The sequence below is a fragment of the Phormidium sp. CCY1219 genome, assembly GCF_035615515.1.
Taxonomy (GTDB): Bacteria; Cyanobacteriota; Cyanobacteriia; order Cyanobacteriales; family Laspinemataceae; genus CCY1219.
This window is the reverse complement of the sequence record NZ_JAJENT010000443.1, coordinates 1-46622: the sequence shown is the minus strand read 5'-3', so window position 1 is coordinate 46622 and position 46622 is coordinate 1. Positions and strand designations below refer to the sequence as shown.

At 51.2% G+C, this 46622-nt stretch carries 38 protein-coding genes, 2 tRNA genes and 1 riboswitch; of the genes, 22 read left to right on the top strand and 18 right to left on the bottom strand.

The window, feature by feature from the left end; genetic code table 11:
* Nucleotides 1-217: 217 nt before the first annotated feature.
* The 3 genes from LKK83_RS10555 to murA form a co-directional block, all read right to left on the bottom strand.
* Nucleotides 218-299: transfer RNA gene (locus LKK83_RS10555), tRNA-Leu, on the bottom strand.
* Nucleotides 278-1153: a M48 family metallopeptidase gene (locus LKK83_RS10550; RefSeq protein WP_324631055.1), complete on the bottom strand. Its 876-nt coding sequence runs from the start codon at nt 1151-1153 to the stop codon at nt 278-280. Before LKK83_RS10550 ends, LKK83_RS10555 begins: the two co-directional genes overlap by 22 nt.
* Before the next feature lie 100 nt (nt 1154-1253).
* On the bottom strand, nt 1254-2630 hold the full coding sequence (gene murA / locus LKK83_RS10545; RefSeq protein WP_324631056.1) for a UDP-N-acetylglucosamine 1-carboxyvinyltransferase: 1377 nt from the start codon (nt 2628-2630) through the stop codon (nt 1254-1256).
* A gap of 517 nt (nt 2631-3147) precedes the next feature.
* Here murA and LKK83_RS10540 point away from each other — a divergent pair.
* Both LKK83_RS10540 and LKK83_RS10535 read left to right on the top strand, forming a co-directional pair.
* A tRNA-Leu gene (locus LKK83_RS10540) sits at nt 3148-3231 on the top strand.
* A gap of 21 nt (nt 3232-3252) precedes the next feature.
* Nucleotides 3253-4071, top strand: a complete 819-nt coding sequence (locus tag LKK83_RS10535) for a TrmH family RNA methyltransferase (protein WP_442957302.1) — start codon at nt 3253-3255, stop codon at nt 4069-4071.
* 32 nt (nt 4072-4103) lie between these two features.
* On the opposite strand, the gene LKK83_RS10530 is transcribed toward LKK83_RS10535, so the two are convergent.
* The 3 genes from LKK83_RS10530 to LKK83_RS10520 all read right to left on the bottom strand — a co-directional run bounded on the left by LKK83_RS10530 (nt 4104) and on the right by LKK83_RS10520 (nt 7137).
* Nucleotides 4104-4379, bottom strand: a complete 276-nt coding sequence (locus LKK83_RS10530; RefSeq protein ID WP_324631053.1) for a hypothetical protein — start codon at nt 4377-4379, stop codon at nt 4104-4106.
* A 339-nt stretch (nt 4380-4718) separates the two neighbouring features.
* Nucleotides 4719-5702, bottom strand: coding sequence for a protein-methionine-sulfoxide reductase catalytic subunit MsrP (gene msrP / locus LKK83_RS10525; RefSeq protein ID WP_324631052.1), 984 nt, complete (start codon nt 5700-5702; stop codon nt 4719-4721).
* 310 nt (nt 5703-6012) lie between these two features.
* The gene (locus LKK83_RS10520; RefSeq protein WP_324631051.1) at nt 6013-7137 is read right to left on the bottom strand and encodes a calcium-binding protein; all 1125 of its coding nucleotides are present in this window, start codon (nt 7135-7137) and stop codon (nt 6013-6015) included.
* A 424-nt stretch (nt 7138-7561) separates the two neighbouring features.
* On the opposite strand from LKK83_RS10520, the gene LKK83_RS10515 reads away from it, so the two are divergent.
* From LKK83_RS10515 to LKK83_RS10500, 4 genes are all read left to right on the top strand, one after another.
* Nucleotides 7562-8437: a phosphatase PAP2 family protein gene (locus LKK83_RS10515; protein WP_324631050.1), complete on the top strand. Its 876-nt coding sequence runs from the start codon at nt 7562-7564 to the stop codon at nt 8435-8437.
* A 201-nt stretch (nt 8438-8638) separates the two neighbouring features.
* Nucleotides 8639-9535, top strand: coding sequence for a CHASE2 domain-containing protein (locus tag LKK83_RS10510; RefSeq protein ID WP_324631049.1), 897 nt, complete (start codon nt 8639-8641; stop codon nt 9533-9535).
* The gene (locus LKK83_RS10505; protein WP_324631048.1) at nt 9502-10074 is read left to right on the top strand and encodes a hypothetical protein; all 573 of its coding nucleotides are present in this window, start codon (nt 9502-9504) and stop codon (nt 10072-10074) included. The genes LKK83_RS10510 and LKK83_RS10505 overlap by 34 nt, the downstream gene beginning before the upstream one ends.
* 24 nt (nt 10075-10098) lie before the next feature.
* Nucleotides 10099-10419 (top strand): hypothetical protein, encoded by a 321-nt coding sequence (locus LKK83_RS10500; protein ID WP_324631047.1) that lies wholly within the window; start codon nt 10099-10101, stop codon nt 10417-10419.
* A 42-nt stretch (nt 10420-10461) separates the two neighbouring features.
* Here LKK83_RS10500 and LKK83_RS10495 read toward each other — a convergent pair whose 3' ends face one another.
* The gene (locus tag LKK83_RS10495; protein WP_324631046.1) at nt 10462-11862 is read right to left on the bottom strand and encodes a cytochrome P450; all 1401 of its coding nucleotides are present in this window, start codon (nt 11860-11862) and stop codon (nt 10462-10464) included.
* 131 nt (nt 11863-11993) lie between these two features.
* On the opposite strand from LKK83_RS10495, the gene LKK83_RS10490 reads away from it, so the two are divergent.
* Entirely contained in the window at nt 11994-12503 is a 510-nt protein-coding gene (locus LKK83_RS10490) for a DUF1648 domain-containing protein (protein ID WP_324631045.1), read from the top strand.
* 93 nt (nt 12504-12596) lie between these two features.
* Here the strand turns inward: LKK83_RS10490 and LKK83_RS10485 are convergent, their stop codons facing one another.
* Nucleotides 12597-13190: a hypothetical protein gene (locus LKK83_RS10485; protein WP_324631044.1), complete on the bottom strand. Its 594-nt coding sequence runs from the start codon at nt 13188-13190 to the stop codon at nt 12597-12599.
* A 445-nt stretch (nt 13191-13635) separates the two neighbouring features.
* Here LKK83_RS10485 and LKK83_RS10480 point away from each other — a divergent pair, with 445 nt between their 5' ends.
* From LKK83_RS10480 to psbA, 3 genes are all read left to right on the top strand, one after another.
* Entirely contained in the window at nt 13636-14178 is a 543-nt protein-coding gene (locus tag LKK83_RS10480; RefSeq protein ID WP_324631043.1) for a hypothetical protein, read from the top strand.
* A 338-nt stretch (nt 14179-14516) separates the two neighbouring features.
* Nucleotides 14517-16946 (top strand): VIT domain-containing protein, encoded by a 2430-nt coding sequence (locus LKK83_RS10475; protein ID WP_324631042.1) that lies wholly within the window; start codon nt 14517-14519, stop codon nt 16944-16946.
* A 430-nt stretch (nt 16947-17376) separates the two neighbouring features.
* The gene (gene psbA / locus LKK83_RS10470; protein WP_324631041.1) at nt 17377-18459 is read left to right on the top strand and encodes a photosystem II q(b) protein; all 1083 of its coding nucleotides are present in this window, start codon (nt 17377-17379) and stop codon (nt 18457-18459) included.
* A 326-nt stretch (nt 18460-18785) separates the two neighbouring features.
* Here psbA and LKK83_RS10465 read toward each other — a convergent pair whose 3' ends face one another.
* The 3 genes from LKK83_RS10465 to LKK83_RS10455 form a co-directional block, all read right to left on the bottom strand.
* Nucleotides 18786-19460, bottom strand: a complete 675-nt coding sequence (locus tag LKK83_RS10465; protein WP_324631040.1) for a DUF2834 domain-containing protein — start codon at nt 19458-19460, stop codon at nt 18786-18788.
* 96 nt (nt 19461-19556) lie between these two features.
* Complete coding sequence (locus LKK83_RS10460) at nt 19557-20453, bottom strand: UTP--glucose-1-phosphate uridylyltransferase (RefSeq protein ID WP_324631039.1); 897 nt, start codon at nt 20451-20453, stop codon at nt 19557-19559.
* Between the two features lie 53 nt (nt 20454-20506).
* Nucleotides 20507-20779 (bottom strand): hypothetical protein, encoded by a 273-nt coding sequence (locus LKK83_RS10455; RefSeq protein WP_324631038.1) that lies wholly within the window; start codon nt 20777-20779, stop codon nt 20507-20509.
* 36 nt (nt 20780-20815) lie between these two features.
* On the opposite strand from LKK83_RS10455, the gene LKK83_RS10450 reads away from it, so the two are divergent.
* Nucleotides 20816-21061, top strand: coding sequence for a hypothetical protein (locus LKK83_RS10450; protein ID WP_324631037.1), 246 nt, complete (start codon nt 20816-20818; stop codon nt 21059-21061).
* Here the strand turns inward: LKK83_RS10450 and LKK83_RS10445 are convergent.
* Nucleotides 21052-21417: a hypothetical protein gene (locus tag LKK83_RS10445; protein WP_324631036.1), complete on the bottom strand. Its 366-nt coding sequence runs from the start codon at nt 21415-21417 to the stop codon at nt 21052-21054. The genes LKK83_RS10450 and LKK83_RS10445 overlap by 10 nt on opposite strands.
* A gap of 109 nt (nt 21418-21526) precedes the next feature.
* Between LKK83_RS10445 and LKK83_RS10440 the strand changes: the two genes are divergently transcribed.
* Nucleotides 21527-22129: a DUF488 domain-containing protein gene (locus LKK83_RS10440; protein WP_324631035.1), complete on the top strand. Its 603-nt coding sequence runs from the start codon at nt 21527-21529 to the stop codon at nt 22127-22129.
* 2 nt (nt 22130-22131) lie between these two features.
* Nucleotides 22132-22260 (top strand): hypothetical protein, encoded by a 129-nt coding sequence (locus tag LKK83_RS10435; RefSeq protein WP_324631033.1) that lies wholly within the window; start codon nt 22132-22134, stop codon nt 22258-22260.
* Between the two features lie 55 nt (nt 22261-22315).
* Here the strand turns inward: LKK83_RS10435 and LKK83_RS10430 are convergent, their stop codons facing one another.
* A complete protein-coding gene (locus LKK83_RS10430; protein ID WP_324631032.1) occupies nt 22316-22744 on the bottom strand; it encodes a DUF488 domain-containing protein in 429 nt (142 codons plus the stop codon).
* A gap of 190 nt (nt 22745-22934) precedes the next feature.
* Nucleotides 22935-23597, bottom strand: a complete 663-nt coding sequence (locus tag LKK83_RS10425; RefSeq protein ID WP_324631031.1) for a YggT family protein — start codon at nt 23595-23597, stop codon at nt 22935-22937.
* Nucleotides 23598-24134: 537 nt separating this feature from the next.
* Here LKK83_RS10425 and LKK83_RS10420 point away from each other — a divergent pair.
* Nucleotides 24135-27038, top strand: a complete 2904-nt coding sequence (locus LKK83_RS10420) for a GAF domain-containing protein (protein WP_324631030.1) — start codon at nt 24135-24137, stop codon at nt 27036-27038.
* Between the two features lie 101 nt (nt 27039-27139).
* Here LKK83_RS10420 and LKK83_RS10415 read toward each other — a convergent pair whose 3' ends face one another.
* From LKK83_RS10415 to LKK83_RS10405, 3 genes are all read right to left on the bottom strand, one after another.
* Nucleotides 27140-31513, bottom strand: coding sequence for a PAS domain-containing protein (locus LKK83_RS10415; protein ID WP_324631029.1), 4374 nt, complete (start codon nt 31511-31513; stop codon nt 27140-27142).
* Nucleotides 31514-32200: 687 nt separating this feature from the next.
* Nucleotides 32201-34366: a DUF4139 domain-containing protein gene (locus LKK83_RS10410; RefSeq protein ID WP_324631028.1), complete on the bottom strand. Its 2166-nt coding sequence runs from the start codon at nt 34364-34366 to the stop codon at nt 32201-32203.
* Nucleotides 34367-34524: 158 nt separating this feature from the next.
* A complete protein-coding gene (locus LKK83_RS10405; protein WP_324631027.1) occupies nt 34525-35640 on the bottom strand; it encodes a saccharopine dehydrogenase family protein in 1116 nt (371 codons plus the stop codon).
* A gap of 274 nt (nt 35641-35914) precedes the next feature.
* Nucleotides 35915-36061, top strand: a riboswitch (cobalamin riboswitch).
* Nucleotides 36062-36564: 503 nt separating this feature from the next.
* Between LKK83_RS10405 and metE the strand changes: the two genes are divergently transcribed.
* Together metE and LKK83_RS10395 are read left to right on the top strand one after the other, a co-directional pair.
* Nucleotides 36565-38811 (top strand): 5-methyltetrahydropteroyltriglutamate--homocysteine S-methyltransferase, encoded by a 2247-nt coding sequence (metE, locus tag LKK83_RS10400; protein ID WP_324631026.1) that lies wholly within the window; start codon nt 36565-36567, stop codon nt 38809-38811.
* 408 nt (nt 38812-39219) lie between these two features.
* The gene (locus LKK83_RS10395; RefSeq protein WP_324631025.1) at nt 39220-39675 is read left to right on the top strand and encodes a hypothetical protein; all 456 of its coding nucleotides are present in this window, start codon (nt 39220-39222) and stop codon (nt 39673-39675) included.
* Between the two features lie 142 nt (nt 39676-39817).
* Here LKK83_RS10395 and LKK83_RS10390 read toward each other — a convergent pair whose 3' ends face one another.
* On the bottom strand, nt 39818-40012 hold the full coding sequence (locus tag LKK83_RS10390) for a hypothetical protein (RefSeq protein ID WP_324631024.1): 195 nt from the start codon (nt 40010-40012) through the stop codon (nt 39818-39820).
* A gap of 304 nt (nt 40013-40316) precedes the next feature.
* On the opposite strand from LKK83_RS10390, the gene LKK83_RS10385 reads away from it, so the two are divergent.
* The 6 genes from LKK83_RS10385 to LKK83_RS10360 all read left to right on the top strand — a co-directional run bounded on the left by LKK83_RS10385 (nt 40317) and on the right by LKK83_RS10360 (nt 46551).
* Nucleotides 40317-41024 carry a FeoA family protein gene (locus tag LKK83_RS10385; RefSeq protein WP_324631023.1) on the top strand — a complete coding sequence of 236 codons (708 nt, stop codon included), beginning with the start codon at nt 40317-40319 and terminating at the stop codon, nt 41022-41024.
* Between the two features lie 162 nt (nt 41025-41186).
* Nucleotides 41187-43553: a Fe(2+) transporter permease subunit FeoB gene (feoB, locus tag LKK83_RS10380; protein WP_324631022.1), complete on the top strand. Its 2367-nt coding sequence runs from the start codon at nt 41187-41189 to the stop codon at nt 43551-43553.
* A gap of 10 nt (nt 43554-43563) precedes the next feature.
* Complete coding sequence (locus tag LKK83_RS10375; RefSeq protein ID WP_324631021.1) at nt 43564-43797, top strand: FeoC-like transcriptional regulator; 234 nt, start codon at nt 43564-43566, stop codon at nt 43795-43797.
* 240 nt (nt 43798-44037) lie between these two features.
* Nucleotides 44038-45030 carry a methyltransferase domain-containing protein gene (locus LKK83_RS10370; RefSeq protein WP_324631020.1) on the top strand — a complete coding sequence of 331 codons (993 nt, stop codon included), beginning with the start codon at nt 44038-44040 and terminating at the stop codon, nt 45028-45030.
* 99 nt (nt 45031-45129) lie between these two features.
* On the top strand, nt 45130-45750 hold the full coding sequence (locus tag LKK83_RS10365; protein ID WP_324631019.1) for a Uma2 family endonuclease: 621 nt from the start codon (nt 45130-45132) through the stop codon (nt 45748-45750).
* A gap of 294 nt (nt 45751-46044) precedes the next feature.
* Entirely contained in the window at nt 46045-46551 is a 507-nt protein-coding gene (locus LKK83_RS10360; protein WP_324631018.1) for a TrmH family RNA methyltransferase, read from the top strand.
* Nucleotides 46552-46622 lie beyond the last annotated feature (71 nt).

Genomic DNA, 46622 nt, shown 5'->3' with positions numbered 1-46622 from the left:
TGCGGGGGACCGGGGGTCAGTCGCTCGGCTTATATCCCCACGGATAAATCCGGGGGCTTTACGCCGATTCTCGGTAATGTTTGGGTGATTATTTAGCTATATAACCATAATAGCAAGAGCAAGGGGTTATTGTCAAAGTCTCTGGTGGTGGAAGCATGCAAAAAAATTTGGGTTCTAGGGATGTGACCTAGAACCCGAGGGTTATGTATTTAGGGAGTGGGCGAGGCGAGACTCGAACTCGCAAGACCGAAGCCGCCACATTTTGAGTGTGGTGCGTCTACCAATTTCGCCACTCGCCCTTTTGTTTGGTTCCCTCATTATAACACAGTTTTCCGTTTTGCAACAAAGATTCATAATTTTTGCTGCTGGACCAGCGATCGATTTCGCGGGCGCGGAGAACGGGGAGGGGATGGGTAAGCTGACCGGTTTGAGCTTCCTTGAGCAGGATCCCCAATTCCGTGTTGCTGCTTTCATCGTAAGCGCGAGCTTGTTCGAGAAATGCATCCAGATTCAGTTTAGGAGCCAAGGTGGGGGAGCCACCGGCGAGCTTCATCAGTACGGAGGAGACCACTTGGGGGTCTTGAGTGGCTAATAAAGCGGCGCGATCGCAGGTAAACTCAGCACAGCGAACCCATTGCAAGATTTGGTTTTGCAGAGTTTGGGCGATCGCGGCTCCCAGAGGAGACAGTTGTCCCGCCGCCAAGACAATCAAATTCGCCAGAGTCAAATAAACCCCATGCTCGCATTTGAGATGTCCCAGCTCATGGCCGATGACCGCCTGAATTTCGGCTGGTGTCAGCAACTCGATCAGGGAAGTATGCAGCACCACAAATGGCTTTTTCCCGCGCATGGCAAAGGTGTAAGCATTGGGCACCGGATGTTGGCGGACGTAGAGCTGGGGTGGCTCCAAATCCAATACCTGACAGGCTTCGACGAGCAGATCGTGCAGATGAGGGAGCTGACGATCGCTCACCAGAACGCTAGAAGCAATATTATCCAGATAAAAAAACTGCTCGCCAACCGATCCGAGCAACTGGCGCACGATTAAATCGAGACCCGGGAGTTGCTTCAACGAATTGGTTGCTTCTAGATCCAGCGGATGACGAAAGCTATTTGCCTTCAAACCAATCAGAGAGATTTTTGACGAAGCCATGCCAGTTAAGAATTACGGACGGACAACCATAGACGAGAAATCCGATTCGCACAAAGAGGGAAAAAACCTCTTTACCACAATCTCATTCTCGTCACACTCCTTATTTTAATGCGGATTTTGCGGATTGGAGAGCCGTGGCATCTTTTTCCATCCCTGCGGTAGCAGGTTCGCGCTGAATTTTAGCTCCGAGTTGCTGGAGTTTGAGGTCGAGTTTTTCATACCCGCGATCGAGATGATGCACTCCTTGAAGCGTCGTTTTGCCTTCGGCGGCTAAAGCAGCCAACACCAATGCGGCGGAAGCTCTTAAATCCGTAGCCAACACCGGTGCGCCGGAGAGGGTCGGCACGCCCCGGACGATCGCCACATTGCCTTTCACGCGAATATTTGCACCCATACGATTCAACTCTGCCACATGGCGCAGACGATTTTCAAACACCGTTTCGCGGATGGCGCTATCCCCGTCACTGAGGGTGAGCAAAGCCATAAACTGAGCCTGCATATCCGTGGGAAAACCGGGATACGGCAAAGTTTCGATATCCGTGGGCTTAATCGTATCCCCCGGAATAATTCGCAGACCATTTGACCCTTCTGGGATAATCTGGGCACCGACTTCGCGCAGCTTGGAAATCACCGGGATCAGATGCTCGCTGACTACGGGAAACAGGGAGAATTGCGATCGCGTAATCGCCCCTGCGACTAAAAACGTGCCGGCTTCAATGCGATCGGGAATAATCTCGTAGTCTGCCGATCCCAGGCGAGGCACACCTTCGATGACAATGGTTTTCGTGCCTGCACCCCGAATTCGAGCGCCGAGTGCATTACAGAAATTCGCCAAATCCACCACTTCTGGCTCTTGCGCCACATTTTGCAGGGTGGTTTCTCCTTGGGCTAAGGTCGCCGCCATCATCAGGGTTTCGGTGGCTCCCACGCTGGGATAGTCCAAATAAAATTTGGCTCCTTTCAGTCGCCGGCTGTTTCCGGGCACGTATGCGCGAACCATGCCATGTTCGATTTGTACGTTAGCTCCGAGGGCCTGCAGTCCCCGGACGTGAATATCTACCGGTCGCGCCCCGATCGCGCATCCGCCTGGGAGGGGCACGTGCGCTTCTCCCAACCGCGCCAGCAATGGCCCGATCGCGAAGAAACTCGCCCGCAGTTGGCTGACCAACTCGTAGGGCGCTTCCGATTTGTCCAGATGGCGACCATTAATCTCTAAATTGTCCCCATCCCATTTAATTTTCAAACCGAGGGCCGAGAGCAGTTGACCCATGCGCTTCACATCCGCCAAGGACGGAACGTTTCGCAAACGGCATTCGTCCGGACAAAGCAGGGCACCGGCCATCAATACTAAGGCCGCATTTTTCGCCCCACTAATTTTTACCTTTCCCTGCAAGGGATGGCGTCCCCAAATCTGCAGCACGGATGGATCGGCTTCCGGCGAAGCTTTTTTTTCGAGCGAACCAAGAGAGGCAGTAATAGCTGTATCCTCCAGAATCTATGTGTTGTTGTACACTTTCGATTTTGGTTTTGATTCTACAGGAAAGATCTTCAATGTCTAGATTTCTACCTAAAAATTTTGAATTTTGTAACCTCAGATACCTTTAAAATCTAGGGTTTGGGGTTCACAACCCCGGTTAAGCAAAGGTTTTTTCGCTCTGGCGGAATTTTCGGCGGATTCTCAGGGAATTTCCCCCCTGTTCCGTTCCCCCGGTGAGTCGATCGCCACAGTAAATGACGGTACGGAACGCCAGCAGATAGCCCCCCTAAAGTTCCCGAACCCAATCGCGATCGCCGCTGATTTTGCGGAAATTTTCGGTAGCTTTCCCGAGGAGGCGTGGCGGCTCCATGCTCCTGGTGACAAGGGGTGCAGCCGCTTCTTCCCCCGCGCCAATCCGGCCCGAACCGAGTGCTAAAAAAAAATTTTCCCTCAGGGGGTTGACATCGCCAAACTTTTAAGGCAAGATAATAAATCGGAGTGCAAAACCAGTTGATACGCGGAACTGGCGGAATTGGTAGACGCGCTAGATTCAGGTTCTAGTGTCTGCAAAGACTTCCGGGTTCAAGTCCCGGGTTCCGCATTTTTAACCCTCTCTATTCTGATGCTCACCAGTGTTCGGAACCCTTTAGTCAAGCAGATGCGAAAATTGCAATCTGCGAAGGAGCGTCGCCGACAGCAGTTATTCTTACTGGAAGGGACGCACCTGCTAGAGTCAGCCTGCGCGGTGAATTATCCCTTAGAAACCGTTTGCTGTACCCCGGAATGGCGGGAACGGCATGGTGAACTGTGGGATCGGGCGTCGCAATTGGCGGTGCGAACTGAAACGGTGAGCGTTGCTGCCCTCGAGGCGATCGCCACTACAGTGAATCCAGATGGGGTGGTAGCCACGGCAAAACGCAAGGCTGTGGATCGCGACGGTGCGATCGCCCCGTCTGGGTTGAGTCTCGCGGTGGAAACCTTGCAAGACCCAGGCAATCTGGGCACCATCATTCGCACGGCGGCGGCGGCGGGGGCCTCGGGGTTGTACCTGAGTGCCGATAGTGTGGATGCAGATCATCCGAAAGTTTTGCGATCGTCCGCCGGACAGTGGTTCCGCTTGCCGATCGCTGTCAGCACTGATTTGAAGGCGCAGATAACGCGATCGCAGCAGCTTGGAGTGCAGGTCATCGCCACGGCGGCGGATGCACCCGTGACCTACTGGGACGTAGATTACCGTCGCCCAACCCTGATTTTACTGGGCAATGAAGGCGCGGGTTTGTCTGCGGAATTACTCGCGGCTGCCGATCGCCGGGTGAGCATTCCCCTCCATGCGGGAGTGGAATCCCTAAATGTGGCGATCGCCGCTGCTTTGATTCTCTATGAAGCTCGCCGACAAAACAGTATTACCGATAACAGTTTGCCCGACTTCAAGCCACATTAAAACCCACGAATCCGACCAAATTTCTCCGCCTTCTACGGCTCGATTTCTTCATCTGCTGACCGGGTATCTTGCTGTTGAGAGCTTTTCAAAAATTCATCGATGTCCGCCGCCGCCTGTTCTAATTCTTGCAGGCTGAAACCTTCCGTTTTTTTCGGCGGCGATGAGTTTCGCGACTTGGAACGTCTGCCATCCTGAGATTGAGATGCTCTGGGTTCGTCAATCGATTCCAAGCTTTCTTCAAACTTGTTTAGGGAATCCATAAATGCCTTTCGTGCCGCCTCACGTTGCTCGCGCTGAGGGTTTGTCATCAGGAAAACTCCTTTTATTAACTATCAACAACCCGCGTCTGCTTGCGATCGCGGGAGATGGGCAACTCTCAATTCTATTAAGCCCGGTTTCCACTGCAGAAGCATCCCTCTTCTTAAAAATCTGGCCGATCGAGCAACACCCACCGGGGTGCATGTAAAGCGCTCAACTGCCGGATGATTTATCTTGTTTTCACTAAAAAACTTGACCGGTGAACGGTTCTGGGGGTTCCATCCCCTGAGCTGAGTTTATCGATTTTTGCAAAAAATTGCTATTTTTGGATTCCCTTTTCCAGGGGCGATCGCCCTGAAAATCGGCGATCGCTCTTTCTTCCATAGCGCTCAAGTCTGGTACAACTGCGCCACATATTCCCCATACCCGTTGTACGGGAGGGTGGGTTTGCGTTCCCATGACATCGCAGGACCGTCACCCACTACCCGTTCTGTGGCTTGGGACCAGCGCGGGTGGGGCTTAGTCGGATTGACATTTGCCTCGAAACCATATTCTTTGGGCACCAGGGTGTTCCAAAAAGTGGCCGGCTGTCGGTCAAGAAATTCTATTTTTACGATCGACTTAGCGCCCTTAAACCCGTATTTCCAGGGAATCACCATGCGAATCGGTGCCCCATGTTGTTTCGGGAGGGTGCGCCCGTAAATGCCGGTGGCAAAAAATGCCTGGTCATTGGCCATTTCCTCAATTCGCAACCCTTCGACGTAGGGCCAGGGCAAGGATCCTAAGTGGAACCCCGGTCCGGTGGTAATTTGCGGATCGTAAAATGAGGTGAAGCGAACGAATTTCGCCGCCGAGGTGGGTTCCACATCTTCGATCAGCCTTTTCATCGGAAATCCAATCCAAGGCACCACCATCGACCAAGCTTCTACGCATCGGAACCGATAGATGCGCTCTTCGAGGGGAAATTTTTTCTGGATTTCGTCAATATCGTAGGTGCGCGGATTTTTGACTAATCCGCCAATTTCCACTTTCCAATTTTCGGTGGGCAAACTTTGGGCGTTTCGCCAGATCGATTTGGTACCGCCGAATTCGTAAAAGTTATTGTATCGGGAGGCAAAGATTTGTTTGGTAACGGGTCGATCGACTTGGGCAAAATTGGGATTGCGGGGGATATCGGGCAGGGGAACGGTATTTTTTATCAGTTCGCTTTTCGTCTGGCTTTGGTTTTGACACCCGAGAATCGGAAGAACCGTGGCACCGATCCCGGCGGCGATCGCGCTTTTCAAAAAACGTCTGCGGTTGAGAAAGGCAGTTTCGGAGGTCACCTCCCGTTCGGGGAGTTCCCAGGATTTTAGAATGCGGATGAGTACCATGAGCTATGTTAGTGGATTGGCCTGCACAACAGATCGCGAATTGAACATTAAAGCTTAGAGAAAAGTATATCGCAAATTTAGGCATTCTCAATTTTGGCTGCGATTTATGCTGGAGTGCGAGTTTTTAGCTTGCTATTGCCCAAGGCGAGGTCAGCCGATCGCACTCCCCTGTCAATTTTATGCAGGATTGACGGGACTAAATGTAAAGACGCTTACATTTTGCTGTCGTACAAAATGCAAGCGTCCGATTCCCAATGACTCGAGCGATCGCCTGGGGTGGTTTCCCCGGGCGATCGGCGAGGCTATTTTATCACCCAATGGTGTCAATGGCAATATCGGCCAAATTGACTAACTGAATGGATCGATCGATATTCAATTGGGACACATCCACATCCATCACCACTCCCAAGATGCGATCGCTCGAATCGAGAATAGCAGTATCGCCCATCCCATCTCCATTCAAGTCTACAGCGCCGAGAGAGATTTGGTTAATATCTTCAACATGGGCGAGTTTGATGGTATCGCCTTCCCCTGCATTAAAGTCAAGAATGCGATCGGCAGTGGCGGCATTTTCATCGGCAATATCGCCGCGTAATACAAAATCATCCGCCTCTGTGCCACCAGAGAGGAAGTCCGAACCGACATCACCGATGAGGATATCTCTCCCGGCGTCGCCATACAACATATCATTTCCTTGACCACCTCGCACGATATCGTCTCCCATTCCTCCTTGACAAGTATCGTCGCCGAGATTGCCATTGAGGATGTCGTTTCCGTTGCCACCCTCGAGGCGATCGTTATTTTTGCCGCCGCGCAGGTAATCATCGCCATCGAGACCGAGTAAGGTATCGTTGCCTTGATTGCCATTGGCAACATCTACGCCATTGGTGCCGAGAACGCGATCGTCCCCCTGGAAGGCACGCAGTCCCCCTTCCCAGTTTATATCTTCTAGGGCCATTTCGATCGAGTTATTGGCCGCATCGGCATCCACAAAGCGACCCTCTAGACCCCCGGTAGCGGCGCGATCGACGAGCTGAGAAAACTGGTTGAATAAGTTCTCGTTCTCAATTAAATTGGTGTTGATGAAATCCGCTACATCCTGTGCGGAAAAGCGCTGGTTGATGTCGGTACTGTTGATGAAGTCGCTCACTTCGGTTTTAACCGAATTCACCAAATCGCTAACATCACTATCCAGGTCGTTATTTTCGAGAAAGTTATTGACCGTGTTGATAAACTGGTTGCCGACATTCTGAATGTCGATATTTTCGATCGCCTCCTCAATTAGAGAACTTACCACAAATCCCGTCGGCCCGAGGGTAATGAATTTTGCGGTTTTAATCGCGATGTCTTGGGCGGTGGTTTCGCTGTCTTCATCTCCAACGCCGGGAATAAAGTCAAACAATCCGTCAGGAATAATATCGTCAAACCAACTCATAATCCTTGCTCCTTTGTGGGAGGTTACAGGTACAGTATAAAACAGAAAAATTTTCTCGGATCGGGATAGTTTTGCAGGGGCTTCGGTTTGGCGGGTTTAAGTAAAGGTGAAGTGCAGGGCGGATGAGGGGGAGTTTTTCTTTGCCGGAAGGGTAATGAGGTGGGAATGGAGGGAAAATCGCCTCGCGATGAGGCGATTCCATCTGTTTTCTGGTCTGAGGTAGAAAAGCAAAGAATCGGTCAAAGTTTCGGCAGATGGCTGGATTTTTTGCGCCTTTTATGGTAAGCGTCGTTTCTCCGGTGGGCGGGGTCGCTGGGCGGGATTGCAGGCGATCGCCTCCCGGAAAATTTCGAGCCAGCGGACGGCTTCATCCCCCCAGGGGGGTAGGAAACTGAGGAGTAAAAAGATTGACAAAAGGAAAGGATTGAAGCAGGATAAGAATCGCGAAGGTTTGGGTCAGGTTATGGCAGGAATTGAATGGATTCAGGCAGTATTTGGTGACGGTTGGTTGCCTTTTTTCCTCAGCGTCACCTATCTCGGTTCGGAGTATGCATATATTGGGTTGCTGACCCTTTTTTATTGGGTGGTAGACCCGCGCGTGGGTCGGCAATTGGGGTTGGTTTTGGGAGTGAGTTATACTTTTAATCAAATTTTGAAGCTTGCGATCGCGCTTCCGCGTCCTTTCGAGGTGAATCCGCAAGTGGTCTCCCCTGTGGCCAAGGCAACGATTGATAGTGCCTCGTTTCCCAGCGGTCACGCCCAAGGATCGGCCACTTTTTGGTTTTATTTGGCATGGCATTACCGCCGGATCGGGTTGTGGGGAGTGAGTGGGGCGATCGTGATTTTGGTGGCCCTGTCGCGGGTGTATTTGGGGGTTCACTATCCCCTGGATGCGATCGCTGGGGTGATTTTCGGGATGGCGATCGCCTGGGCGGGAAGCCGATGGTGGATTCCTCGCCGTCAGGGACTACTGGTTCCCACCCTCGTCTGTGTGGGGTCGTTTGTGCTGGCGGTTATGGTGCCAGATCTGGGACGTCCCCTGGGTGCAAGTGTGGGTTTTTTCCTCTCAGTTCCTCATTTTACCCCGCCTGCCACAGGGAAAGGAAAAGTGTTGTTCGCCGGGGGAGGGTTACTCTGTGTGGTGGCGTTGTATATTGTCTCCGATTGGCTGTTAGCGCTATTGCAGGAACCCGGATGGATGAATTTCTGGCGCTATTGTGGATTGGTGCTGTTTGCTACTGAAATTTGGCCGCGCGTTTTACCGGGAAAAGGTAACATGAGGGAGTCTATCCAGGAGTGAATGGGATGGGGTTCGTTTTGGGACTTTGAAACGAAGGGGGTTTTGCCAACAATCCACTGGAGAGGATATAATTTGGAGAAGTTTGGCGATCGCCGGATTACCGATAATTTTTGCTAAATTATCGCACGGGTACCGCTGAATTCGTACCCGGATCCTCGAGATATCCTCAACCCTTTTTCGTAATCATCCCAAGGCAACCTTATGTGGAAAAAACTCAAACATCAACTGGTCGGAGAATGGCGGTTCATTTGGTTCGCAGCGTCTTGTGTGGCTGTAGGGATTATCGCCCTGCGTTGGACCGGTGCGTTACAGCTATTAGAATGGTCGGCGCTGGATTTATTTTTTCGGATGCGTCCCCTAGAACCTAAGGAGGATCGCATCGTGATTGTGGGAGTTTCCGAGTCCGATCTTCAACAACTTGGACAATGGCCGATTTCTGATGCCATCATCGCCGAATTGCTCGAAAAGCTCAAACAACAGCAACCGCGAGGGATTGGTTTGGATATTTATCGCGATTTATCCGTAAGGGAGGTGAACAGCAGTCTGGTTCAGGTCTTTGAAACCACACCGAACTTAATCGGCGTGACCCTGGTGGGTGGGGATGAGAATCAGGGAGTTGAACCCAATCCCGTGTTAAGCGAACTGGGTCAAGTCGGGGCGATCGATATGATTTTAGATGCGGACGGTAAAATTCGTCGCGGGTTGCTGTTTGTCGAGAACCAAGCCGGGGAAATATTACCCACGTTAAGTTTGCGTTTGGCATTACTTTATCTGGAAAAAGAAGGAGTAATGCCTAAAAATGCAGCGGTGAATTCCGACTACATGCAGTTAAATGAAGCGGTGTTTGTGCGGATGAAGCCCAATGATGGGGGTTACATTCGCACCTCGAATCGCGGCTATCAAATTTTGATGAATTTTAAAAAGCTGCGCAATAGTTTTGAGATAGTGTCCCTGATGGATGTTTTGGAAAATCGAATTTCGCCGGATTTTGCCCGCGATCGCGTGGTATTAATTGGCTCCACAGCTAGCAGTTTGCAAGATTATTGGAAGACCCCTTACGATCCTTGGGACTTTATCACCGATCGCGTAAAACGTTAGAAGCGGTAGAAGTTGACCTGCAAACTCAACCGAATTACTCAATCAAAGCAACGGGATTGCGAAGTTTGGGAAATGCGTTGCGGGCGATTGGCGAGTTAGAAAAATCGGGGGAGTTACTGCAGCAAAGTTTAATTATAGCACAACAATTGCGGTTGATTTCGGCGATTGCGGCAGCAGAATTGAGTTTGGGAAATACGGCGAGAGCGATGGCACAACAGGCGATCGCCGTGAAAGACGAAGAAACGGCAAGCGCTGAAATTCAAGCGGCAATGGATGCCTATACAACAGCGGCGCAAGTGTCTCCTGCCCCGAGAATCCAGTTGCGATCGCAGCTCAATCAACTGAGTTTGCTCGTGGATACCCAGCAACTCAGGGAAGCGCAAGCGTTAATCCCGGCGATTCAAAAGCAACTGGATAAAATCCCCCTCAGTCGTCAATCGGTCAACGCGCGCATCAATCTGGCTCACAGTTTGATGAAATTATCTTTTCCTGGCGATTCATCATCGGCAATTTCCCCGGAAGAATCGGAAATTTCGTAGATTGCTACCGGATTGGCGATCGCGGTGCGAGAGGCAAAAACTTTAAATGACCCCCGGGCAGAATCCTATGCGTTAGGCAGTTTGGGAAGATTATACGAACTCGCCCACCAATCGAAAGAAGCGCAAACGCTCACCCAAGAAGCGCTGGCGATCGCGCAGGCGACAAATGCCGCAGATATCGCCTATCGCTGGCAATGGCAGTTAGGAAGAGTGCTGAAAGAACAAGGGAACAAAAAACAAGCGATCGCGGCTTATCCCGTTGCAGTAGAAACCCTGCAATCCCTTCGCAAAGATTTAGCTGCCATCAATCCCGATAACCCGGATATCCAGTTTTTTCTCACCTAACTCACCAGTAGGGTGGGCAACTCGTTGCCCACCTTAAGACTCCTACACCATCGCCGTTGCTGGGGATGTGAGTTTTTTCTCGGTTTTACCCAGGAACTTCATTTTTACCCCACCGCGAGGGGCGAGGGTGACACCCCGGCGTTCTGGTTTGACCGGATTGGGCTGTGCGAGGGCGAGTTCGTAGTGCGAGAGGATGGTGGCTAAACCCAATTTCATCTCGTACTGTGCCAGGGCCGCGCCGATACAGCGCCGCACTCCAGCGCCAAAGGGCAAAAATTCATAGGGCGAAAATTGTCGCTCTAAAAAGCGTTCTGGCTTGAATTTATCCGGTTGCGGGTATAAATCCTCTCGTTGGTGTAGCAGATGGATGCAACCCACCACGGCGGTTCCCGGTTCTAAGTCGTATCCCAACAGTTCCATCGGTTCGCACACCACCCGCGGAAAGGTTAACATGGCTACGGGATAAATTCGCAAGGTCTCGTTACACACGGCGGTGAGATAAGGCAGTCGGAAAATACTCATCGGATCCGGGTTTTCCTCCAGAGTCGCCAGTTCCGCGCGCAGTTTTTCCCCCACTTCTGGGTGATGGTGTACCCAGTATAGCGCCCAGGTCATGGCGGTGGCGGTGGTTTCGTGCCCCGCAAACAGCAAAGTGAGCAATTCATCGCGCAATTCTACATTGCTCATGGGATTGCCCGCTTCATCCCGCGCCGACATCAGCAAGGAGAGGATATCTTCGCGATCGCCGTCTGGATGTTGGCGGCGTTCTTCGATTTCTGCATAGAGCAGTTTTTCAACTTCTCGATAAAGCCGCTGAAAGTATCCCCAAGGACTCCACGACCCCAAATCAATTTGCAACCTCGGGAAAAACAGAAAACTCGATCGCAATGGGGAATTAAATAACTCCAATAAAGACTGAATCGCCTGCTTGATTTTTTGCGCCCGTTCTCCTTCATACAATCCAAACACGGCTTGTAAAATAATTTGTAGGGAAATCTCTTGCATGGCGAAACGCGCCACAAAGGTTTCCCCGGGGGCGAATTGACTCATCACTTTATCGCTCAAGTCGCAAATCAAATTGCCGTAGGCGCGCATCCGTTCCCCGTGAAAGGGAGGCATCAATAACTTGCGCTGATTCCGGTGGCGATCGCCCTCTAATAGAATCACCGAGTAATCTCCCACCAGGGGTTTTAAAATCCCGTTCATCTCCCCAGAGGCAAAAAACTCTTGGGTATCGTGGGTTAAAATGTACTTAATCGCTTGGGGGTTATTGACAAAAATGAGGTGGTTCCCAAATCCCACCACCTGGGCGGCGAACACCTCCGGATAATCTCGGCTGGCTGTTTCCATATAGCCTACCGGGTCTCTCACCCACTGTAGCTTTTGTAACAATTGCGGGGTCTGCGGACCGGGAACCTTCATCGGGAGTTTGGCTGTTACCATTGGCTTTTGCATCTAGCAGTCTCGGTTTATTGGTTATTATAATCATCTGGCGGGATTTAGGGAAGGATAGGAAAAAAAATCAGGGTGCTTGTCACTACATGGAATCGAGAAGAATTTTGGAGGAACCAACAATGCAGGATGAAACATCACCGGATTCGGCAGTTTTTACACCGCGATCGCCCGGGGGAATTGCCCGAGAAGTTGTGGCAATTCTCGGGTCTGTTTGCTGTATCGCGATCGCTACCTTTTATTGGACTCAACTGCCCGATTCAATTCCCATTCATTTTGGCATCACCGGCAAACCAGACCTCTGGGGAAATAAGCTACTAATTGTGCTTTTTCCCGCCCTGGCGGTGGTTATTTATCTCTGGATGACCGTAATCATGCGCTTTTCCCGCCAGTTTAATTATCCCGTGGCGATAACTGCAGAAAATGCGGCGAAACAATATCAGATTGCCCGAGACCTGTTGAGCTGGATGAAAACTGAAATTATCTGGATGTTTGCTTGGATTGAATGGCAGATGGTTCAGGTAGCTGTGGGGCGATCGCAGACCTTAGACATACTTGGGGTTTTTGCGTTTGTGTCGCTCATCTTGGGAACCACCGGCATTTACTTGTGGCAAGCTTATCGGAATCGATAAAAAAAGAAGAGGGACGGATTAATTCATGGTTTTTGTAGCGAAAAATTCTCTCGCAAAACCGTCCCTCACTCGAAAAAAAATTGTTAATTCGTTTTAGCTTCTAACTTCCTTTTTGGCCGGGGGGGCTTCATACACTCCCCACTCTTGAATTCCGCCTTTATGCAGCAGAATAGACTCGGCTTTTTCTATCTCTTCTACGCCGCCTTCGACCATAATCAAATATTCACCGCGCGCCACGCGATGTTCGTAAACTTTGGCGCGATCTTCGGGAACGCCCCACCCAATTAAACCACCAACTAAACCGCCGCCGACTGCGCCAATTGCACCGCCCGCAACAGCAGTGGCGAGAGCGTTTGCTGCAACGCTACCAAATGCTAACACTTGACCCGCGCCGGGAATCAATAAGGGGACAAAGGTGCTCAATCCCAGGGATTCGAGTGCGCCCACGATCGCGCCGCCAATTCCACCGGTCACCGCACCAGTTTTTGCCCCTTCATCGGCTTTATTTCCTTCCGGTTTGCTGGTATCGATGCCGGCGATTTCTCCTTGGCGATCGTCTTTCGCCACCACTGACACCCGATCCATTGGAAAGTCAGCATTTTTCAGTTCTCCCAGTGCATTTTCTGCCCCCTCTCGGGTGGGGAAAATACCCAGTGCGTGTTTGTTTCCATGCGTTCCTAAAGCCATGTTTTTATTCCTCTCAAATTATCGGCAATCCAACAGCACAAAATTCAACTCTCAGAGTAAAGTTTTTGCACTATTTTTTTCAGCATTGCAGATTGAAAAAATTCTTGCATCTATCAAAAGGAGGAAGTCATACCCCATTCGGCTGGCAAAAGTCTGCATGCAATTCGCCCGCCCCGGCGTAGGGTGCGAGGTTTCGCTTGGTGCTGTGTGTTTCCCTCACCATCCCCCATCCATCGCGTCAGTGGGGGGATGCAGCCAGGTCAATTCTGGGACAGCAGAGTGGGGCATTTTGTGGCTGAGGTGTTTTTGTTTGTCGCAACCCTTAGCTAATTCCTGCGAAAATTATAACTAATGACAGAATTACTTGGAGAAAGCAATGGGATACAATAGACAAAATTTAAACCTTCTCTAACTTGTTTATACTCACAATCAAAGGAGCGACTCGATGAATATCTATTTTCGCACAATTATTTCAGCAGTTGGTGCGGCCAGCCTCACGGTTTTGGCGGCCTGTCAGAACCAGGATGGTGTAGCGACTCCCCCCACGGAAGCGCCCCCCAATAATGACATAGAAAATCCCGGCGACACTCGACCCTCTCCCCCCTATCGCAGGGAGTCACCGAATCTGGATGAATTGCCCGATGGGACTTACTTTTATGGAGAAGTCGGTCAGCCACAAGAAGGGGGCGAAAATTACGTAATCTTTAATAAAAACGGTTTAACTTTGGTAGGAGTTAAATACACCTACCAAACCGGAAATATCAACTGCTTTAAAGGAGAGGCAAACGACGCGCAAATTACCGATGCGATGTTGGCACAAGCCAATGAGAATGCCTATGGAAATCCCAATGCACCGCGCTGGATTTTTTCCGACAATCAAACTATCAGTTTAAGGGGATACGAACCCCTAGAAACTGCTAATATTTCGCCGAGTACCAATGAGGAATTCGTCAACTGTCGGCAAATCGATTACCAGGCGAGACTGTAAAGCGGTCTTGGGGCGAGATTGCGACCCACTTTTACTGCTATCAAATGCAAGGGTGCTGCCATTGCAGAACCCTTGCATTTTAACGACGGGTAGGGTGGGTAACTCGTTGCCTACCCTACCCGTGGGGTATGCTGCGTCAGTCCTGAAAATTTTAAGAAATGAGAAGAGATTGGGGGCAAGTTTCAATGGGGGAGGAAGTAGCGAAAAGCGATCGCCCGATTCATTTTGCCCGAGGGATTCTGTGTTTGTTACAAAAAATGTAACTTCAACCCATTTCTGACAAAGCTGTGTCATCCTAGAACCATGAAACACTTACAGCGCTCTCAAACGCAGCAGCTATGAAGTTTCTCTATCTTTTCCCCGCTACTTTAGTCCTCGCTGGCACCCTCGGGGCGCTTGCGACTTGGAGTTGGGCGCAATCGCCGGATTCCACTGGCATTACAATATTATCTCAAGGCGGAAATATTCCCACCGCCGAGACTCCCAACTCTGCCGGCGGTTTGTATGTTTTATCTCCCGATGGAGAAAAGCAAGTTTTTCCGCTCCAACATACCAAGGTCAATGCTAGAATTGCTGGCAATTTGTCCCGGGTCGAAGTGACCCAAACCTTTGAAAACCCGTTTAACGATCCGTTAGAAGCCGTTTATGTCTTTCCCTTGCCCGATGAAGCGGCGGTGGATGACATGGAAATTGTTATCGGCGATCGCATCATTAAAGGGGATATTAAACAACGAGAAGAAGCGCAACGCATCTACGAAGAAGCCCGCCAACAAGGTCGAACTGCCGGACTCTTAGAACAAGAACGCGCGAACATTTTTACCCAATCTCTGGCCAATATCAAACCCGGAGAAGAAATTAAGGTAACGATTCGCTATACTGATAGTTTAAACTTTGAAGGTGGAAACTATGAATTCGTGTTTCCAATGGTGGTCGGTCCGCGCTATATTCCGGGTTCGCCCCGGGACAATAATGGCATGGTAAATACCGATCGCGTTCCCGATGCATCGCGCATCACGCCGCCGGTTTTGCCTCCGGGCACTCGATCCGGTCACGATATCGATGTCACGGTGGAAATTAATGCCGGCATGCCGATTTTTGACCTGCGATCGCCCTCCCATACTATCCGCCAATCTCAAACTGGAGAAACGGTTCGTATTTCTTTAGCCCCGGAAGACACCATTCCCAACAAAGATTTAATTTTGCGCTATCGCGTTTCCGACGATCGCACCCAAGCAACTGTGTTAACTCAAGGGGACGATCGCGGCGGACATTTTGCGGTGTATCTGATTCCCGCTTTGGAGTACGAAACCAATGAAATCGTCCCCAAAGATGTGGTCTTTTTAATGGATACCTCTGGGTCTCAATCTGGCGATCCGTTGCTCAAATCCAAAGAATTGATGCGCCGTTTTATTAACGGTCTCAATCCCGACGATACCTTTACGATTATTGACTTTTCCAATCGCGCCACGGCCCTGTCACCGCAACCTTTATCCAATACGGTACAAAATCGGCGACGGGCCATGAATTATATCGACGATCTCGATGCCAATGGCGGCACTGAATTGCTGAATGGCATTCAAACGGTGCTGAATTTTCCCCCTACAGAAGGGGGACGGTTGCGGAGTATCGTTTTGCTGACCGATGGTTATATTGGCAATGAAAATGAAGTGATTGCTGAGGTGCAAAGACAGTTAAAACCGGGCAATCGACTCTACAGTTTTGGGGTGGGGAGTTCGGTGAATCGCTTTTTACTCGATCGCCTCGCTGAAGTGGGACGCGGCACTTCCCAAGTGATTCGCCAAGACGAACCAACGGCGGAAGTTGCCGAACGTTTTTTCCGCCAAATTAACAATCCGGTGCTGACGAATATTGAAGTAGAATGGGAAGGAAGCGGCGCACCGGCAGAGGTTTATCCGTCGGTTGCACCGGATCTGTTTGCCCAACAACCGTTGGTGGTATTCGGACGCAAAGCCGATCGCGCCCGAGGTCAGTTACGGGTTACGGGAATGACGGCAAATGGCGATCGCTACGAACAACTGTTCCGCATGGCATTTGACGAGGGCGGCAATCCGGCGATCGCACAACTCTGGGCGCGCCAGCGCATTAAAGATTTGATGGGTCAAATGTATGGCGGCGAAACCAAATCCGGCGTGGATGCCGTTACCGATACCGCTCTGGCTTATCGCTTGTTATCTCCCTATACCGCATTTGTGGCAGTGAGCGAGGAAGTGCGAGTAGACCCGGATGGCACGACGCGCCGCGTCCAGGTGCCGGTGGAATTGCCGGAAGGAGTGAGTTATGAGGGAGTGTTTGGTCCGCAAGAAGAGGCCGATATGCTGATGTCTTCCGGGGCTAACATGTACCCAGGGGCACCCCCAAATCCCCAGGCCGGTGCGCCCTTACCTCGTCGTGCCAGTGGCGGTACCCGAGGGATGCCGTCGATGCCAAACTACGAGAGTTCGGAAGAACCCGCCCCAGTGGCCAGCGATCGCATTGAAGTGCTACAGGTGGAAGGGGTGGATTCAGCCGCGATCGAGGATCTGCGCGATCGGCTCGATCGGATCTCTTTGCCTGAAAATACCAGCGGCGAAGTGGTCTGGGAATTAATCGTGCGCGATGGAAATGTAGTGCGAGTCCTGTACGACGATATCCGCTCTACCCTGAGCGAAAGCACCGTACTCGACCCCATGCGCGAAATCTTGGTTGCCGCACAATTCCCCGCTTCTGTCTCTGGCACGATTCGCATCACGTTGCGCGTCAAACCCTAAGCTATAGGTGAGAATCGACTCGTAGGGTGGGCACTGCCCACCTTTCCGTAGAAAGATAAAAAGCGGGCGATTGAAATCGCGCCTAGACAAGCTAAGTCTGCCTACGCGGACTAATCCGTTTTGTGAAGGGAATTGCATTCTAAAAATTCCAATATTGCTTTTTCTTAATTGCAGATTGATTACATAAAAACTGAGGAAACCAAAATCCTAGCGGCTGCAGGTCGGCTGGGTTTTGCGGAGGTGGCCAAATAAAATTACGCCCCAAACCCCTTGTGGGACAAGGATTTTGGTGAAATTTGCAAAAAATTTACTAAATCCCTTGACAAGTCCATAGCTTTACAGTTATAAATAAATTGACGGCGGCGGACAGCATTGCTGCTTCCTCCCCGTCTTTATCACTCACGCAGATATCGAAGGAGTTGTTCGTTTAATGACAACCACTTTTGCCCAATCGCAAAACAACAACCTCTGGGATCGATTTTGTAACTGGGTTACCAGTACCGAAAACCGCCTATACATCGGCTGGTTTGGCGTGCTGATGATTCCCACCATTTTAACTGCAGCCATCGTTTTTATTCTGGCGATCGTTGCTGCACCTCCGGTAGACCTGGATGGCATTCGCGAACCAGTTTCCGGCTCGTTGCTGTATGGCAACAATATTATGACCGCCACGGTGGTGCCTTCTTCCGCCGCGATCGGCTTGCACTTATACCCCCTTTGGGAAGCCGCTTCTCTGGATGAATGGCTCTATAACGGTGGCCCTTACGAACTCATCGTTCTGCACTTTTTAATTGGTATCTACGCTTATCTGGGTCGCGAATGGGAACTGAGCTATCGCTTGGGAATGCGCCCCTGGATTCCGGTGGCGTTCTCCGCCCCCGTCGCCGCCGCCACTGCGGTACTGTTAATCTACCCCATCGGTCAAGGAAGCTTTTCCGACGGCTTGATGCTGGGTGTGTCCGGTACCTTCAACTTTATGATCGTGTTCCAAGCGGAACATAATATCCTGATGCACCCCTTCCATATGCTTGGTGTGGCTGGTGTATTCGGCGGTGCCCTGTTTAGCGCCATGCACGGAAGTCTCGTCACCTCTTCCTTGGTGCGCGAAACCTCGGAAGTGGAATCCACCAACGTCGGGTATAAATTCGGTCAAGAAGAAGAAACCTACAATATCGTTGCGGCTCACGGTTACTTTGGACGCCTGATTTTCCAATACGCTTCCTTTAACAACAGCCGCTCTTTGCACTTCTTCCTCGCCGCTTGGCCGGTGGTGGGTATCTGGTTCACCTCCTTGGGAATTTCCACGATGGCGTTTAACCTGAATGGGTTCAACTTCAACCAGTCGATCGTGGACGCTCAAGGACATGCGATCGGGACTTGGGCTGACGTGCTCAACCGCGCTAACTTGGGGATTGAAGTGATTCACGAGCGCAACGCTCACAACTTCCCGCTGGATTTGGCGGCGAGTGATGTGGAGCCGATCGCGCTCACTGCTCCGGCGATTAACGGTTAAATCGCCCTGAATCCCAACAGCTTGTGTCTCTACTCATAAAGTCCGACCGATCGCGGAAGCTATCGGTCGGTTTTTTTATAGGTAGGCGGTGTCCCGCTTACAAGGTCGGTTGAAGTGAGGTAATTCAGGAAGGTGGGCGGTGCCCACCCTACTTCGCTTTGTTTAGGAGAGCGATCGGGCATTTTTATTGATTGTGTATTGCGGTCAATGCATTGTTTTATATTTTGGTGGAAAAATCGGAAGGTGGGCACCGCCAAATTGAAGGGTGTGTAAGATACATGCAACGAAAATGGCGGTGCCCACCCTACAAAGTGATAAAAAGTAGATTACCGAGACACAGAAGGTTCCATCTGGATGGGTTGGTCTTTCTCGGCGAGGGGGGGACGGAAGGTCAAGTAAAGCACCGGGCCGAGGAGGGGAAGCAAGGAAACGAACCAGAAAATGGTGGAATTGTCAAGTCCCCGACGCTGCATGTCATCCCCTAGCAAGGCGGGGAAGAGCAAGCACAGCAGGCAAAAATCCAAACTCATCACGTGGATGAATCGGCTGGTTTGCCACTGCTGTAGGAAATCGGCCCACTCGCCCTGAGTTAGGCCATAGCCCAATAATACCAAGGTTCCCACGGCGAGGAAGGCACCGGTCCACCGGGAGTCGAGGAGTTTCAGCAAGCGGTTTTTTTCGCCGGAAAATCCGGGGGCGGGTTCTCGCAGGGCCAGATAAGGTAATAGGGCAAATGCGCCGACGCCAAATGAGAAAAGGACAAAGGGCCATGCGGGAATTTTCTGGTTTCTGCCATCGAAAAATAGGACACAGCTATAAACCATCGGCCAAATTCCCATTACATTAAACAGGGAAATAATCAAGGGATTGATGCCTTCCCACTCACCGGTGGAGAGATTTTGAATCAAGCGAAAGGTATCGGGGCGATCGGGCGGGGCAAATCCAAAGGCATAAATTAATAGTCCCACCCATAAGAGGGCAAATCCAATTTTTCTGAGCATGAGCTTGGTGGAAATCGACGATTAGTTTAAGGGTATTATAAGGTCATTACAGAGAGAAATTCCGGGGAATATTGCCGAGTTTCGACTCCGGTAGATTTAGCCTCGGCGAAACTCCATCAGGGTGTTGCAATAGGCATCGGGCATTCCGGTATCGAAACAGCGGCCTTTGATGGGATAGCCCACCATTCCTTCGGTTTGGCGCAACTGTTCTAGGCAAGAGGTGAGTTGAAATTCTCCCTTTTCGCGGTGGTTGTTGCGGATGTTTTCTTCTAGGAAGTCAAAGATTTTCGGGGTGAGGATATAGATGCCGAAGATGGTGAAAAAGCGATCGCTGCCGAGGGGTTCTGCTTGCAGATGCGATCGCGCATATTCTAAGTCGGGTTTTTCGCAGATTTCCGTGAGAAACAGGAGGCGGTTGTCCGCTTGCCAATTCCCGGTGACGCAACCGCAATGATAAATTTCCGAACCCGGAGTGACGGTGAGGCCGATCGCGCTTTTGCCGACTTTTTCGTAAACTTGGATGAGTTGCTGCGCGCAGGAAATATTAAGCTCGGATAGGTAAACGTGGTCGCCGAGAAAGAGCATAAACGGTTCGTTATTCGCCCATTCTTTGGCACAGTAAACCGCATGACCGTAGCCTTCTTGCGTCTCTTGCGTCAGGAGGGTAATTTTGTGGCCTAAGTCGCGCAAATATTGGCTGTATTCGCGATTTTTTTCGGAGAGTTTGTTATAAAAATTGTCGGTTAAGGGGGTTTGAAAAAAGTTCTGGAAAACTTCGATATCGCCCGGTTGGGTGATGATGGCGATTTCTTCAATGCCGGCGGCGATCGCTTCTTCGACGATGACTTGAATCGTGGGTTTTACGCGACCGTCGCGATCGACAATGGGAAACATTTCTTTTTTCACTGCTTTGGTAGCGGGAAATAGTCGGGTACCGAATCCCGCCGCCGGAATCACAGCTTTGCGAATTGGAGTTTGGGGAATGCTCATCATTGACCTATCAAAGTTGAGGGTTAAGTGTGGGACACTCTCCGCTGGGGAGCAAGCTATCTGGTTTGAACGGATGAGAAATAAATTCGGCGATAATTATAGCATGTTTTCAAATGATGAACATCCAGGTACGCGGGTTTGGACTGAGAAATGATGAGTTTTAGGCATTGATTTTGGGGGAAATCCCGATGAATGATATCGATAACCCGCCCTTGACGATCGCGATCGGGAACGAGAAATTGCGCCGTGCCATATCCTTGGGAACCGACGCCTTTTCCGCCTAAAATAAACGGCTGTAGAGGCGGATGATTCAGCAGCGAATGCAGCACGGGAGCGGTTAACTGCGAGGGGCAAGGGCGAATCAGATGGCGGTCAAATTCGGCTTAGGCGTGGGTCATCAACGGTTCGATTTTTTTCGGCATCTTTTTGTTGCAAAGCTTGGCCAGCTTTTTGGGTTATTTCGCACTAATTTTGCCGAGATATCGGTGAGGGTTTTGTTTGATTTAATTGGTGGAAAAGGGGTAATATTGATTGAGCATGCTGAGGATTTCGGGGGTGTTTTTGCTGGCGGCGGCGATTTTCATTTCGCCGCGCCCAGTTTTCACTCGTAGAAACCATAATTATCGATTTCTAGCCCTTGGACGCGATAATGAGTGAGACTGTAGTCAGCCACGCCTGCGGCATAACTGAAACAGCCGCCTTTTTTGGTGCTATGGAGCATTGTTTGGCGATCCATTGGCAATTGTATGGGTTCGAGGCGAGTGCCGTCACTGAAGGAAGGGCGCAAAATCAGGGGGGTGGGATGGGGTTTGACCTGGGCATAAATGCCTTGATGGGTGCCGACGCTGAGGGTGTATCCTTTTTCCAGAGCGGGATTGATGCTGCGGTGTCCGCCGGCCCGATCGCCATGCTCTCCAAACAGACAAAGGCGACCTGGAACAAAAATTTTCCTCGGTTTCCTTGGCAAAGTACAAGCCTCTGGTTGTAAAATTACCGGACAATGGGATAATTGTAAAAACTGTTGATGATGAGCGAGCTTTCGCTCAAATCTGTCATTTTAGAGGATAGTTTAGGTCATGTCTCGACAATTATTCACGATTGGCCATTCCAATCATACCATTGGCAAATTTATTGGGTTACTACAACAACATGGGGTGACGGTGGTGGGGGACGTGCGATCGCACCCCTATAGCCGCTATTTCCCGCAGTTCAATAAATCGGAACTGCAAAAAGCATTGACAAATACAGGGATTCGCTACCTGTTCCTGGGTCGGGAACTCGGGGGCAAAGCCAACGAGTCCGGGTGTTTTGACTTGACCGGGAAATCCCTCTCGGATTCACTGGTGGGAACGTCAGAGTTCGATCGCGGAATCAAACGGTTGCTGCAAGACTGTCAAACCGATACCATCGCGCTGATGTGTGCCGAAAAAGACCCGATTACCTGCCATCGCACAATTTTAGTGTGCCAACATCTGAGAAATACGGATTTGACGATCGAGCACATTCTCGGCGATGGCGAATTGGAGTCTCACTCCCATTTGGAGGAAAGGTTAGTGGAGGCGTATGGATTGCAACAGTTGCAGGAGTTAGAAGCGCGATCGCTCTCGGATCCGCCACCGGAGGCGGATACTCTCCCGAGTTCTCAAATCCGTTCCGCGAAAAAACCGAAGTCGCAATAAGCATGATGAATGCATCGCGCCTCTCCATCGCCTTGTTGGCGGGTGGTGTTCTCGATCGCCTGCGGCAATTATTGCAATGTGGCTGGGGGCAAAAAGCAGCGATCGCCAATCGGGGTATGCGGCTTTTTTAAGATCGTTTTGGCGATCGCAACTTCCTGCATCAAGCGCTGCTTTTGACCGCGAATTTTAACGTAAATGTTCCACCGGAATCGAGACTAATTCGGTTAAGCGATCGGCAACTTCCTTGCGATGGCATCGGTTTGCATCCATTTCTGCACAAAGCAACAAAATCGACCCTTCTCGAGCCATTTCTGCCACTTCCGCTAACGCTTCTTCGGCGGCTTCTGCATTCGGCGGAATCCAGTTTGCTTTACCGGATATATTCCCCAAAGATGTTTTAGACACATATCCAATTTTCAGCGACTCGCACAGTTTTTGCAGTTGCTTCCCGTACCATTTTTGACTCCAAGCCCTCGGGCTTTTCCGCACATCCACCACCCATTTAATCTCGTAGTCTGTTAAATAGGTTTCTAGGGCATCGTAGGTTTTTCGATTGCCATATCCAAAGGTAAAAATACATAACTTTCCGGGTTGGACTGGATTTTCTGTTCTCATAATTTTGGTGTTAAAATCAACGAGCTTGGGTGAAGGTGACGCTTTTGGCTTGGGTTTCTATACAATAACCGATGTAAGGCAAAGGCTTCTGTCACGCGGATAAATTAACCGCAATGACAACGATCGCCACCTTCTGTGAATCCGACGGCGATCGCTGCTTTACCGAGAGCGCAATCCTTCCCCCTTTTTTTTAGCTCCAGATTAAGCGAATTAACCGCACCACGAGCCAACTGAGCAAGGCGTAAACCCCCATCGCAATTACGGTATTGAATTCAAAAGCCGCTTGTCCGAAGGTAGGGGTACCAAAAAGGGTCTCAAAGGGGACGACAAATGGCTTAGATAGCTCGTAAATAAAGCCGGCAAATTGATTTTCTGGATTGGCAGCAAACAGGCGCAAAAGCACTCGTAACAATAACAGCACCCCTAAGGCGCCAGTTAGATAATAAATCGCTTGTTGTACCTTGGCGACGATCGCTGTGCGGTGAACTTCGGCAAAGCGGCGCTCTTCTTCTTCTAAGCGCAGGGACTCCAGACGGCGAGTCAGATGGGCTTCTTCTTGGCGCAATTCCTCCATGCGACGGATTAAGCGTGCTTCTGCTTCGCGGAGTTCCTGGATGCGCCGATTGAGGCGGGGGTCTGGTGGGGATAGGCGATCGCCGGATCCCCCAGGGCGTTCTGGTTCTGGGTGCCACTGTTGCGCCTCTCCTGGGGCATAGGGATCCGGTTCTCCTTGGGAAAGCTCTTCCAAACGGCGGTTGCGGCGTTGTTCTTCCAAACGCCACTGTTCTTCATTCTGGTGGTTTTCGCGATCGCCACTGTTTTCTTCTCGCGATCGGTTGTACTCTGGGTTCATTTTTTCCCTCCATCAGGGCGCTTCTACAGATATGCTACTCAACGCCAACCCCCGAGGCGCAGTTGTGCTTTTTTTACCCGCTGTATTGGGCTTGTTAGGGGTCGCTTGTTCACCAGGGAGATTAAAACCCTTCCCTTGCATTTCGTTAGCTTTTTTTGGCGCGATTTCCCGGGTTGGCCCGTTCCTAAAGCACTCCCTTTTTTTCAAAAAATCCATGCAAATTTTATACAATATGTTGCCTTTCCCCCCAACAGGGATGCGGGGAGGAGGCGGGTTGATTCTCGGGCGGGGTGCAACAGTTGAGATCGTGCCTCCCGCTCCTTTCTTTCCGGTTCCTTCTGATGATTTATTCATGGCAAATTGCGACAGAATAAGTCTAAGGCTATAATGGATTGGCAGAGTTCAACCCCTTGGGTTGAGAGGATGTCACTTATCCTTCACTTAAATTCCTTTTTCGCCTGCCGATCGCAAACAGGGGTCAGCGTAAATCGGCTATTGAACTGACACTCGATAACTCTATCTCGCAACTCAATTCAGATGAATAACCAGCAACCAGCAACACTCAAAGCCGACATTTTAATCGTGGACGATACGCCGGATAACCTGCGATTGCTGTCGAATATGCTCGCTTCGCAAGGCTATCAAGTCAGAAAAGCCATTAACGGACAACTGGCGCTGAAAGCCGCGCAAATGGCTCCTCCCGATTTAATTCTCCTGGATATTAACATGCCTGAGATGAATGGGTATGAGGTTTGTCAGCAATTAAAATCTCAGCCAGAAACTTGCGACATTCCGGTCATTTTTCTGAGTGCGCTGAGTGAGGTGGAAGACAAAGTAAAAGCTTTTGAAATAGGCGGTTCTGATTATATCACAAAACCCTTTCAGGTGGCGGAAATTTTTGCGCGGGTCAAAAACCAGCTAGAGTTGCGTTTTTTGCACGATCGCCTGAAACAACAAAGCCAAGAACTACAAGCCCAAAATACGCGCTTGCAATCGGAAGTTCGCGAGCGCACTCGCGCGGAAAGTGAAATCCGGTTTTTACTGTCTACCACTTCCGCGATCGCGGAATCCGCCGATTTTCCCTCTGCATTAAAAATTATTTTGCGCTCCTGCTGCGAAACGATTCAGTGGGATTTTGCAGAAGCTTGGGTGCCCAATGAAGAAGGAACCCATTTAAAATACAGTGGCGCTTGTTATGCGCGCGATGCGAGTTTTACGCCTTTTAAATCTCAAATAACTAAACGCACTTTTGCCCCCAATGAAGGACTTCCCGGACGAGTTTGGGTCTCGAAGCAACCGGAATGGCTGTCAGATTTATCCACTCTAGAAGCCTCGATATTTCATCGCACTGCTATTGCAAATTCCGTGCAATTAAAAACGGGATTTGGCGTTCCGATTACCAAAGATAATAACCTGTTAGCGGTGTTAGTTTTTTTCACTCAAACCCACACTCCGTTCGACGATCGCGTGTTGAAATTAGTATCGGTGGTGGCGACGCAACTGGGCGAACTGATTCAGCGCAAACAAGCGGAAGAATCCCTGCGCCAAAGCGAACAACGATTTCGCGCGATTTTCAAAAATGCGGCGATCGGAATCGCACAAGTGTGGCCAAATGGGGGATTTATTCAGGTCAATCCGGGATTTTGTCAGATTGTCGGCTATTCGGAAAGCGAATTGCTACAGCAAACGTTTATGGATATTACTCACCCGGATGACCTGGAGAACAATTTGGCACCCCGATGCGAAATTGGCGGCGATGATTCGGCGTTTTCTCTCGAAAAGCGATTTATTCATAAAACGGGACGCTGGGTTTGGACGAATGTCACGGTTTCTTTGGTACGGGATGAGGCGGGAGACATCAGCTACGCGATCGCGGCGATCGAAGATATTACCCCTCGCAAACAGGCGGAAGAAGCGCAACACCGCAAACTGCTCAGCGAACGCTTAGTCGGCGGAATGCTCGATCGCATTCGTCGTTCTCTCAATCTTGACGAAGTGCTCTCCACTGCAGTGACAGAAGTGCGCCAATTTTTATCCACCGATCGCACGATTATCTATCAGTTCGACCCCCAAGATTGGAGTGGAAAGGTGGTGATGGAATCGGTAGCACCAGAGTGGATGCCCATTTGGGGAGAGCAAATTCACGACCCCTGTTTTTCGGGCAAATATGTCTCCCTCTATCGCGAAGGGCGTACCCGCGCGATCGGCGACATTCATCACAGCACTTTAAATCAGTGTCACGTGGATTTATTGAGCAAATATCAGGTCAAAGCCAATCTGGTGGTGCCGATTTTGCAAGGGGACAATTTATGGGGATTGCTCATCGCTCATCACTGTCGCGATGTGCGAGAATGGCATGAATTGGAAGTCGAATCCTTGCGCCAGTTGGGGGTGCAATTGGCGATCGCCATCAAACAATCCACCCTCTACGAACAAGTGCAAAACGAATTGCGCGATCGCAAACAAGCTGAAGCCGCATTGCGCCGTTCTGAAACCCGCGAACGCGAAAAAGCAGAGGAATTAGCCCAAACCCTCAAGCAACTCCAAAATACCCAAGCTCAACTGGTTCACAGCGAAAAAATGGCCTCCCTCGGTCAGTTGGTAGCCGGTATCGCTCACGAAATTAACAACCCGGTTAACTTTATTTATGGCAATCTTTCTCCCGCCGCCGATTATATTGCGGACTTACTCGGATTAATCGAACTGTATAATCAGCACTATCCGGAACCTCCTCCGGAAATTGTCTCCGAACTCGATACCATCGAACTGGAATATTTGATGGAAGATTTGCCGAAGTTGTTAAATTCCATGAAAATGGGATCTATACGAATTAAAGAAATCGTCCAGTCCCTTCGCACCTTCTCTCGCTTGGATGAAGCGGAAATGAAGGCGGTGGATTTGCATGAAAATATCGACAGTACCTTAGAAATCTTGTTTCACCGCCTGCAATATAACGCCCATTGTCCCCCGATTCAGGTCATTAAAAATTACGGCAAACTTCCCCAGGTGCAATGTTATCCGGGTCAGCTCAATCAGGTGTTTATGAATCTGCTCAGCAATGCGATCGACGCTCTGGAAGAAAAAGTTTCCGGTGATTCGTCATTCGTCACTGGTCATTTGTCATCGGTAACAACAGGTTCAAACGACCAAGGACAAATGACCAACGACCAAGGACAATTGACCATTGCCATTACCACAGAACTGACCCCAGAAAATCGGGTGAAAATTTCAATTGCCGATAGCGGGGTCGGGATGAAACCAGAAGCGATCGCGAAAATATTTGACCCTTTTTATACCACGAAACCCGTGGGAAAAGGGACGGGATTGGGACTGTCCATTAGCTATCAAATTATCGAAAAACATCAGGGTCAGCTCACTTGCGTTTCCCAAACCACTCAAGGGACGGAATTTACCATCGAAATTCCTTTGCAGCAAGGGTAAAAAGCTTTCGGGACTATTTAGCAATTAATTAGCTTTTTATTATCCCATAAAAAATTTGTTTTGTCAAGGGAGGGAAGAGGTGGGCAATGCCCACCCGACTACTACGACTGCGAGATGGGAATTTCGATGGTAAAGAGGGTACCTTGACCGACTGTAGAGTCGCATTGTAAGGTGCCACCATGTTTGTCTACCACGATTTGATAGCCGATCGAGAGTCCCAAACCGGTGCCTTTCCCTACGGGTTTGGTGGTGAAAAAGGGGTCGAACAAACGCGATTTGACGCTTTCCGTCATTCCCGGCCCATTATCGGAAATCTGAATAGAGACGCGATCGCCGAGCTTCTGGGTGCGAATGTGGATGGTTTTTTGTCCGTAGGTCTTGGTCAATTGTCCGTAGGTCTTGGTCAATTGTCCTTGGTCATTGGTCAATTGTGGTTGGTCATTTGTCTTTTGTCTTTTGTCGTTTGTCAATTGTCCGTAGGTCTTGGTCAATTGTCCTTGGTCGTTTGAATTTGTTACCGATGACAAATGACCAGTGACCGATGACAAATGACCAGTGACCGATGATTCTAACGCATCGATCGCGTTGTTGAGGATATTCATAAACACCTGATTCATTTGCCCTGCATAACATTGGATAAGGGGCAATGAGCCGTATTCTTTCACCACTTGAATTCCGGGGCGATCGGGTTTGGACTTGAGGCGGTTTTGCAAAATCAACAAAGTATTGTCGATTCCTTGATGGAGATCCACCTCTTTCATATCCGCTTCGTCGAGGCGAGAGAAATTTCGCAGAGAGAGGACGATTTGGCGGATGCGTTCGGTGCCCAGTTTAATTGAGGAGATGATTTTCGGCAAGTCTTCCACGAGAAAATCCAGTTCCATCTCTTCGATCGCCTCTGACAATTCCGGATCTGGGTCGGGGCAATGTTCCTGATAAAGTTGAATAATCGTCAGTAAATCTGTGGCATACTCTCCCAAGTAAGTGAGATTGCCGTAAATAAAATTCACCGGATTGTTAATTTCGTGAGCCACCCCCGCCACCATCTGACCGAGACCGGACATTTTTTCGGTTTGGATCAGTTGCGCTTGGGTTTGTTTCAGTTCTTGTAAGGTCTGCTGCAGTTGTTCGGTACGCCGTTGCGCTTGGGTGGCGTTGTCTTGCGCTTGGCTATAGAGTTCCGCTTGGTAGAGGGCGATCGCCAATTGGTCGCGCACGGATTTGAGCAATTCCAATTCCGAGTCGCTCCAGGGGCGGGCTGTGGTATGATGGCCACAGTTGAGGATGCCAATATCGCCAGAAGACATCCGGATCGGTAAGGAGACGAACGCCACATACCCCCAGGATTGATAGACTTCTCGCTCTACCGGATCGGTGACAGCCGCCACATTCTCCTCACAGAGGAGTTCGCGCTCGAGGAAAGAGTCCAACAGGGGATGTTCCTCGACCGGGTGAGAACCGATCGCACTGGGTAACTCGGGCAATTTGGCTTCTTGCACCACATTCCATTGCCGATCCGATGCGCCGATGCGATACCAAGCAAACAAGCAGCGGTCAAGGGCCAACAGATTGTGAATCTCTTGCACCACGGTTTCCAAGATAGTATCCACCTCCAAGGAGTTGCGGATATCCCGCGCCAGACGGTTGATTAGAGCTTCCCGTTCTGCTAATTGGCGGAATTGCGCTTCCGACTCTCGCAGGGCGGCTTCTATCTGCTTGAGTTCGGTAATGTTTTGCGACACGGACATGCCGGCAAAGATTTCACCGTCAGTATTTCTGACCGGCAGGATATGAACTAAATAGATGTTGTCTTGATAGGGCACTTCAAATACCGTAGTTTCCCCCCCTAGGGCGGCGCGATAGGTGGGTTCTATGTTTTCGCACAACTCGGGGGGGAAAAGTTCTGTCAGGGTTTTGCCTTCCATGAGTTCCTTGGACAGACCCAGTTTGGATAATTCGGTGCCGTCGGCTAAAGTATAGCGCAAGTCGGTATCGAAGAGGACGATCGCGCCATTGGGGAAATTGCGAGCTAGGGCGCGATACAGTTCTTCGCTGCGGCGCAAGGCAGCTTCGGCGCGCTTGCGATCGCTGATATCCTGCACGGTACCAAATATCTTTATCGGTTGTCCCTCCGGACCCATCGTCGCCTGTCCTTTGGCGGAAACCTCGGCGATGGAACCGTCGGGGCGCAGGATGCGGTGGTCGATTTCAAAGGCTTTGCCGGTAGCGATCGCCTCTTCGATCGCCGTGGCAACTTTCTCTCGCTCCTCCGGATACACCCGCTGTACCGATTCTGCCAGACTCGGCGGAGTTTCCCTCGGTTCCCATCCAAAAATGCGGAACGTTTCCTCAGACCAACTGCCGGTTTGAGTGGCGACATCCAATTCCCAGGACCCCAGATGGGCGACTTTTTGCGCTTCGGCGAGTTGGGTGGCGCTGCGACGCAGGGCATCTTCAATGGCTTTTTGCTCGGTAATGTCGCGGAAGACAGTAGAAAAACATTCCACTTCCCCGGTTTTCGACTTGTGACTCATAATCACGTGAGAGCCAGGAATTTCTCTCCCGTCGCGGTGTGCTAATCGGCTTTCGCCACTCCAGACTCCTTCCGTTGCAGCCGTCGGTAAAGCAACCGTGGCGAAAAATTCCTCCATCGAGGCGCTATAGAAATCGGAAATATGCACAGTGGTGACATCTATATCTTCTGGAAAGCCAGTCATCTTCAACCCGGCGGGGTTGACGTAGAAAACCTTACCGCTGGCGTCGCAAATTCCTACAAAGTCCGGGGTAGCGTCGATGATAGCGGTGAGTCGGGCTTGGTTTTTTTGCGCTTGGAACAGATCGGTGATGTCGGTGAGGGTGCCATCTAGGCGCAGGGGATGGCCGGTTTCGTCGTAAGTGAGCCAGCAGCGGGAATAGAGGTGGCGCACTTCGCCGTTGCGGCGAATGATGCGATATTCGCTTTCGCTGTTGCCCGTGGCGATCGCTTCTTGGCTGTGGGCCAGGGCGCTGTCGCGATCGGCGGGATGCACTCGGTCGATCCAAAATGTGGGATGGTCAAACAATTCTTGGCGGGAAGATTCGTAGAGGTTCTCGGCGGCGGGGTTTAAATACAGCATCTCGAAGGTGTGGGGATCCACGGACCACACCACGTCTTTTAAGCCGTTTAAAATGCTGTTGAGGCGGGATTCGCTTTCCCGTTTGGCGGCTTCTGCTGCTTTGCGATCGCTGATGTCACGCAGGGTAACGACGGCCCCGAGTTGGGTTCCCTCCGCATCGGCGATCGCTTGCCCGCTGACGAGCAGAGTGCGGGGTTTCCCTTGTTTCGGAACCATCACCATTTCTACGTTTTTGCTGGTTTCTCCCTGCAATGCCCGCGCTAGGGGAATTCGCTCCACCGGCATCGGCGTTTTACCATCGGCTTCGTAGATCTCGTAATATTCGGGCCACTCATACAGGGGAATGCTCTTTTCGGGCAACCCGCAATACTCTTGGGTGGCGCGGTTGGCGCGGGTTAATTTTCCGTCGGGGTCGCAGGCGATAATCCCGTCGGTGAGATTGTCGAGTAAAACGTTTAAAAATTCCCGTTCTTTGTGCAGGGCGCTTTCCGCTGCGGACCGGGTGGCGATTTCGCGTTCGCATTCTGCAATGGTACGGTGCAGTTGGGCGGTCCGTTCTTCCATGCGGGTTTCCAGTTCTTGGTTGGCCCGTTTCAGGGCGTCTTCCATTTGGAAGCGATCGCTGATATCTTGCCAGCATCCCACCATCTCTATGGGTTTACCTTCGGCGTCGCGAATTAATCGGAGTTTATCGTGCATCCAGCAATAGCTTCCATCTTTGAGGCGAAACCGATATTCGTGGGCGTGATGTCCTTTTTCAAATAAGACGCTCAAGCCGGCAAAAATGCGCGCTTTGTCCTCGGGATGAATCCGCGAACTCCAAAAGGTGGGGTCGCTGATAAAATCCTCCGGTTCGTACCCCATCAGGGTTTTGACGTTCTCGCTAATAAAGGTAGCCCCAAAATCTCCCTCGGGTTTACAGCTATAAATCACTAGGGGACTGGTGGACAATAGGCGCTCTAACCCTTCTCGCGTTTTCTCCTCCTCGCTTTTTTCTTCCACTGGGCGCACCACGGCGTAAATTAACTGCCGGTTTGCATCGGGCGTCGCTCTCCATTGCAGCCGTTTGTAAGTGCTATCTTGGCAACGATAGCGATTTTCAAAGGTTCTCGGTTGCGCCTCGGTGGCCAGTTTTTCTAGTTCCCCCCGGGTGGCGTCCCGATCCTCGGGATGAACTGCTTCGATAAGCTTCATCGATCGCAGTTTTTCTGGGTTGTCGCCGAGGGTGTTTTCCCACCGGGGGTTTAGGTCTTTGAAATAACCGTCAAATCCGACAATGCAAAGCATGTCTAGTGACCGGTTAAAAAAATGAGCGCGATCGCTCATTTGGGTGCGTTTTTTTTGGCCTTTTTTTGCCATGAGTTGTGGCCTGTGCATATCAGCTCGCTAAATTAATTTTTTGTGGAAAAAATAGTAAGCATCCCCTTCTTGTCGCCACTTTTCGAGCGACCCCTAATCGGTATTGTTTTGGCCATCCATTCGGCTGCGACGCAAAAATCACCTCTTGCATCTGCTTCTAGTAGCCTCTCCTACATCCCCAGCCCTTTTTCGGCCTATTCCTAGGCTACCACATTTTTTCACTTAACCACTACCATGCTCCACTTTTTTAACTTTTCTTTACTTCCAGCGCCTCTTTTCCGTTCCCTCTATTCATTTCATTTCTTCCTCCTACAGTTCATTTTTTGTCTACCGTATTTTTACCTATATCGCCAATCTTTTAGCTTTGATTAATTCCAGTAATTTACTGGAATTTTGAGTCAATATACCCTCGCAATCGCCGATAATTTTAGCCAGATAACCTGCTGCATTGATTCTTCGGATCGGTCCAAAAAACGCCGCCGATTCTGTGGCTGCGGCGTCAGAGAAAACCGGGAAACTCTCTATAAACTGGCTTCATTCTCGGCGGTTTCCCCCGATTAGTAACTCGTTCCCAGGCGTAACTCGTTCCCAGGCTCCTGCCTGGGAACGTCCCTCCCGAGGCTCCGCCTCCCCCCCCAATAAATGCGATCGTAAAGGTTTGCACCCTTGCGTATTTAGAAACTGGCATTATTCTCGGCGGTTTCCCCCGATTAATTCACTATCTACAAAAGTCTTAATCGTGTAATTCGCTTCTAGGGTCATTTTCTCCCGGGGCGGAACTGCCACTTGCCAGCAATATCCGCCTTTAATCGGTTGGTTGCGTTCTTGCTGGGAATAGGGTTCCCACGGGGGAGACACCCGGTCGATTTGCAGGTCTACTTTGGCATTTTCGTCGGGAATCGGGACCCGTTCTCGCGCTTCTATTTTAGCCTCTCGGGGCAAATTATTCGCGATTTCAATGGCGATTTTATGGCGCAATTCATTAAACGCCACCAAGGTTTCGCCCGATCGCATTTCCCGATAAACGGTGTTGCGCGCCACTTTAATTCCCTGTTCCACGCCTAATCCCAATTCCATCTGTCCGCGCGGCGCTACGGTGGCGATCGTGGTGGATAAAATATACTCCCCATTCACATAAACATCCGTCGGTCCGGCGAGTAAAGGGGCATCTAAGGGATTGCGAAGTTGGGCGATGCGAAATACATTGGTATCTTCGCGCGGAACCACCACATATTGCAAGTCGATGTCGGTGCTGTTCTCGCTTAAAGCGACGGAGTGAAATTGTCCATCTGCGGGCACGTCAATTCTTCCTTGTGCTGCATAGGCATAATCGAATGAACCGGCAGCCGTTCGCAGGTTCACCCCACCGGGGGGTAAGCGAAGATTCAAGCAGCGTTTCGCTTGGGAAATGGCGCTTTCCACCACGGCAGAAACGTTAAAATCCAGGGTAATGTTTGCTGCTTGAAGCTGTTCTAGATAAATGTCTTTTTGCGGGGCGATCGCCAATTTTCCTCGGGTTTGGCGATCGCTGGGGTCTCCCAGGCGCATCAACCCATAGGCTAATTCTACCGTGTCGCGGGTTTCGCGATCGCGCAGGGCCTTGGCGGGGGCGGCGGGTTGACTTTTCATCCCTCGTCCCGCCAGTTTTTTATGGGAGGCGGGTGGTCTTCCTGCTGTCGGCACTACAGGTGCCATTGCAAGCGATCGGTCTATTTGCTCTTCTTGCTCTGATTCGAATAGTTCTTCAAAGTCTTCTAAATCTTCAAACTCCATCTCCTCCACCAGCGCTTCCAACTCTATGTCCCCCAGTTCAAGTTCCACCTCATCCTCCTGGGTGGATGTTTCCAGGGGCGCGGGGGGATGCAGTTGGGGTAATGTGGGTAATGAGGGAAGCGATCGTCCGGCTTGCGCCGGGGGTTTTTGGCGATCGTAATCTTCAAATAAGGTCTCTGCGCCCGCCGGGGGTTTGCGCCAGGCCCTTGTTGCCAGTGGGGGTTGCGATCGGCCAATTTTCAATACATTTAATTGGGGTAACTCGCACCAACTTATTGGTTGCGCCGTAGACAGTTCCAATCGCACGCCCTTCCAGTCTTCCCCCGATCGCTGACAAATAAATGCCCGCACCCCAATCTGCGCCCGATTGCTGGCACTATCCAACCGACAGACATAACTGGGAGTCCATCGCGCCCCGGGGACGAAATATTCCAGAATTAACGATTGCCCCGGTAAAGACCTTTGTTCTCCCTGGGCACTCACGGTGACGATCGCGCTTTTGCGAAGTTCGTGGGGTTTGGCTTTGCGCGCGTTAGAGGCGGCGTGTTGTTTTGCCTGCAATTCGCGCAATCGTTCTTTCGCCTGTGCCAGTTGTGCCGCCACTTCTCGCTTTTCCCCCAAGCGCGCGCGCACCTGGAAGTCGGTAAAGGTGGCTAAACTCAACCGCGCCGCCAGGGGAGAGGGTGGCGGCGCTTGTCCCAATTCCACCAGGGGGCGATCGGGCACGTCTAATTGATAAAATGCCTGGATTTCTTTGTCGATTAATCCGCTTAAATCTTCTAGGCGCAGCACATCATAGCGCGCTGCGGCAATCTCGTCCTCTTGCTCAAACGGCGCAGTTTCCTCCCGGGGAGGTACGGTTAACGCGATGCGTACATCTGTGGCCACAGCCACCTCGCCGCTTTCTCCCGCAACCCGCACCCGGATGCTGGCGTCGTCCAGGGCGAGGGGCAGTCCCGCAATCTCGACGCGCTGCGCCTGTCCCTCCAGGTGGGGCAAGGGGGCAATTCGCGTCACTGTGGCTCCCGCCGCATACAGTTTCACGGCGTCGATTTTAGAACTCACTTGTGTGATGGACATCAGCTTTCCACCGATTTAATGGTTCATCTATTTTATAGCGAAATCCACAGAAATGCGCGATCGCCCCTGCCCCGGTTTCCTAACTCCTCTAACTCGTTGCACCTGCTGGTCACGCCTCCCCCGAGAGTGATATACTCACAGAGCCGTGCTCTCCCATGTTAAGTGTCAATGCTGAACTCTCGATAAAGCTTCATGTTCCGACTGGCCATGATTTGTTTGAATAAATCCGTGGGCAAAGCTTGTTCCACCGGCCACACCCCCGGGCGATCGAGCTTGCGATCGAGCATCATTTCGGCAATACTGCCAGTGCCGATGCCGGTTGCCACTGCCGCACTTTCATGTAGCGTACTGGAACAAAAGGTAGCGGGCTTACCCTCTTTCATCCCACTGACTGCAGCGCGCACGGCGACCCCAGTGCCGCTAAAATTATCGGTAATTGAGGTCATAAAATAGCTAACTTGAGATAAAAATTCCACCACAGCGGGGTTTTTAATCCAACTTGAGGGCCACAAGTGAGCCACCATCCAGGTTAAATGGTTGTAAAAGTCTGGGGCAGTGCCGAATTTGGTCATCGCGGTTTGCACCGGAAAGGATTCGGGCAAGGTGAAGGCTTCTGGCATGTCAAACCAGTAAACGCCTATTTTACCATAAGGTGGCGGAAATTCCACGGTTTCGCGATCGCTGTAGGGATTCACCACTTGCCATTTTCCGTCTTTCCAAACCTCAAACGGCTGTTGCAACCCTAAAAAGGTGGTTCGCATCACCGTGACTCCCGCACCACCAGACCCGCCCACAACATAACTTAAATGGATTTTGTCGGCGCGGTCTAGCTGTTCGACCCCTTGGCGGACTAAACTATTAGAAATCCCCGGAAAAATGCCGGTGTTGACAATGGCGGTGACGCCTGCAGCTTGCGCCGCTTCTTTTAACGCCAGTACCCGTTTGGTAAACCCTCGATTGTCGCTGACGTCGGTATAGTTGACCCCGAGTTCGATGCAGGTTTGCAACACCCGCCCATCCCGGTGATGAAACGGTCCGGCGGTATGAACCACTAAATCGCGATCGGCGATCGCCTCGCGCAGTCCCGTCTCATCCGCCAGATCCAGCGCCCGATACCCCACGCGCTGACCCATTTCGTCGCTGACACGACGATCTGGATTCTCCTCCCGTCCGGTAATCGTAATCTCCGCATCCGGGCAATAAGCGGCAATATCGCGGGCAACTTCGGTGCCGATTCGTCCCCGCCCCCCAATAATTAACACAGTCTTGGTCATGGTTTTACTCTCAAATGGCAACACTGTCGAGTTCAGCATGTTTCCGGTCTGAGGAACATCTACACAAAGGGTGAATTCTGGCTCTATTCCCCCTTCGTTTGCCCCCCACGCCCATTTTATGCGCTCAGGAAATCCGGGGCGCAACCCCAGGGGTAAAGTACGCCCGGATGGCTTGATTTTGGGCGGATCGACTCAGGAGACAGGGAAATGGGCTATCGCCGGAAATTTTTTTTCGCGGTTTGACTCAAATTGCCGAGAGTTGTGATAGGATATCAATTATCAAATCAAGATCGGTTCCAACGGGGGTCAGCCGTTGGAGGAAACGGGGAAAGTCCGGTGTGAATCCGGCGCTGTCCCGCAACTGTGATGAGACGCTTCGGAGTCTCTTAGTCAGGATGCCCGCCGATCGCGAACAGTCGTATTTTTCATCTGCGAGGTACGGATGATGGTTCATGCAGTATTTTTCCGAGCGAGATTGGAGAGCGATGGCGCTCTCGCCTTAGATATAGGACTCAATCGAATAGCAAGCTCCTCCGAGCGAGCGGGAAATCACGGCACAACGCGGGACTAACGCGCACTCGTCGGGAATGGAAAGGGCGATCGCCATCTCGGTTGGCGGTTGCGGATGCAATGAAGTATCCCCATCTGGCTACGTCATGTAGCCGATCGGGTCAATCCGCGCGGCTGAAAACGCCCGCCAGCGGGAGAGGGCTGAACCGAAGCGCCCTCCGGTGGGGTTGCCCTTGAATGGGCAACCGAGCGCGCGATCGGCATCCATTCCGCCAGCAGATTGGCCATTTAACCTCCCCATAGGGCTGCATCGGGCAGCCGATGGGCTAACTTTGTGCTGCTTCAAACTCATCGAACCCGACCTCACGCACGCAGTTGATTTTGGCAACCTTAAATTAGGACATGGCAACCACGATGACGATACAAACCGAAACCCTAGGCTATCCTCGGATGGGTAAAAAACGGGAAGTGAAAAAGGCACTGGAAGCCTTTTGGGGTGGCAAATCCGATGAAGCCACCTTGCGGCAAATCGTGCGAGATGTAGAAACCGCCAACTGGAAAACCCAGTTGGCGGCGGGCATCGATCGCATCGCTGTCGGCGACATGAGTTTCTACGATTTAATGCTCGATTGGAGCGTGCGTTTGGGCATCATTCCCGATCGCTTCCGCAACTTATCCGGAATAGAGCGCTACTTTGCGATGACACGGGGCAAAGATGGGATTCCGGCGTTGGAGATGACCAAATGGTTCGATACCAACTATCACTATCTCGTCCCAGAAATCGACGGAACCCTGCAACCCCCAGACTTCAGCGACTTTATCGCCACCGTCAAACGCGCGCAAACCGTACTGGGCGATCGGGTCGTCCCGGTGGTCATCGGACCGCTGACCCTGCTGCGCCTGAGTCGATTAGACCTCAGTCTCGAACAAGCGGTAGAGCAACTAACCCCGCGCTACGTGACCTTGCTCGAAGACCTAAAAAACTTAGGCGTCGTTGAAGTCCAAATCCACGAACCCGCACTGGTTTTAGGCGATGCCGACCAATTCCAACCCCTGTATGAGTCAACAATTGCGGCTTTTGCCAAGGTGGGATTGCCCATTCACCTCGTCACCTACTTTGACGACTTAGGCGATACCTATCCTTGGGCGATCCAACTGCCAGTGTCCGCCATCAGTCTCGACTTCACCCGGGGGAACAACCTGGAGTTACTGAAAACTCACGGGTTTCCCGCCGAGAAACGCTTGGGCGTGGGAATGGTCGATGGGCGCAACATCTGGAAAGTGCGACCGGAGGCCACTTTTTCTACCTTAAAAGCGATTCAAGGCATCACTTCTAATATCAGCTTGCACCCTTCCGCCTCCCTGCAATTTGTTCCCTACGATGCCACCCTGGAAACTCAACTGCCAGATCCCCTGCGAAACGTTCTCAGCTTTGCCGAACAAAAGCTAGGGGAAGTGGTGTTCCTGGGTCAGTTCCTGGCGGGAGAAGACACGGCGGCACAACAATCCGACCTCGAGTCGTGCTGGCAGGCATTTGCCACTTTTAATCCCGGGAATCCGGCGGTGCAAGAGGAGCTGCAGAAGCTGACCGCGAAGGATTTTGAGCGATCGCAGTCCTATTCCTTGCGAGTGTCCCAACAGGTGAAGTTGCCCCCCCTGCCCACCACCACCATTGGTTCTTTCCCGCAAACCAAAGAGGTGCGGCAACTGCGGGTGAAATATAAGCGCGGCGAGTTGACCGAAGCCGAATATCAAGCCGCGATCGATGCCCACATTGCCGAATGCATCAAAACTCAATTAGACATTGGGCTAGATGTGCTGGTACATGGGGAATTTGAGCGCACCGACATGGTAGAATATTTCGGTCAGCAGCTTGAGGGCTTTGCCTTCACCGTACATGGCTGGGTGCAGAGCTACGGTAGCCGTTGCGTGCGTCCGCCCATCATCTACGGAGATGTGTCTCGCCCCCACCCGATGACCCTGCGCGAATACCAGGTGGCGCAAGCTCTCACCGAAAAGCCGGTGAAGGGAATGCTCACCGGACCGGTGACGACTATCAACTGGTCTTTTCCTCGGGCGGATATTTCCCGCCGCGACCAGGCATTTCAGATCGCTCTGGCATTGCGCCAAGAAGTGGCCGATTTACAAGCAGCAGGCGCTCGGATTATTCAGGTGGACGAACCGGCATTGCGCGAAGGATTGCCCCTGAAAACCAAACGCTGGAGCGAGTATCTGACTTGGGCTGTGGACGCTTTCCGGCTGTCAACGGCGATCGCGCAACCCCAAACCCAGATTCACACTCATATGTGCTACTCCGAGTTTGGCGACATTATCCGTGACATCGAAAATCTGGATGCGGACGTGATTTCTATTGAAAACAGCCGCAGCAATAACCGTACTCTGAAAGAGGTCACGGAAGCAGGCTATTCCCATCAAATTGGTAACGGGGTGTATGACATTCACTCCCCGGTGGTTCCCACTACCGACCAGTTGATGCAGCAGTTGAAATCGGGCATCGCCAATCTCCCCACGGCGCAAATCTGGGTGAATCCCGATTGTGGGCTGAAAACTCGCCGCTGGGAAGAAGTGGTTCCCTCCCTGAAACACATGGTTCAAGCCGCACAATTGCTGCGTCAAGAACTGGAGTCGAACTCGAAATAACCGCGATCGCGAATCGAGACTCTCCGGCGTCGCTGTCGCTAAAGTGAGGAATCGAGGGCCATTGCAACCATGACGATTCAGTAACGTCCTCAGGTCAACAATCCGGTTGTCTCCCCCTTTCTCTACTGAATCGCGACTCTCGGATGTTTCTGGCTTGTAGAGACGCCATAAATGGGCGTCTCTACAAGCCACCTATCAAAAAGGCTGGTAACGCATCTAGTTGAATGGGGTAGTAAAATTTCGAGGTAGAGACACGATAAATCGGCGTCTCTACAAGAGTAGTAACTGCTGACACCATTCAGCTAGATGTAATTGGAGAAGGGCGATCGCGGGTCGCCATTCCCGATATGTGCCGTTAATTCTTTATTGTGGATCGGCTTATGTTAAATGTTGAATTCTGAATGAGCCATGTCAAAGCATAAGTTAAACTGGCAACAAGAGTTTATTGCCACCAATTTAGGGGCGATCGCATACAATGCTTGGGCCGGCTATCTCACCGGACATCGCGGTGTGGTCATCTGTAGCACGAATAATCCTACCATTGGGATAACCGGTGAAACCTTTCACGCCTATTTTGTGGCCCGCCCTCGTCTGGCTCCTTTCCTGAATGCGTGGCTGGCTGCCCCAGATACCGTGATTCTCCAGCATCACTTTATGAATGCCCATATTCTACAAGCCGTGGATAGCTATAATCCCGATACGGAAGTAGTGTTTTTACTGGAATCGGGCAATGATGTCACTTTCTTCTACCTGAAAAACCTACCCCTGACCCCACCTGTATGTTACGATCGTATCTGCACAGAATGGGAAGAATTCCCACCGCCATCCATCCCTTTGAAAAAAGAGCAACTCAGGAAACCCTGACTTCACACTCCACCCCACCAGTTGAGAACTCTCCCGGAGTGTCGATCGACAAGGGGAAGCCCATTCCTCCGGTTTTGACCACATTGGCTCGGCGAACCAAGGCAATGATTCACAAGGCGATCGACATGTTCGGAAACGATCGCTAGTTCCACTGGGGTTGTGCCCGGTCAATCCGCTCGAAAACGCACCTCACGAAGTTGCGGAGGTGCGTTTTGGCGGCTTTATCCGCTTCGCCTGCTGCGGGGTGAGTGCGATCGGGGGGACACAGATCTGCATCGAACAAGGCTGGTTCCCAACCCGATTGGGAATCGAGCATCAGTAGGTGGGCAGAATTCACGGTTCAGAGCGAAGTCGTTATTCCCTCAAGCGGGGGAATCCCCTTTTTCTACTCTAACGTTAGAGATGCTCCGCACCCCCTCGAATTATTATTGTAGAGACGCGATAAATCGCGTCTCTGACAGGGAGTCAAGTCCAATTGGAAACTATACATAAATACTGATGGCTTCATTCAGGCTGGGGATAATCCACCGTTGAGCAGTCTAAAGAAAATCTAAAATTTTTCAAAACCGATTGCCATAGGTCTCCGTTTGGCTCTAAAATAATTGATAGTAATTTTCATTAAGGCAAAGGAAGTAAATCGGATGGATCGTCAGTACGAACAGGGAGACCACTGGATTTCAGGCGGCAAAAAGCTTGCCATGCAAAGGTTTGGGTACTTTGGTGATTTGGGGACTTACGAGCGCTACGAGTATGAAGACCGGAGCTTAGCTAAAAAAATTAGCATTAACGAGAATGAGGATCGGGAAGAGGGTACCTTTTCCTTAGCAACGGCAAAAGTGGGCGTAAGCGTTCGGATTGTTTCGTTAAACTGCGGTTCGGCGAACACCAGGCTGATGGGGATGGGATTGATGCCGGGAGTCGAACTACAAGTAGTGAGGAACGGGGGAAGCGGTTCGGCGATCGTGGCACTTCAGGAGCGCCGTTTGGGCTTGGAGGCAAAAATGGCGCAACAAATCCAAGTGACTCGAGCGGATTCTCCCATCGAGACCAGCATAGAAACGATAAAAAGGAAATTGACAGCGATGAAAGAAACCACGGGAAACGGTACGGTCAAACTGCGCGACGCAGCGATTGGTTCGACGTTAAAGGCGATCGCCTACGCAGAAGGGGTCGGCAACTACAAACGTAAATTGCTAGCAATGGGACTCACCCCGGGGACAGAATTTGTAGTCAAGCGTCATGCCCCCTTAGGCGATCCCATCGAGATTGAGGTTCGGGGGTTTCGTCTGAGTTTACGCAAAGCTGAAGCCGAAGCCTTAATTATAGAACCTGTAGAGGAAGTGAAATGAGAAGCGATCGCACCGATTGGATTGCGCGGGAACCCGAAGAATGGCAAAACCACATGATTCAATGCCCGAAGGGAGGTTTCTCCGCACGTTGGCAACTCGCCCGGTGTGACCGTTGGCTGAAGCCGAAGCCTCGATTGTAGAACCAACATCAAAAATCAAACGATGGAACATAAAACAATTGGATTGGTTGGCAACCCGAACTGCGGAAAAACCACAGTATTCAATGCCTTAACCGGCGCTTCTCAGCACGTGGGGAACTGGCCTGGTGTGACCGTCGAACGGAAAGAAGGGAGCTATCGCTATCAAGGCAAAAACATTAACGTCACGCACCGCATTACCGTAGTCGATTTACCCGGCGTGTATTCCATCGATGCCGGAAACACGACCACCGGACTCGACGAATTGGTAGCACGAGACTATCTGCTTTCCGGGGAAGCGGATTTAATCGTCAATATTATAGATGCCTCCAACATGGAGCGCAATCTCTACCTGACGACCCAGATTTTAGAAATGGGCGTACCGATCGTCATCGCTTTCAACATGATGGATCTGGCACAGAAGCGAGAAATTCACATCGATCTCGAAACCCTCTCCGAACGATTGGACTGCCCAGTGGTGCCGATCTGCGCTCACACGGAATGGGGAATGACTCACTTATGCGATACGATCGCCTGGATGCTGGCGCAACCCACCATTCCCCAAAGCTATGTTGCCTATCCGCCGATTATCGAGTCAGCCTTAGCCGAGTTGATTCCGGCCCTGGAAGTCCAACCCGTGAAGTCGGCCAACGTTCGCTGGTTTGCCCTCAACTTATTGCAGTATGACGATCGCCACCTTCCCGAATTAGGCGCGGATCTATTGCGATGCATTGCCAAAAATCGTCATTGCATTCACCAAACCTTGGGAGAAGATACCGATTTGCTGATTGCTGACAGTCGGTATAGCTGGATTCAGAATATCATCGACGGGGTGATACAGCGAACCCATGTAGTCAAACAAACCGTTTCCGATCGCATCGATCGCGCGGTTCTGAATCGCTGGCTGGGTATTCCCATCTTTCTGTTTGTCATGTACCTGATGTTTTTGGTCTCGATTAATCTCGGGGGTGCATTTATCGATTTCTTCGATATCGGCGTCGGCACGATTGTCGTGGGAGGAACGGCGCATCTGTTGCAGCTTCTTCAGGTTCCCGGTTGGCTGATTGGTTTGCTCGCTGATGGCGTGGGCGGGGGAATTCAAACCACGGCAACCTTTATCCCCCAAATTGGCTTGTTGTTTATCTTCTTGGCACTTCTGGAAGACTCCGGCTATATGGCGCGGGCAGCGTTTGTCATGGATCGGTTAATGCGCTATATGGGATTACCCGGTAAATCCTTCGTACCGATGATGGTGGGATTTGGTTGCAATATTCCGGGCATTATGGCCACCCGGACTCTGGAAAATCGACGCGATCGCCTAATGACCATCCTGATGAATCCGTTTATGTCCTGTGGGGCGCGTCTGCCCGTGTACGCCCTTTTCTGTGCCGCCTTCTTTCCCACCAACGGCCAAAATATCGTGTTCGTGCTCTATATTCTGGGTATTCTCGCTGCCATCTTTACCGGATTGGTGATGAAAAATACCCTGTTTCGGGGAGAGGCAGCCCCCTTTGTCATGGAGTTACCGCCCTATCACATTCCCACGCTTAAAGGGGTCTTGATTCGCGCGTGGGAGCGGCTGAAAGCCTTTATCACCAGAGCCGGCAAAATGATTGTTATCGTGGTCGTGATTCTGGGATTGATTAACTCCGTCGGCGTAGATGGCTCTTTTGGCAAGCACGACAGTCAAGACTCTATTTTAAGTGCGTTTAGTCGCACCGTGACTCCCGTCTTCACGCCAATGGGCATTCAACAGGAAAACTGGCCGGCAACCGTGGGTTTGTTTACCGGCGTTTTTGCCAAAGAGGTGATGGTGGGCACGATGGATTCCCTCTATACAGAACTTGCCGAACAGGAAGCCGGATTCAGCGAGGAACCCCCGGAACCATTCGATTTCTGGGGCGGTATTGGCGAAGCTTTTGCCAGCATTCCGGCAAACCTGGCCGATTTGACCCATCAAGCACTCGACCCGCTTGGCGTAAGTATTTTGAACGATACGGCAGACCCACAAGCTGCCGCACAAACCCAAGAAGTCCATTACACCACCTTTGGACAAATGGCGATGCGGTTTGGCTCTCCGTCGGCGGCGATCGCTTTCCTGTTATTCGTCCTCCTATACTTCCCTTGTGTCTCGGCGACGGCTGCAGTGTATCGCGAAACCAATCTCGGCTGGACGATTTTTGTGGCAGCTTGGACCACGGGACTCGCCTATTGGGTGGCGGTGTTCTACTACCAGTTTATGAACCTCAACGAACGTCCGGTTAGCGCGATCGCCTGGTTGGTCTCCCTGTCACTGGTGATGTTCGCGACCTTGGCGGGACTGAAACGATTTAGCCTCCGCCATCGGATCGACTCAACCCGCAGGAAAACTGCAAAGGCGTTGCAACAGTAAATGGAGGGAAATGTCAATGATTTTGCAAGAGTTGCAACACTATCTGCGCGGACGCCGCGCTACGACCCTCGCCGAACTCGCCGCACACTTTCACATCGCTCCCGATGCTCTGCGCGGAATGCTCGATCGACTCATCTGCAAAGGACGAATTCGCAAGCGAGAGAGCAAAAAATGTGGTGGCTGTCATAGCTGCGCCCCAGAAACCTTGGAGCTTTACGAGTGGATCGACCCCTACCTCTCCTAAAACCCTTTTTCTGCGATCGTGACCTCCCGAAGCTCCCCCCGTGACTCCCAATCTCCGGCGGGAGTACGAATAGCCCCCCAATTCATCGGCGGTTGGGGGGCACCACTTTTGGATCGTTACGAGATTCTCTCCTACTGTATGTGTCCGTCTAAATTAAAATCCGATAAAACCCTACTGCGTTACAATATCTTGTACAATTGTAATATTTATCACCACCAACAATTATCGGACTAGATTTGGATGAATTTGTTTTTTCTTGCTCTTGCACTCTTGTTGGGATTGGTGGCGATCGCGATTCTCCTGTATCTGCTCACCGCCCGCCGCTATCAATCCGCTGACACGGTGGCCAATTCTTACGACGAATGGACCGAAGACGGCATTTTGGAGTATTACTGGGGCGAACATATCCACCTCGGTCATTATGGCTCACCCCCGCAACCCAAGGACTTTCTCACCGCCAAAGCGGATTTCGTGCGCGAAATGGTGCGCTGGGGCGGTTTAGACCAATTACCCCCCGGAACCACGGTTTTAGATGTGGGTTGCGGCATTGGCGGTAGCAGTCGCATTTTAGCACGGGAGTATGGATTCTCCGTTACCGGGATTACCATCAGTCCCCAACAAGTCCAACGCGCCACCGAGTTGACCCCCCCAGACCTGGATGCGAAATTTCTCGTGGATGATGCGATGGCTATGTCTTTCCCCGATGCCAGTTTTGATGTAGTCTGGTCGATTGAGGCCGGCCCCCACATGCCCGATAAAGCCGTTTTTGCCAAAGAATTGCTCCGGGTTGTCAAACCGGGCGGGATTCTGGTCGTGGCAGACTGGAACCAACGCGACGATCGCGAAAAACCGCTCAATTTCTGGGAACGTCCGGTAATGCGCCAACTCCTGGATCAGTGGTCTCATCCCGCATTTGCCAGTATTGAGGGTTTCTCGGAACTCCTGGAAGATACCGGTTTGACTGAAGGGAAAGTCATCACCGCCGATTGGACCGCACAAACCCTTCCCTCTTGGTTGGATTCGATTTGGCAAGGTGTTGTGCGACCAAAAGGATTGATAAAATTCGGCCTCGCCGGTTTCGTGAAGTCCTTGCGAGAAGTGCCCACACTTCTGCTGATGCGCTTCGCTTTCGGTGTGGGCCTGTGTCGCTTCGGTATGTTTCGCGCCGTGCGTGCTGATTCTACCGCAAATTTAAGCGATCGCCCGGAAGCTGTTGCCACTGAATCTTCCTAACTCACGCCAATCGCAGGGTTTATCCCTGCAGGCGATCGCCTGCAGGGATAAACCACAATTCACTCCTATTTTACTGGTGTTCTCAGAGGACTGGCAACTATGACAAATACCCTGAATACCCCCGACGCGGTGCCATCTCAACTCATGTCCTTCGAGGAGTTTTTTGACTACGATGATGGCACCGAAAATCGCTACGAACTAGAGGATGGGAGATTGCGATTGATGCCCACTGAAAGCGAGATAAATCGCCGGATTGCATCGTTTTTGTTTGCCTATTTTCTCCAGTTGGGAATTCCCTTTTATCGCTTAAGTATGGCGACAGAAGTGGCGGTGAGTGGAACGCGATCGACCGTGCGCCTCCCCGATTTTCTGGTTCTCAGCGAGGAATTGGCGCAAGCGTTAGATGGAGCAACTCGTTCGATTGTCATCCTGGATATGCCTCCCCCACAGTTGGTGGTGGAAGTGGTTAGTCCCGGCGAGAAAAATGCACAGCGAGATTATCGTTACAAGCGCTCCCAATACCAAGCGCGGGGAATTGCCGAATATTGGATTGTTGACCCGATGCAGCAGAAAATTACAGTGTTGAATCTGGTGGCGGGACTGTATGAGGAGGCAGTATTTTCGGGGAATGAGGTCATCTCTTCGCCGCTTTTATCAGAAGTGGGCCAACCGTCACCGTTGACGGCGGTGCAGGTGTTACAGGCGGGTACAAGTGGCTGAATTCTCATCCTTTCCATACATTGCACAAATTGCTTTACCGAGCTGCCTCGGCCTGCGATTTGGCGGCCTTGCCTGCAAGACCTCACCTTTATCTTAGCACATAAGACGCCGCGCGCACCGCTTGCCTTAACTTTTTTTTCCGAAGAATTGGCCCAGGCAAAAACCCGCCATAGTGGAGCCATGCACCCACCTGACCCCAGTCTTCTGTGGCGGCGTCATAATTGAGTCTGGGGAAAGCCAGAACGGGTGTGATAGACTAGAATACACCACGCTTCCAGGATCGAGGGGGTTAAAGTGAGTCAATCTGCTTCAACGCAACCGAAATGGCCGTTCAAAGCCGCTTGTCCGGGAAAATTTCCGGCGATTCTCATGTACGATCCCCGGGATCCGTTCAATGTAGGCGCTGCGGTTCGCGCCGCTTCCTGTTTTGGAGTGTCCCAAGTTTGGATAACGGGCCAGCGTTGCGCTAAGTCCATCTGGGCGCAAAATCGGATCCCGCGCGAAGAGATGAAGGGTTTTGCGGATGTGGATATTATCCTGGAGGCCCGCCCCTTAGATTATTTCGAAAACGCCGTTCCCGTGGCGGTGGAATTGTTACCGGCTTGTGAGAACCTATTGGTATTCGAACATCCGGAAAATGCCATCTATCTGTTTGGACCGGAAGATGGAAGCGTCCCGCAAAGCGTTCGTCACATTTATCATCGGCGGGTGTTTATCCCCACGCGACATTGTACCAATCTGGAAGCGGCTATTTATTTATTGCTTTACGATCGCCTCGTCATATCATGTCCGGTCGATTGACCATAAAACCGGGCGATTGAAATCGCGGCTACACAGGCAAAGTCCACCTTCGTGGACTTATTCTTTTTACG

Bases quoted from the DNA above. Each gene is read 5' to 3' on its own strand.
- LKK83_RS10365 (WP_324631019.1), top strand. From the start codon at position 45,130: ATGACAAATACCCTGAATACCCCCGACGCGGTGCCATCTCAACTCATG.
- LKK83_RS10520 (WP_324631051.1), bottom strand. From the start codon at position 7,137: ATGAGTTGGTTTGACGATATTATTCCTGACGGATTGTTTGACTTTATT.
- LKK83_RS10385 (WP_324631023.1), top strand. From the start codon at position 40,317: ATGGATCGTCAGTACGAACAGGGAGACCACTGGATTTCAGGCGGCAAA.
- LKK83_RS10535 (WP_442957302.1), top strand. From the start codon at position 3,253: ATGCTCACCAGTGTTCGGAACCCTTTAGTCAAGCAGATGCGAAAATTG.
- LKK83_RS10475 (WP_324631042.1), top strand. From the start codon at position 14,517: ATGAAGTTTCTCTATCTTTTCCCCGCTACTTTAGTCCTCGCTGGCACC.
- LKK83_RS10440 (WP_324631035.1), top strand. From the start codon at position 21,527: ATGTCTCGACAATTATTCACGATTGGCCATTCCAATCATACCATTGGC.
- LKK83_RS10510 (WP_324631049.1), top strand. From the start codon at position 8,639: ATGTGGAAAAAACTCAAACATCAACTGGTCGGAGAATGGCGGTTCATT.
- LKK83_RS10435 (WP_324631033.1), top strand. From the start codon at position 22,132: ATGATGAATGCATCGCGCCTCTCCATCGCCTTGTTGGCGGGTGGTGTT.
- LKK83_RS10550 (WP_324631055.1), bottom strand. From the start codon at position 1,153: ATGGCTTCGTCAAAAATCTCTCTGATTGGTTTGAAGGCAAATAGCTTT.
- LKK83_RS10495 (WP_324631046.1), bottom strand. From the start codon at position 11,862: ATGGTAACAGCCAAACTCCCGATGAAGGTTCCCGGTCCGCAGACCCCG.
- LKK83_RS10530 (WP_324631053.1), bottom strand. From the start codon at position 4,379: ATGACAAACCCTCAGCGCGAGCAACGTGAGGCGGCACGAAAGGCATTT.
- LKK83_RS10370 (WP_324631020.1), top strand. From the start codon at position 44,038: ATGAATTTGTTTTTTCTTGCTCTTGCACTCTTGTTGGGATTGGTGGCG.
- LKK83_RS10465 (WP_324631040.1), bottom strand. From the start codon at position 19,460: ATGCTCAGAAAAATTGGATTTGCCCTCTTATGGGTGGGACTATTAATT.
- LKK83_RS10410 (WP_324631028.1), bottom strand. From the start codon at position 34,366: ATGTCCATCACACAAGTGAGTTCTAAAATCGACGCCGTGAAACTGTAT.
- LKK83_RS10425 (WP_324631031.1), bottom strand. From the start codon at position 23,597: ATGAACCCAGAGTACAACCGATCGCGAGAAGAAAACAGTGGCGATCGC.
- metE (WP_324631026.1), top strand. From the start codon at position 36,565: ATGACGATACAAACCGAAACCCTAGGCTATCCTCGGATGGGTAAAAAA.
- LKK83_RS10485 (WP_324631044.1), bottom strand. From the start codon at position 13,190: ATGGCTTTAGGAACGCATGGAAACAAACACGCACTGGGTATTTTCCCC.
- LKK83_RS10480 (WP_324631043.1), top strand. From the start codon at position 13,636: ATGAATATCTATTTTCGCACAATTATTTCAGCAGTTGGTGCGGCCAGC.
- LKK83_RS10430 (WP_324631032.1), bottom strand. From the start codon at position 22,744: ATGAGAACAGAAAATCCAGTCCAACCCGGAAAGTTATGTATTTTTACC.
- LKK83_RS10415 (WP_324631029.1), bottom strand. From the start codon at position 31,513: ATGGCAAAAAAAGGCCAAAAAAAACGCACCCAAATGAGCGATCGCGCT.
- LKK83_RS10450 (WP_324631037.1), top strand. From the start codon at position 20,816: ATGGCGGTCAAATTCGGCTTAGGCGTGGGTCATCAACGGTTCGATTTT.
- LKK83_RS10460 (WP_324631039.1), bottom strand. From the start codon at position 20,453: ATGATGAGCATTCCCCAAACTCCAATTCGCAAAGCTGTGATTCCGGCG.
- LKK83_RS10375 (WP_324631021.1), top strand. From the start codon at position 43,564: ATGTCAATGATTTTGCAAGAGTTGCAACACTATCTGCGCGGACGCCGC.
- LKK83_RS10405 (WP_324631027.1), bottom strand. From the start codon at position 35,640: ATGACCAAGACTGTGTTAATTATTGGGGGGCGGGGACGAATCGGCACC.
- LKK83_RS10395 (WP_324631025.1), top strand. From the start codon at position 39,220: ATGTCAAAGCATAAGTTAAACTGGCAACAAGAGTTTATTGCCACCAAT.
- LKK83_RS10420 (WP_324631030.1), top strand. From the start codon at position 24,135: ATGAATAACCAGCAACCAGCAACACTCAAAGCCGACATTTTAATCGTG.
- LKK83_RS10490 (WP_324631045.1), top strand. From the start codon at position 11,994: ATGCAGGATGAAACATCACCGGATTCGGCAGTTTTTACACCGCGATCG.
- psbA (WP_324631041.1), top strand. From the start codon at position 17,377: ATGACAACCACTTTTGCCCAATCGCAAAACAACAACCTCTGGGATCGA.
- msrP (WP_324631052.1), bottom strand. From the start codon at position 5,702: ATGGTACTCATCCGCATTCTAAAATCCTGGGAACTCCCCGAACGGGAG.
- feoB (WP_324631022.1), top strand. From the start codon at position 41,187: ATGGAACATAAAACAATTGGATTGGTTGGCAACCCGAACTGCGGAAAA.